The organism is Mesorhizobium sp. M1312 (assembly GCF_040318115.1).
Lineage (GTDB): Bacteria > Pseudomonadota > Alphaproteobacteria > Rhizobiales > Rhizobiaceae > Mesorhizobium.
The window spans coordinates 1-55,799 of the sequence record NZ_JAMYLQ010000036.1; the positions used below are offsets into that span (position 1 = coordinate 1).

Consider the following 55,799-nt stretch of genomic DNA (forward strand, 5'->3'; position numbering starts at 1 on the left):
CTCCCCCGCTTAGCGGGGGCGAGGAAACGCTTCCCTGCCCACGGAGCTTCCCATGCGCATTGCCGTCCTCGCCGATATCCACGGCAACGTCCTGGCCTTGGACGCCGTGCTCGACGATCTGCGGCAGCGCGGCAGCGCCGACCTCATCGTCAATCTCGGCGATAGCGTCTCCGGCCCGCTCTGGCCACGCGAGACCATGGAGCGGCTTGAAGCGCTCGCCCTGCCGACGGTGCGCGGCAATCACGACCGCCGCGTCGCGGTCGACCCGGCCGACGCTCAGATGTGGCCGTCCGACCGCTACGCGCAGGAGCGGCTGACGGCGGCGCAGCGCGAGGCGCTGTTCGCCTTGCCGCTCACCCTGGAGATCGCGCCGGGGATAACCGCCTTCCATGCCCGGCCCGACCACGACGAAAAATACCTGACCGATACGATAGAAGATGGCCGGCTGGTGCGCGCACCGCTGGCCGCCATCAAGCGACGGCTGGCCGCGCTCGATCCGGCTTGCCGCATCGTCCTGTGCGGCCACAGCCACCGCAGCGAACTGATCCGCATCCCCGACGGCCCGGTCGTCTTCAATCCGGGCAGCATCGGCTGCCCCGCCTATGGCGACGACACGCCACCGGCACATGTTTCCGAGCAAGGCTCTCCGCACGCACGCTATGGCATCGTCGAACTGGGCGAGCCAGGCCGCCCCGACCGCTTCGAGGCCATCGCCGTCGGCTACAAGCACGAGGCGGCGGCGCGGCAGGCCGAACAGGCGGGCCGGCCGGAATGGGCCCACGCGCTACGCACCGGATTTATGTCAGGCTGAACGCGGAACGCGTTCATGCCTCAGGCTGAACGCAACGCGTTCATGTCCGACTGAACGCAACGCGTTCATGTCAGGCTGAACGCGCACGCGTTCATGCCGCACGCTGAGCTTGCGCATGCCGCGGACCGAACACCATTCCCCAGCCGCATTTTCCGGCTTACATAGCGCCATGTCGTCGCTTATAAAATCAACCTGGAATGCGGTGCCTGGCCGCGCCTTCGGGAATGCATCTATCGCCCATGGCAAAATGATGAGGCGCACAGTTACGCTCCGAACGACGCTGCTGATCGCCGCCCCTCTCCTGCTCACGGCACTGCTGCCGGCCAGGGCCGAGGAGGCGCCGATCGTTTCTATCGTAACTGACCTCGCTCCAGGCGATCTCCTGAACATCCGCGCCACGGCATCGGCGATGGGCAAGATCAAGGCTCGGCTGCCGAGTGGTACGAGCGTGAACAATCTCGGCTGCAACGACGTCAATGGCTACCGCTGGTGCAAGGTCGCAGAAATTGACAACCCGCAACTGACGGGATGGGCTCCCGCGCGCTACCTGAACCCCGAGAATCCGGCGGCCGTTTCGGATGCGGATGCCGAAACGACCGGCGACAGCGCGACCCCTGCAGCCGAGGCCTTGAACCCGGCAACCGCGGATCAGCCGCTGCCCGACCTGACAGCGCGGCTGGGCGCGACCGGTCCCGAAACCACCACGACAGCCGCTGACGCAATTGGCAGAGCCGCCATCGAGGACGCTTACCGCCTGGCGCTCGCTGCCAGCGAAAATCCTTCGACCGGCGAGACGCAGGTGCCCGCAGCGGCGGAGGAGCCCATCCGGAAACGCGCCGCCAATACAGCGCCTCCGGCCAACGCACAGACCGTTGCGCGGCTGCAGCCGCCGGGGAGGCCCGCGCCGGCCCTGGGTGCCCGCAACGAGATTCCTTGCGCGCGCTATGTCGGCCAGCCAATGACCAGCTGCAAGGCAGGCGTTGTCCACACGGGCGACAAAGCCGAGGTGACCGTTACCTGGCCGGATGGCGGCACCCGCGTCATCAGCTTCCAGGCCGGTCGGCCGGCCGGCTCGAACGCATCAGGCGAATTCCGCTACACGCGCGAGGGCAGCCTGAACATCATCCGCGTCGGCGTTTCCGAACGCTTCGAGATAACGGATCAGTTGGCTGGAGTAGGGGAATAGGGCAGTAGGGCAGTAGGGCAATATGTTTGAGGGCGCTCAACCTACTCCCCTACTCCCTATTCCCCTACTCGCATTTTAGGGGGTTACATCAGGCAAAACTCTTCCCTATAAGGCCCTCCTAGCCTGATACCAGAATCGCGAGCACAACCGGCCGGGTCTTCCCGTCCGGTTTTTCGTGCAAGCCGCCTGCCGAACGGACACTCGATATGCCAAGACGCACCGACATCAAGTCGATCCTGATCATCGGGGCCGGCCCCATCGTCATCGGTCAGGCCTGCGAGTTCGACTATTCCGGCACCCAGGCCTGCAAAGCGCTGAAGGAAGAGGGTTTTCGCGTCATCCTGGTCAATTCCAACCCGGCCACCATCATGACCGACCCCGAGCTGGCCGACGCCACCTATATCGAGCCGATCACGCCGGAAGTGGTGGCCAAGATCATCGCCAAGGAGCGGCCGGACGCGCTGCTGCCGACCATGGGCGGCCAGACCGCGCTCAACACCGCTTTGTCGCTGCGCCGCATGGGTGTGCTCGAACGCTACAATGTCGAGATGATCGGCGCCGACGCCACGGCAATAGACAAGGCCGAGGACCGGGCGCTGTTTCGCGAGGCGATGAAGAAGATCGGCCTGGAAACGCCAAAATCGATGCTGGCCAACGCCACCGACGTCAAGAATGCCGACCGCAAGATGCATGAGGCCGAGCGCGCCGCGCTGAAGGCCGAGAAGCCCGAAAACCTCGACGCCGCGCTCGACGCGCTGGAAACGCGCTGGAACCTCGGCGAGGGCGACCGCAAGCAGCGCTATATCAGCCATGGCATGGCGATCGCCGCGCAGGCGCTCGACCATGTCGGCCTTCCCGCCATCATCCGCCCATCCTTCACCATGGGCGGCACCGGCGGCGGCATCGCCTACAACCGCGCCGAATTCTACGAGATTGTCCAGTCCGGCCTCGACGCCTCGCCGACCACCGAAGTGCTGATCGAGGAAAGCGTGCTCGGCTGGAAGGAGTACGAGATGGAGGTTGTCCGCGACAAGGCCGACAACTGCATCATCGTCTGCTCGATCGAGAACATCGACCCGATGGGCGTGCATACCGGGGATTCGATCACCGTCGCCCCTGCCCTGACGCTGACCGACAAAGAATACCAGATGATGCGCAACGCCTCGATCGCGGTGCTGCGCGAGATCGGCGTCGAGACCGGCGGCTCCAACGTGCAGTTCGCCGTCAACCCGGCCGATGGGCGCCTGGTGGTCATCGAGATGAACCCGCGCGTCTCGCGCTCGTCGGCTCTCGCCTCCAAGGCGACCGGCTTCCCCATCGCCAAGATCGCGGCAAAGCTCGCCGTCGGCTACACGCTGGACGAGCTGGAGAACGACATCACCGGCGGCGCGACGCCGGCCTCGTTCGAGCCGAGCATCGACTATGTCGTGACGAAAATCCCGCGCTTTGCCTTCGAGAAATTCCCCGGCGCCGAGCCGGTGCTGACCACGGCGATGAAGTCGGTCGGCGAGGTCATGGCCATCGGCCGCACTTTTCAGGAATCGCTGCAAAAGGCTTTGCGTGGGCTTGAAACCGGCCTGACGGGTCTGGACGAGATCGAGATCCCCGGCATCGGCCACGGAAGCGCGCCGGCCAGCCATGCCGACGACCGCAACGCCATCCGCGCCGCCCTCGGCACCCCGACACCCGACCGGCTGCGCATGGTGGCGCAGGCAATCCGTATGGGCACCTCGCTCGAAGACGTGCACGCCATGTGCAAGATCGACCCGTGGTTCCTCGAGCAGATCGCCGGCATCCTCAACATGGAAGACCGCATCCGCGAGCATGGCATTCCCGAGGACGCCGCCAATCTGCGCATGCTGAAGGCGATGGGTTTCTCCGATGCCCGCCTCGCGTCCCTGGTCAGGAAAGACGTGGAAGAGATCCAGAAGATTCGCGACAAGCTCGACGTTCATCCGGTTTATAAGCGCATCGACACCTGTGCGGCCGAATTCGCCTCGCCCACAGCCTATATGTATTCGACCTATGAGGTGCCGTTTGCCGGCGCGCTCGCCAACGAGGCGCAGGTCTCGTCGCGCAAGAAGGTCGTCATCCTCGGCGGCGGCCCGAACCGCATCGGCCAGGGCATCGAGTTCGACTATTGCTGCTGCCACGCCGCCTTCGCGCTGCGCGATGCCGGCTTCGAGGCGATCATGGTCAACTGCAACCCGGAGACCGTCTCGACCGACTACGACACATCAGACCGGCTCTATTTCGAGCCGCTGACGCCGGAGGACGTACTGGAGATCCTGCGCGCCGAACAGGCGTCAGGCGAGCTGGTCGGCGTCATCGTCCAGTTCGGCGGCCAGACGCCGCTGAAGCTGGCGGACGCACTGGAGAAGGCCGGCATCCCGATCCTCGGCACGTCGCCCGACATGATCGATCTCGCCGAGGATCGCGACCGCTTTCAGAAGCTGCTGCACAAGCTTGGCCTTAGCCAGCCGAAAAACGGCATCGCCTATTCGGTCGAGCAGGCCCGCCTGGTCGCCGGCGAGCTCGGCTTCCCGCTGGTGGTGCGCCCGTCCTATGTGCTCGGCGGCCGCGCCATGCAGATCATCCACGACGAGAGCATGCTGCAATCCTACCTGCTCGACACCGTGCCCGGCCTGGTGCCGGAGGACATCAAGCAGAAATATCCCAACGACAAAACAGGCCAGATCAACACGCTGCTCGGCAAGAACCCGCTGCTGTTCGACACCTATCTCAGTGGCGCCATCGAAGTCGATGTCGACTGCCTGTGCGACGGCAAGTCGACCTTCGTCTCCGGCATATTGGAGCACATCGAGGAGGCCGGCATCCACTCGGGCGACAGTGCCTGCTCGCTGCCGGTGCACTCGCTGCCCTCGGAACTCGTGGACGAGCTGGAGCGCCAGACGGCGGCGCTGGCCCGTGCGCTCAATGTCGGCGGGTTGATGAACGTGCAATATGCGATCAAGGACGGCACCGTCTTTGTGCTCGAGGTCAACCCGCGCGCGTCGCGCACCGTGCCCTTCGTCGCCAAGACCATCGGCCGGCCCATAGCCAAGATTGCCGCCCGCATCATGGCCGGCGAGAGCCTCGAAGACGCCTTCGCCCATTACGGCGCCATGCCCGACCCACGCAATCCCGGCCACATCGCGGTCAAGGAAGCGGTGTTCCCCTTCGCCCGCTTCCCCGGCGTCGACATCCTGCTCGGCCCGGAAATGCGTTCGACCGGCGAGGTCATGGGTCTCGACCGCGACTTCGCGCTGGCCTTCGCCAAGAGCCAGTTGGGGGCCGGCGTAGACCTGCCGCGCTCCGGCACGCTGTTCGTCTCGGTGCGCGACGAGGACAAGAAGGGCATCCTGCCAGCGGTCAAGCGCCTTGCCGGCCAAGGCTTCAAGGTAATGGCCACCTCAGGCACCGCCCGCTTCCTCGCCGAGAACGGCGTCGCCGCCGAGAAGATAAACAAGGTGCTGGAAGGCCGCCCGCATATCGAGGACGCCATCCGCAACCGCCAGGTGCAGATCGTCTTCAACACCACGGACGGCCAGAAGGCGGTGTCGGACTCCAAGTCGCTGCGCCGCGCCACGCTGATGCAGAAAGTGCCGTATTACACGACGCTGTCGGGCGCGGCAGCTGTGGCCGAGGCGATTGCGGCGTTGAGGGCGGGGAGCCTCGAGGTTCGGCCACTGCAGGAGTATTTTGCCTAGGCGATTAGCCAATCTCCCTCCTTGTGGGGGAGATGGCCGGCAGGCCAGAGGGGGGCGCTGTCCCGCCAAGCTTCGATCTCAGATAGCCAGCGTACAGAAATCATATTTGCCGGAGCCATTGGAAAATGGGAATTCCGTCCGATCTTGATCGGTGAATCGAGTCGATTCGCCGCATCCAGTTAATACTTCTTTAACCATATGATTCTGTTATGGTTTTGCCTCAATGGAGGGTGAATCGCTTGGACGCAACCTACAATCTCAACGGCGGATTCAAACCCACCATGAAGAGGTTCGCCGATTTGGCTGGTCCAGACTACTTCCCGACACCGGCATGGGCGACACACGCTCTTATGGAAAACGAGAGTTTCGTCGGCGAGATATGGGAATGCGCCTGTGGCGACGGCGCAATGTCTCGCATTCTGGAGAGCCGTGGCAATTCTGTCCGTAGTTCGGATCTATTCGACCGTGGCTTCGGCGAGCCTGGCGTTGACTTCAACACAGCAAAGACCCCGACAGACAACATCGTGACCAATCCGCCTTACAATAGCGCGGAGAGCTTCGTTCGGTCTGGCGTCAAGCTGGCGCGGAACAAGTTCGCGTTGCTTCTTAGGCTGGCCTTTCTGGAGGGTGCGAACCGCGCGAATACGATCTTCGCCGAATGCCCGCCATCAAGGGTCTGGGTGTTCAGCGAACGGATCACATTCTATCCTGCCGGTGCCGTGCAAGCTGGCTCCGGTACGACCGCGTATGCGTGGTTCGTCTGGGACAAGAGTGCGCCGAATACCACCGAACTGAAATGGTTCCAGCCGGGATACAAGCACAAGTTCAGATAGCTATCTGCCGCCCCTAGCCTGTTGGTGAATACGACCAGCGGCGGTAATCCTTAGGCCGCCGTCTGTTTGCTCTAGATACCCTAGGTGAATGTAGTTGGTGCTGGCGCCCTTGTGGGACGTAATATTGCGCACCCGCTGCTCCCAAATAGATTCGTTCGGCCTTGTCACTGAACCGCTGTAATCGGCTGACGTTAGTTTGATGCGCTTCGGTATCTCGTGAATGAGAGCGGCGATTCATGCTTCACCGTCCGGACGCTCAACCAATATGTCTTCAACAGTTTGTGAAAGCTGACGCTCAGTAGCCATTTATGTTCCCCTCCCTATCCCGGAGGGGAGCTTACGGCTTCAATGGCCGGAGTCAACGGGAACTTGTTTGAGGGGATAATTCCATAATCTTTAGAGAAATATTTTAATATGCCAGGCACTTTATATCGCGCCCGATTTTGACATCATATTCGGATTATCAATTTCACGATTTTTGCCTGCCCATTCTATACAATAACCTAAGCACAAACGCGCCAATTGTTCGGCGCGCGCAGAATTGTTACTCCAATCTGTTCCAATTCTCTCATTGTTACCATGAATTGTACGGCTTCGTCCGTAGCCATAAATCACCGACACTGCGCTCTTTAATGTCGTCCCGTCCGAGAACACGCGAGCGTCGCTTTTCAAGCCAAGGCGGGCTTCGAACAAGCTCAAGATTCCATTCTCACCTCCGCCACAGGCAAGAGCGTCCATCGTCGCCGCGAATTTTACAATTGCGATGAGTGGCGAGCGATCTCGACAACCTTCATGGAACCAAAGGAGGGCGTGGAACAGCGTACGCATTAGATTTTCACGTGATACATTCGCAAACGATAGACTGTAGTCTGTTATCTCTGCGATAATAGAAAGATAGTCCTTACTTTCAGCAATCAGTGCATCCCATTTTTTAAGGTCAAAATCACCGTCAGCCGTTAGGTGAATTTTCGTTCGGCTAGTAAGCAGATGTTTTTCATGAAACGCCATCGCAATTTGGAATTGAACTGTCCGATCGTAGGCCAGATTAAAGCCATCAAGTCGTTTGGAGGGCATCCGCCACAGAAGCGCGATTGAAGTGAGGGTCAGCCGGGCAGCGATAAGTGCCTTCTCTCGTCCTAATCCCAGGCTGTATCCATCCGTTGTGACGCTGCATACATATGGACAATCGCCAATAGCATCGAGGATATCCCGTTCCCCCATACTCTCGAAACTAGGTTTTCGGGCTCTCTGGTTGCTTCCGGACCAAATCTTTTCGATGCGCCGATTGGTGGCCAAGCTTATATCGCCGTCGCTCTTCTTTCTTTTTAGCCATTCTGCGCGCGTCTCGAAACGTACCACACCTATCGCAAAGGCAGAGACGGAAAACCTGCTGAACAGCGTGCAGCCAAAGCAATGTTCTTGCCGCAATTTTTCGCGATTGATGGACTGACCAACGAATGATCTAACGCTGGAAAGTGTAACCTTAGCATTGTCAGAAACATCGTGATCCAGATCGATTGCCGCCAAGGCAGGTCCGAACGCTCTCCGAACGATCGAACGTAACTCCGCAGTTCCTATACGCTTTCCTAATTCGTGTTCACTCGCGTGCATCTGGAAAGACACTAATTCGATTAGGTCATCGATTTTTTTCGAGACGTAGAGAGTTCGTTCTCCATCTACGGCAATCATTCGTGGAAAAGGAAAATCGTCATCCTCCCTCCAAGGAGGAAGGGCTGAGTTTTGAAGTCGTGTCAGCTCCACAATGATATTGGAGATCAGCTGTTTTAGTTTCATGATACCTCGCCCACGATTCCAGTATATAGCATCATCGCCGACTCAAGGCGCCCGGTTCAGATGACTAGCGCGCAGCCTCCCTTCTCCCTTGTCGAAAAAGCTGAAGCCAGATCGGATGATGGGTGCTGGACAAAGTGAGGCGTCGGCGATCCTATCCAACGCCCCTCAACCGTCTCGGCGCAAGCGCAGCTGCCAATGTTCAAAGCCTGCGATTTGCGGAAAGGCCGACGCCGCCGAGAACACGCCTAAGATTTTGAAATCGCTTTCTCTCACCCGACTGCGCATGTGGAAACAGGCCACCGCCTGCTTGTGCGCCTCGTCCAGCAGGACAGCGTATTTCGCCTGAAAGGCATCGTCGTCGAGGCTCTTGAGCTCGTCCAACATTGCCGTAGCCCGGCCTCAGTTGAGAAACCCAATAAACCGTCCGGCGAAAAGCACCGACGTCCACAGCACCAGCGAGAGCACAGCCAGGGTGGTGACGGTCCCGCCGGCCGGCTCGTCACCGCCTTTTACGCGGCGCAAGAAGACGAGGAAGTTGGCGCCGGCGAGCAGGATCAGTGTCATCTTGGTGAGGAAAACAGGCATCGCCGCATATTCGCTCGCCCGGACTGAAAAAAGCAGCGTCCCGGTGACAAGCGCGCCGGCGAACGCGCTCAACGCTGTGCGACGCAGCAGCGCCACGAACGCCGCCTGCGGCAGCGAGCGGAAGGCGCCGAGGACCCTGAGGTCCATGAGCCAGACGCTGGTCAGCAGCGCGCCGATCGACATGATGTGCAGCGCATTGACTATGGGGTAGGCGACGAATGAAGCCTTCAGTCCCCGCACGAAGGCGAGTTGCTCGATGCCGGCGAGAAACTCGTCCATTCAGGCCGGCGGCACACGGTCGGGATAGACATCGTAGGTCTTGCCGCCGACGATGACGCGGACCGCCTTCATGCGCTTTTCGTTCTCGTCGAGCGAGCGGTTGCCGATCGCGGTCACCTCGTCGCCGACTTTGGCAACCTCCTCGGTGAAGCCGGCGGCAATCGTCCGGGACGGCGGCGCCATCTCCACCCGCCAGACCTCGCCCTCGGCGTCGACATCCAGCGTGGCGTGCGGATTGCCGATATAGATGGCCGTGATCTTGCCCCGGAGTTCGAAAAATCCGTCTTCGGTCCACGACCAGCCGTGATGGGCATAGGCTGCGGTGGCGGCGGCAAGGATCACTGCCGCTGCCAGCGCGACGTTGCGAAGCCCGTTGAAAGGTGACTGCATCGCTCGCCTCCTCCGTTCGTCCCGCTATTCGAGAGTAGGTCACGGCGCGGCAACGTCAAATCACATCGATGCGACGGTCATCGGCGAAGCTGCCGATCTCCCCACTTGCGGGGGAGATGCCCGGCAGGGCAGAGGGGGGTGCTGTCCCTCCGACCTGTCAACCAATTATAGCCACGCCCTCAGGCTGTTTCCGGTTGCGAATGGGTTAAAATCGAGAGTTGCGATCCTTCCCACCCCCCCTCTGTCCTGCCGGACATCTCCCCCGCAAGGGGGGAGATTGGATGCCGCGTCGGCTTTCGCCAACCACCAACGCTGGAAGGCAGGGGCAGCGCCAACCTGCAGCGATTGCCCTGCGGAATGAACGGTCCGGTCTTGCTTCTGACATCTATGCACGCCATGTTCGGCCCCTACCCGCCGCTCTTCTCCATCGAATGAAGGTCGGAGACTCACATCTGAACGAGGCACACATGAGCAGTATGAGAGACCGTCAGGAAGGCTTCGAAAAGAAGTTTGCGATGGACGAGGACACGAGGTTCAGGGCCATGGCGCGCCGTAACAAGCTGCTCGGCCTATGGGCGGCCGAAAAGCTCGGCAAGTCAGGTGAGGACGCCGACGCCTATGCGAAAGAGGTGGTGCGCGCGGACTTCGAAGAGGCCGGCGACAACGATGTGCTCCGCAAGATACGCGCCGATTTCGACGCGGCGGGCGTCGCCCAGTCGGATCTTCAGATTCGCGGCGTCATGGACGAACTGCTGGTGACCGCGGTCGAGCAGATCAAGAACACCTGAGGGCAGCGCCAGCCCATTTGCCGCCAGGTGGAATTGCTTGGCGTAGCAGAAATGCGGCTAAAACAAACAGATAGAGCGGGATGCCAAGTTCTGTCGAACCCATCCCGCTCTAGCTGTGGGCGGCCACCAGATCCTTTAGGCGCTTTTCGTGCGTCCGCAGCGTCGGTAGCGTCTTCTTGGCGAATTCCTTCAGCGCCGGGTCTTCGCCCGACTGCGCATAGGTAGAAAACAGCGCCAGCGCCTGCTTATGCGCCTCGGTCTGCAGGAGGATGTATTTCGCCTGGAATTCATCGTCATCCAAGCCCTTGAGCTGGTCCAGCATCGCCTGGTCCTTCGGCAACAAAGCGGGGCCGCTCGCCGTCACCGAGGCCGTGGTCTGGCTCTGTTCCAGAGCTGCCTTGAAATCCTCGCCGGTCTTGGTGTGATCCCTAACCATCAGCGCGGCGAAATCCTTCACATCGGCGGCGACATTCTTTTGCTCGGCCAGCTTGCTGCTTTCAATCTCGAAGCGGTTGGCGCTGGGGACGGTTCTGGTGAAGGTCTCGGTCTCGATCTTGGTTTCCCCGACAGCCGGTATGTCGGCCGGCGTGGCGGATTGGGCGAAGGCCGCCGGCGCGCCGGCAAGCAAAGCGACCGTGGCAATGGCGAGATGCGTTTTCACAGGAAATCTCCGAGTTTGTGATCCTCGAAGAGTCCAACGCGACACAAGCGGCGAAGTTGCGCGACGGGATAGGAATGAGGTGTCGGCGATCCTGCCAACACCCCCCGCTGGGCGCGAACACGCCGGAAATACGCTTGGCTGCCGAGGTCAGTGGCAGCACGCGCCAGCATACTGCAGCTGCTCGTCCCAGTTCGGCCGGCCCTCCGGCGTGAAATCCATCAGGTTCCACAAGGGCTCGCAGGTACCGACTGCGCGCGGATCCTGGCCGGGTTCGGACGGCGCGAAGCCAAGTTCGGAGCTCCAGAAATGGCGGATGCCGTCGGCGTCGCGATGGAACACCGACAGCATCGGAAGTTGTGCGCCGTCGTCGGCCTCGGCGTGATAGTCGCGCTTGAAGCTGTTGCCGGCCGAGGACACCAGCCGCATGTTCGTCCAGCCGCGATCGCGGCCAAGCGTGATCGGGTTTTCAAGCGCGGTCTTGCCCACCACGGCGAAATTGAAGCCGGCGGCCTCGAGATGGGCAATGGCGCCGTCGAACTGGTCGAGCAGCGCCGTGCAGGACGGGCATGGCTGGTCGGCCCGCGCCAGCTTGGCCGTGCCGCCGCTTGTCGCTACGTCCCGGGTCTCCTGCGGATGGCGCGGAAACATCATCGAGTAGACGATCAGCGTGTCCTTGCCGGGCGAAAACAGCTCCGACAGTTTTATCCGGGCTGGCTTGCCGTCAGCGCCAAGCCCGTCAAACACATAATCCTCAGGCACCAGCCCGCCCGGCGGCAGCGCGCGGCGTGCGACGGCCACGTCTTCCATGGCGCGGCGCAGCTCGATCTCCTTCTGCAAGAGGGATTCGCGGGCGGCGCGGTATTCGCTGGATTCGTTGGGAAAGCTGATCATCGTCATCTCCATCTATTGGGATTTTGACGACGCGCGCCAAGGTTCCGGCAACGCGCCTTGCCTCTCAAGGACGCATGGCGAAGGACGGTTCCGACATTTTTTGCGCACACGGGCGGCAGAAGCCCCCTCACCCGGATTCCAACCGAATTGCGAAGGGCAATTCGGGGCAATCCGACCTCTCCCCGAGGGGAGAGGAGGAGGTCGCCAGCGCCGGCCAGCTCTTCTCCCCTCGGGGAGAAGGTGGCCGCGAAGCGGCCGGATGAGGGGGCCTCCTATGCGATTGCCAGTCGGCCGAAGCTATGGCGCTGTTGGTACCGGGCAGCTTGCATCGCCCTCCTGGCAGGTGAGATAGCCCTGAAAATCCTTCAGCCTGTCGTCGGTGAGGCTCTCCTTGCAGCCGGCGATAACCATCGGATACATGCTGCCTGCCATATCGGTCGGGCCGCCCTGGAAATTGCATTCGGCGTCGCGGAACGCGACCCAGGCGCGTTGCGCGTCGATCAAAAGCTTCTTCGACGCCGCATCATCCTTCAGCCGCCCCTCGATTTGCTTGTAGGCGTGGTTGAGCTTCTTGTCGGCTTCGGTGAACGACTTGCCGGCGCATTCGTTCATGGTCGCCTGATCCTGCGCGTTGGCGCAATCGTCGGAACGCGCCGCGTTGGCTAGAAGCGGAATGGCGAGGATCAAGGTGGTGAGACCGGTTTTTGAAAGCCGCATCGTGTCTCTCCGGTTTTCGAGAGCCCCGCTGTAACAAAGCTTAACCGTGAGACGAATACAGGCAAGATGCAGCTTGTCGCCTTGGTGGACAGTTCCTTTCAGGCCGGCTCCGACGACTGCGAAGCAATAGCGTTGCGGGCGGGATGCATCTCACCGCATTTTTCGTTCAGGACTATAGGTCCATATCGGGGAAGAACCATGCGTGAAGCCGACAATGACGAAATCGACCTGCGCTGTCCGCAGATCGTCGCCGACAATGCCGCCATGGGCCTCAGGCTGCGCGGCATATTTGGCCGCGGTGGCACAGAGGTCGGAGTTGCGCGGGCGACCAAGCTCAAGAACCGCGATAAACTTTCGCCCTCCACCATCCAGCGCATGGTCAGCTATTTCGCCCGCCATGAGGTCGACAAAAATGGCCGAAACTTCGGCAGTGAAGAAAACCCGTCGGCCGGTTACATCGCCTGGCTTTTATGGGGCGGCGACGAAGGCCGCTCCTGGGCGCTCGAGCTCAAGCAGAAGATCGGCAACGCGCTTGACTGAGCGATAACCAAGCAGGTTGGCTTGGAACAGGAAGATTCGCGGGCGGTGGTTGGTAGCGTACGAGGAGGCGGATCCCGAACCCGCCTCGGGATCCGCCGTCGAGTGCGGCTGGGCGACTATGTGAAGCAGTTCACAAACGATGCACTTTCCGCGGCGTGAGGGCAGCCGACCGCTCCTCACCCCGCCCAGTCGACTTCGAACATCCCCAGCCGCCCGTAGAGCCTGACGGCGGCGGCGTTCTCCACCGTGTTGGTTCTGAGGTCGATATACGCAGCGCCCCGTGCGCGAAAGGCGGCGAAGGCGTGCCACATCAGCGCTTCGGCGATGCCTCGGCCGCGCGCCTCGGGGTGGACGGCAAGGTCTTTGACGAACGCCCTCGTCCAGCACAGTGCCGCGCCCGCCAGCCGACCTTTGCTGCCGATAACCAGGAAACACAAAGCAGGGTCGAATTCCGCGTCGCTTGAAATGCGCGGCCACCATTCGTCGAACGGCCCATCGGCGCCGTCGTCGAACACGGTGGTCAGCAGCGCATGCAAAGCGGGCGCGTCGGTGGCCTCGAAGCCGCGCATGACGAAGCCTTCCGGCCAGCGCGGCGGGGCAAGCGCGTCGTCGAGGATCTTACGCAGCCTGATGTCGTTTGGTGCCGGCGGGCGCGGCTCAGGCATGGTGTTCAGTGCCTGTCGCGCAAAAGTGCGCAGCGGTTTTGCGATAACGACATGCATAAAAACAAGAACTAAAAGCGTGTCGCATGTATCCGTTCACACGCGACGCGCTTTTAGGCATCGGGCTGCGGGCGGCGCCGACCACGGTCGCGGCCAAGGCCGGTTTCTCCCAGCATGCCCTTGCGCTTGGCGTCGTAATAATAGCCGCTCTGGTAGAGCCGGTCGGCGCGTTTGGCGTTGCCGCCAGCCACCAGCCAGGCGCCGCGCAGATATTTCACCGCATACTTCAGATTGGTCTCGGCGTCGAACAACCCGCTCGCCGGCCCGTCATAGCCCATTCCGCGCGCCGTCGCATGCTTGATCTGCATCAGCCCCCAATGGCCGCGATTGTAGGCGTTGGGATTGAAGGTGCTCTCGCGCTTGACGACACGGCGCACCAGATCGACGGGCACCTCATAGAGGACGGCATATTTCTCGATCAGCCGCTCGATCTCGCCGCGCGGTCCCGCCGAATACTCAGGCACGACATAGGCGGCCTGCTGAACGCCGGGCATCGTCTTGCCTGTTTCGCCAGTGACCGGCATGGCCACGGCGGCCGTCGCATAGACAGGTGCTGCGCTGGCTGGCGCGGCATCGGCCGCCATGGCCGCAGGGACAGTTGCGGCCAGCGGGGTCGGTCCGGCAAAGGCCACTGGCTGGGCAGGCGTCGCGGCAGGATCGACGGCCAGCGCCGCCGTCTGGACAGGCGCGATCCCGGACGATTCCGGCAGCACCGAAACCGTGTCGGGCAACGCCAGCGTAAAGCCGGCATCAGCGCCCGCGGCGGCGGTTTCAGTCAGGGAAGGCACGGCCTTGGTCTGCGAGGTCGAAGTGCAGCCGCTGAGACCGGCCGCAGCGAGCGCCACGCCGATCGCGGGAAAGATGATTTTTGCTGGCAAGCCGCGCTCGGGTCCGGTTCGTCTGTTAAGAAAGTCCTTACACCAGCACCTTTGCCCGGGCAATCCGCAGCCAGTTGGGACTCGAATGGTTTTCGGGTGGCAACAGATCCCTGAAAATGCGATATCTTGTTCTCGATATGTACTGGATTCCCATCCGTTTCTTCGGAAAGGAGCGCATCATGGAAAGCACCTCTCAAGCCGCCGCCGGCCACGCGGTCTTCGAAACCGTGATCGGCTTCATGGGCATCGCCTGGAGCGAGGCCGGATTGACCCGGCTCTGCCTGCCCCAGCGCAACCGCGACGCGGTGGAACGCCGGCTCTTGCATCATGCCGGCATCGCCGCTTCGAGCGCCCAACCGCAATGGGTTTCCGAGTTGATCGCCTCGATAAAGGCCTATGCAACCGGCGAAGACGTCGATTTCTCCGGTGTGCCGGTCGATCTCAACGGCGTCGACGATTTCCGCTTCGCCATCTACGACGCGGCGCGCAAGCTCGCCTTCGGCGAGACCACCACCTATGGCGAACTGGCCAAGCGCGCCGGCCATGCCGGGCTGGCGCGTGAGACGGGCGCGGCGCTCGGCGCCAACCCGGTGCCGCTGGTCATCCCTTGCCACCGCATTCTCGGCGCCGGCGGCAAGATCGGTGGTTTTTCAGCCCCGGGCGGCTCGACCACCAAGGAAAAGATGCTGGCGATGGAAGGCGTGCGCGTCGGCCCGCCGCCTCCGGCGCAGGTATCTTTTGGATTTTGAGGCCAGACGTAGCTAGTCCGGAAAGATGCGCCGGCGGAAACGCCGGTCTGTGTCCACCCGCTTGCATTTGTAGACGACGCAGGACTTCGTGTCGGCGCTTGGCACCGAAGCCCGTGCCCTGACCTCGCCCATGTTGCAGAAACGCTGGCTCCGCACATAGCGATCGTAGAGCGGCAATCCCGGCGTGCGCGTCGACTGGTAACGCAGGATGACGGCGCCTTCCTGCGCGATCGTCGCCCGCACCCTGCCGCAGCTCATGCGGCTCGGATCATAGCGCGAGATCGCCTCCGCCTCGGCGGCTACCAGCGTCAGGCAGGCGGCAAGCAGAACAGTTTTCATGGTCCTCTCCCAAAACAGGACCCGGCGCTCGAAGGCGGCACGATCCTTCCCCGCAACGTGCGCGATAGGCGATGCGAACCCTCCGCAACGCGCGATGTTACAACGCTTTCACGCGATTGGGGCGGCCGTTGGGCAGCGCCGCATCAGCGCCTTTTTTGTCCAGTCTTGTTTTTTGCTAAGAACCAGACTATATGAGGTCCATTGATATTTCGGCCGATCGATCCGGGCCTCGCGATATTCGCGTTTGCTGACGTTCTATCTCCAAAATCTCGATACAAACCGACTGGACTTCGGTTCGGTCATGCTAAAGCAAACGTAAGGACTATCGAAATGGCAACAGGTACGGTCAAGTGGTTTAATTCCACCAAGGGTTTCGGCTTCATCCAGCCTGACAGCGGCGGCGCGGACGTTTTCGTCCACATCTCCGCAGTCGAGCGCGCTGGGCTGTCGACCCTGGTCGAAGGCCAGAAGATCAACTTCGAGATCGAGCAGGACCGCCGCACTGGCAAGTCGTCCGCTGGATCTCTGAGCAAGGCAGCCTGATTTTGCGAATGGCGCGCGCCGGGCGATAGCTCGGGGCGCGCGGCAAGTCACGGATGTACTGACGGTCGCGCGAGAAGCGCACCGGAGCGAAAAACCCGACAAGCCGAAGCGGCAGATTGCTGCCGGCCCGGACCAAACGCTCCCGATCAGGCTACCAAGCATGGAAGGCGGGATTTTGTCCCGCCTTTTTGCTGTCCGGATTTTAGACGCCGACAATTAGCGAAACCGGCGATGCGGCGTGCTTCTCCCCGTCACTATACGGGGAGAAGTGCCCGGCAGGGCGATGAGGGGCAGCGCGACGTATGGGGACTAGCTACCCATCGCAGAGCCAAGCACGACATTGCGATAGAGGCTGGCGCCGCCCCTCATCTGGCTGCCGCCATCTTCTCCCCGTATAGTGACGGGGAGAAGGACGCTTTCGCCGAAGATTTCGCCAAATCCCCAACGTCATTCAAAAATTGGCGACAGGGATAATCTATATCCACGCCTCAAAGGCAACAAATTACCCCAGCCACTCCATCGGCACATGCCCCGGATCGGCCTCGACTCGTTTCAGCCAGGCCGCCACCGCCGGATAGGCGTCGAGGTGGAAGCCGCCCATCTCGGCCGTATGCGTATAGGCGTAGAGCGCGATGTCAGCGACGCTTAATGCCTCACCGGCAAAGAACGCACTCCCAGCCAGATGCTTGTTCATCACGCCGAGCGCCTTGTTGCCGCGCTCCAGTGTCACCGCCAGCCGTTCGGGCGTCGCATCCTTGGCCCGTTCGGGAAAGGTGAGCAGCGCCTTGCGTACCGCGATATAGGGTTCGTGGCTGTACTGCTCGAAGAACAACCACTGATAGGCTAGCGCCCGCTCGTATCTGTCGGCCGGCAGGAACCGCGTGCCTTCGGCGAGGTAAAGCAGGATGGCGTTGGATTCGGCCAGCCGCCTGCCGTCGTCGAGTTCGAGCAGCGGCACCATAGCGTTCGGGTTCTTGGCAATATAGTCCGGCTTGCGCGTGTCGCCGGTGTGCGAGCTCACCTCGACATCGGTGAAGGCGATGCCGAGCTTGGCCATCAACAGGCGCGGCTTGTAGCAATTGCCGCTGTCGATCATTCCATAGAGTATGGTCATTTTTGCTCCCATCGCTCGTGCAACGACAGCCTAGGCTCTATCCCGGCGGCAACGGCTTCATCCAGTGATTTGTTTTGGCGCAACCATCAGCGCCGCTGATGGATCACCCAAACAACGGCACGACGTTGTTGTCCCTGCCAAGCAGCCGGTCGATGGGCAGCGGCTCCTCGTCGAAGACCGTGCCGGCCAGCGCCGGCCGGGCAAGGTAAAAACCCTGCAAAAGATCGACGCCGCCGTCCAGCGCGACGCGCAGATGCGTGGATTGCTCGATGCCTTCGACCAGCACCTTGGTGCCGCGGTCGTGCAGCGCGGAGACCAGCGGCCGGAAAAACCGCTCGGCGGCGGCATGGCGGCAGAATTCCGCGAACCAGGTGCCGTCGATCTTGACGATGTCGGGCTGGACAAGCGCAACTCGCTCTTCCGTCGAATGCCCGGTACCGAAATCGTCGATGGCGATGCGGATGCCGTCACGCCGCATCTCGCGCGCCAGGCTGACGAGCACCTTGTCGTCGGCCGCCTGTTCGGTAATTTCGCAGACCAGCATGCCGGGATACAGGTCGAACTCGGCGAGATACCTGGTCATCAGCCTGATCTCAGCCAGCGCCCGCCCGGGGTCATCGTTGATCAGCGGATTGTAGTTGAAGAACAGGTCGAGCCCGTCGACGCCGATGTTGCGGAAGTTCCGGAGATGCAGCACCCGGCACATCGTCTCGACGAACAGGCGATCCGCCGCGGGTACGCCCGCGAAAAATACACGTGGCGCGACCGACCTGCCGGCGCGGTGCGGCTCGATCAGGCCTTCGACCGCGACGGCCTTCAAAAACCTGCCGCGCGGCGCGAAGATCGGCTGGTAGGCGCTCCTCAGCCGGAACGCGCCATAGACGCCGTATTCGATACCGACCTCGTCGGCAAAGATCGCCTCGCCGACATTGCGCCGCCTGTCGGGCCGTCCGGTCATGGCACCGCCTTGCGCCCGAAAGCCCGTTTCGGCCGCGGCGAAGGCGAGACGGTCGCAGGCGCCTCGCCGGCATCGGGCACTGCCACGGGCATCTGCTTGTCCTTGCCGAAGACGTGAAAGCTGGTCGGTGCAAGCTCCGGGTGCGCCAGCGCGAATCCCTGCACCATCGAGGCTCCCGATTTCTCAGCCAGTTCAAGCTGCCAGCCCTCCTCGATGCCCTCGAACACGGTGCGGATGCCTTGCTGTTCGAAACTAGCCACCATGGCGGTCAGCAGTGCGAAACCGGCGCCGGATTCCATCAGTTGCATGATCCAGTGGGCATCGAATTTGACGATGTCCGGCCTGAGCTCCTTGATGCGGTTGATGTCGGATTCGTCGGCGCCGTAGTCGTCGACGGCTATGCGAAACCCGTTGGCCCTGAGGGCCTCGACGAAATTGTAGAGCGTTTCCTGCGACGCCGATTTCTGCTCGGTCACCTCGCAGACGACGCGGTTCGCGTCGATCTCAGCCTCGTGCAGCACCAGCCGCATGTCGCGCAGCGCCTTGTCGGCGATGCTGCGATCGGTGAACACCGACGGGTCGAAGTTGATGAAGATGGATGCCTCTTGCGGCAGGCAGGCGCCGGCGTTCAAAAGATGCAGCGTCCTTGTCAGCGCCTCGATATGCAGGCGGTCGACCGTCGGACAGGTATTGAAAAAGCTCACCGGCGACTGCGGCTCGCCGTCGCGGAACGGCCGGATCAGCCCCTCGAATGCGGTGACGGACAATTTGCCGTTGCTGAAGGCGAAGATCGGCTGGAAGGCGCTCTGCAGCGTATAGATACCCCAGACACCGCTGGCGGTGCCGTCGTCATGACGGACGATATGGGCATGCCCGATGCTGCGCGACACGGTTCCTCTCTCTGCGAGACTGGCGGAATGGGTCGTGATCCAGCCACTCGGGGTTTTACCGCCGGTAAGTGAATTTATTGTTGCCGAATTTGCCGGCGATTTGAGATCTGGCTCATCCGACAGTGCTTGCGCTTGGCGGAATGATGCGACATGAGAAGCGCCGCGGTTAGATGGACCGCCTGCATACCCAAGGAGATAACACCGTCATGGCCTTTCTTGCCGACGTCCTTTCCCGCGTAAAGCCTTCCGCGACCATCGCGGTGACGCAGAAAGCGCGCGAGCTGAAAAACGCCGGCCGTGACGTGATCGGGCTGGGTGCCGGCGAACCGGACTTCGACACGCCGGACAACATCAAGAACGCTGCGATCGAGGCCATCCGCCGCGGCGAAACGAAATATCCTCCGGTTTCGGGCATCGTGCCGCTGCGCGAGGCGATCGCCAAAAAATTCAAGCGAGAGAACAATCTCGACTACCGGCCGGAGCAGACCATCGTCGGCACCGGCGGCAAGCAGATCCTGTTCAATGCCTTCATGGCGACGCTGAATCCCGGCGACGAGGTCATCATCCCGAGGCCGTACTGGGTCAGCTATCCCGAGATGGTAGCGATCTGCGGCGGCACCCCGGCATTTGCCGACACTTCCATCGACAACGGCTTCAAGCTGATGGCGGCGGCGTTGGAAAAGGCGATCACGCCGCGCACCAAATGGCTGTTGATGAACTCACCGTCGAACCCGTCGGGCGCCGCCTACACCAAGGCTGAATTGCGCGCGCTGGCCGACGTGCTGCTCGAACATCCCAATGTCTGGGTGCTGACCGACGACATGTACGAGCACCTGATCTACGGCGATTTCGTCTTCAGGACCATCGCCGAGGTCGAGCCGAAGCTTTATGAGCGCACGCTGACGATGAACGGCGTGTCGAAGGCCTATGCCATGACCGGCTGGCGCATCGGCTATGCGGCCGGGCCCGTGGCGCTGATCAAGGCGATGGATATGATCCAGGGCCAGCAGACCTCTGGCGCCTGCACCATTGCCCAGTGGGCATCGGTGGAGGCACTGAACGGTCCGCAGGAATTCATTGCCAAAAATAAGGCGATCTTCCAGGCTCGGCGCGATCTCGTCGTGTCGATGCTCAATCAGGCGCGCGGCATCACATGTCCGTCGCCGGAAGGGGCTTTCTACGTCTATCCGTCCTGCGCCCAGTTGATCGGCAAGAAGACCAAAGCCGGCAAGGTGATCGACAACGACGAAGCCTTCTGCTCGGAACTGCTCGAGGCCGAAGGCGTGGCGGTCGTGTTCGGCTCGGCCTTCGGCCTCGGCCCGAACTTCCGCATCTCCTACGCCACATCGGAGGCTTTGCTCGAAGAGGCCTGCACGCGCATCCAGCGCTTCACTGCCTCGCTGATCTGATCAGGCACATCCCGAAGATCAAACCCATCGAGTTTGGTGGGCTCAAAAAGCCTCAGCCGCCATACTGCTCGTCCGTCACCTTCTCCAGCCAGTCGGCATGGACGCCGTCGAGCGCCTCCTGCATGGCGATATGCGCCATCACCGACTTTGGACCGGCGCCATGCCAGTGCTTTTCATCAGGCGCAAACGAGATGACGTCGCCGGCCCTGATCGCCTGTACCGGCTTGCCCCAGCTTTGTGCGAGGCCGGCGCCTGACACGACATAGAGCGTCTGGCCCAGCGGATGCGTATGCCAGTGGGTACGCGCGCCGGGTTCGAAACTGACCATGACGGCGCGCAGCCGCGCTGGCGCTTCCTTCTCGATGATCGGCGTCTGCCACACACGGCCGGTAAAGTATTTTTCCGGCGCAATAACGGTCGGCACGCTGCCGCAGGGAATGATCTTCATCGTCGCGAGTCCTCAAGCTGATGGCGGATCAGTCGGCGACGACCGTTCCTTTTTGTCGCAAGAAGCGGGCACTTTCTTCCGATAACCATCATGGCGCAACCGCTTTTGCGGCTGTTCAGCGACGGGCTTTGTCGCGGGATTTGATGGGAGGCTGGGCTCGCATCGACGGCTTCGCCGATCACGGCTCAACATCTGCGACATCAGGCGATCTCAAATCCCTTGCCCTCCCGGCTAACCCGTGGGACGATGCCTTTGGGTAGGTGGCAAACGGAAAAAAGCCCCGCCCGCGACGGTCGACAGGCCGGCCGCCGCTCCCAGGGAAACGCCTGAGTGGAGGTCAGTCATGGGAACTCGCGCCGGAGGACGACGCACGGGACCGAAATGCATTGCCATAGTCGGTCCCTTTGCAAGCGGTAAGACGACACTTCTCGAAGCAATATTGGCCCGCACGGGCGCCATTCCCCGCCAGAATCCCGTTTCCTCGGGAAACACCGTTTCCGATCATTCACCCGAGGCACGCGCCCACGCCATGAGCGTCGAGGCGACCTTTGCGACCACCGAATTCATGGACGAGCAACTCACCTTCGTCGATTGTCCCGGTTCCATCGAATTCTCTTTCGAGGCCGAGCCGGTGCTTGCCGCCTGCGACATCGCCGTGGTCGTTGCCGAAGCCGACGCGAAGAAGATCCCTGCCCTGCAGCTGATCATGCGCAAGCTCGACGATCTCGGCGTGCCGCGCATCATGTTCCTCAACAAGGTCGACAAGGCGATATCAGGCGTGCGCGACACGCTGAAGATGCTGCAGCCAGCAAGCTCGGTGCCGTTGCTGCTTCGCCAGATTCCGCTGCGCAAGAACGGCGTCGTCATCGGCTCGATCGATCTGGCTCTGGAGCGCGCCTACATCTATCGCGAATATGCCGAAAGCGAGGTCGCCCAGATTCCCGGCGACGACAAGGCGCGCGAACTGGAGGCGCGCTTTTCCATGCTGGAGACGCTCGCCGATCATGACGACCAGTTGATGGAGCAGCTTCTCGAAGAGATCGAGCCGCCGAAGGACGCGATCTTCGACGACCTCGCTGCCGATCTGCGTGACGGCGCGGTGACGCCGGTGCTGATCGGCACCGCCGAGAAGGGCAATGGCGTGCTGCGGCTATTAAAGACGATCCGCCACGACGCGCCTGATGTTGAAGCAACGCGCAAGCGCCTCGGCGCACCTGACGGCAAGGCGACCGTAGTCCAGGTGATGAAGACCATTCACACCGCGCATGGCGGCAAGCTGTCGGTCTCGCGCATCCTGTCCGGCCAGCTTGCCGACGCCTCCGAGCTCTTCCTTTCGAATGGCGCCACGGCAAAGGTCTCCGGCATCTACAGGATGCTCGGCAAGGACCAGACCAAGCTCACCTCGGCCAGGGCCGGCGACACGGTCGCGCTCGGCAAGCTGGACGACGTCACGACCGGTCAGACGCTGAGCTCGGCAAAGGGCGGCATCAAGCCGCTGGTCACGCTGGCGCCGCCGCAACCGGTCTTCGCCTTCGCGCTGCGCCCGAAGGAACGCAAGGACGAAGTGAAGATGTCGGCGGCCATCCAGCGCCTTGCCGAAGAAGACCCCTCGCTCAGCCTGCGCCACAATCAGGATTCGGCCGAAACCGTGCTGTCGGGCCATGGCGAGATGCATCTGCGCGTCGTGCGCGAGCGGCTGGAAGGCAAGAACCAGATCCCGGTCGAAGGTCATCCGCCGGCCGTGCCTTATCGCGAGACGATCCGCAAAACGGCGCAGCAGCGTGGCCGCCACAAGAAGCAGTCGGGCGGCCATGGCCAGTTCGGCGACGTTGTGATCGAGATCAAGCCGCTGCCGCGCGGCTCCGGCTTCCAATTCACCGATACCATCACCGGCGGCGCCGTGCCGAAAACCTATATCCAGTCGGTCGAGACCGGCGTGCGTGATTATCTGAAATCCGGCCCGCTCGGCTTTCCGGTGGTCGATGTCGCCGTCAACCTGTCCGACGGCTCCTATCACGCCGTCGATTCGTCGGACATGGCCTTCCAGATGGCGGCGAAGCTGGCGATGAAGGAAGGCATGGCCGCCTGCTCGCCAGTGCTGCTCGAACCGATCATGAAAGTCGAGATCGTTACGCCGTCCGACGCGACATCAAGGATCATCGCCCTTATCCCGCAGCGGCGCGGCCAGATCCTCGGCTACGATGCGCGGCCCGGCTGGCCGGGATGGGACGTCGTCGAGGCGACCATGCCGCAGGCCGAGATCGGCGACCTGATCATCGAGTTGCGTTCGGCCACCGCAGGCGTGGCCAGCTATCTTGCCAGCTTCGACCATATGGCCGAACTCACCGGCCGCCTGGCCGACGAAGCGTTGAACGCCAATGGCAAGGCCGCCTGACACTGGATTTTGGCGCCGTTGCCTCGGGGGCAGAACTCAAGGAAACGGCGTCCGGAACGATCCGGACGCCGCTTTCTTGCGGACCGTCTTCGTGGGAGGCGAAACGGCAGGTCCGCCGCACATGCCGCCGGCGCCTGATGGCCTCAGCGGAAGAATGGTTCGGACGCGGCAGCCGCCTGAGCCCGGATCGTCCGAGTGATGCCCCCATCTCCCGCACGAACCACACCGCGTCCTATGATCTGCTTAGTCGATGCTGGGCGCCTGTGACATGTTACCTGAGGTTACATGTCACTGTTACGTGACAATGTCGGTCGGCTTTCCCTTGGCGCCAGCAGGTTTCGGGCAACAAAAAAGCCGGATCAATGAAGATCCGGCTGAGTTTGATTGGAAGTGCCTGTTAAGGCTAACCTCCAGAGGGGAACACTCAAGGGCGCTAATGGGAGGAGAACGCGCCCAGGAGATGATCTATATATGTGCTCATCATGCCCAAGAAACAAGCATCTATTTTGCAACACACACATGCAAAATGACACAGGCTGTGGTCTAACCCATTCCTTATCCTCATAGGACCAGCAGAATCGTCGAAATGCGGTGCACAGCCAGGCAAAAACCATTGCGAAGTAGCGAATCAGAGCCGATTCTCGATCCGGAACGCAGAAACAACGAATGATGTCGAATCAGGCAGCGCGCGTTTATTTTTGCAGCAGCCGCGCATCGACCCGAAATTGGAATCGCTTTTCGGAAAGCACGATGCGTAGATTTCAAAGTGCTAGAGCGCACTTTGTGCGTCCAAGTGGACGCACGTCGCTCGAGAAGGTAGCCTCGATGAGGACACCTCAGGCGATCGCCGGCAGCGCGCTATTCTTCATCGCAGCGCCCGGTGTGGTCGCGGGATTGCTGTCCTGGCTGCTGACCGATCGCTATCGTCTGCCATGGGCGACCCAGCCCGGCTTGGTCCCGGTCGGCTGGATCCTGATTTGTCGGCGCAGCGGCCTTGCTGCTTCATGCCTTCGCCCGTTTTGCCTTCGAAGGCCTGGGCACGCCCGCCCCGGTCGCGCCGACCGAGCGACTGGTTGTCAGTGGTATCTACCGCCATGTCGCAACCCGATGTATGTGGCGGTGCTGGCGATCATCGTTGGCCAGGCGCTGCTGTTTTCGAGCTGGGCTCTCGTCGCCTACGCCATCATCGCCGCCATCGCTGGTCTCGTTCGTGAAGTTCTACGAGGAACCGACGCTTGCCCGCCGCTATGGCGCCGGCTACGAGGGGTACCGCCGCGCCGTCTCCGGCTGGCTACCCCGCCTGACGCCATGGCGCGGGTGAGCCGTAAAACGGAGCTGCGCCGTTTCAGGGTGTGTTGAGATTCAGGTCAGGCCGAGTCGAGAATGGTGGGTTCCGAGAAACGGAACGGAGCGGACATCGGTCGTGAGTACCGGAAGCGCAGGTATCAGCCGTTCGCAGGCCGGCATAACCTGAATATCGACGTACCCTAGAACGACCAGCTTCGGGCCTTGGCAATAATGAAGTCGCGGAAGACGTGCAGTTTCGCCTGGTTCTTCATCGCATCGGGATAAGCAAAATAGGTGTCGAAGGACGGCACTTCGGTCTCCGGCAGCAACTGCACCAGCCCTGAGTCCTTGCTGACGACATAGTCGGGCAGCATGGCGATGCCGGCGCCACCCTGTACCGCGCGCTTAATCGACAATATGTCGTTGATCTGCAGCGTCGGCACCCTTTGCCCGCCTTCGAAATCGCCGACCGTTTCCAGCCAGTTCAATTCCGACAGATGCGCAGGCACCGGCACGCCGAAGGTGACGATGCGATGGCTCTTCAACTCGGCGATCGACGCCGGCTTGCCATACTTGTTGACGTAAGAAGGGGCGGCGTAGAGATGGAAATGCACGGTGAACAGGCGGCGCTGGATGAGATCAGGCTGCTGCGGTTGGCGCAGCCGGATCGCGCAGTCCGCCCGGCGCATGGTGAGATCGAGTTCCTCGTTCGCCAGGATCAACTGCAGACTGATCTCGGGATAGAGCTCGATGAATTCCTGCACGCGCTCGGTCAGCCAGCCGGCACCGAGCCCCACCGTGGTCGTCACCCTGAGCACGCCGGAGGGCCGGTCCTTGGCCTCGGTCAGCCGCGACTTGATCGTCTCCAGCTTCATCAGCACGTCATGGGCCGTGCGGAACAGCATCTCACCCTGCTCGGTCAGCACCAGGCCGCGGGCATGGCGATTAAACAGCGGCACGCCGACGTCATGTTCGAGCGCGCTGACCTGCCGCGAGATCGCCGACTGCGACAGATGCAGTGTCTCGGCGGCATGGGTGAACGACCCAGCTTCCGCCGCAGCGTGAAACACGCGTAGCTTGTCCCAGTCCAACGCCATAATGCCCCTCGCTCTGTTTTTTGGCGTTTGCCTGTTTTTAGCGCCTGAATGAAAAATCAGGCTTTTGCGCGGCTTTTCTCGGCCGCTTCCTTACTCCGCCGCTTCGCGGTGAACTTCGATCCCGGCGAGATACTTTTCCGCCTCGAGCGCGGCCATGCAGCCGAGCCCCGCCGCCGTCACCGCCTGGCGGTAGATGTCGTCGGTCACGTCGCCGGCGGCGAACACGCCCGGCACGTCGGTGCAGGTCGAATCGGGCGCCGTCCACAGATAGCCGTTCGGCTTCTGCTTCAGCTTGCCGGCGAACAGTTCGACCGCCGGCGCATGGCCGATCGCCACGAACACGCCGTCGACCGTCAGATGCATCTCCTGGCCGGTCACCACATTGCGCAGCTTCAGCCCTTCCACCGACGGCGGCAGCGGCATCTTACCGGACTGACCGGTGATCTCGTCGACGACAGTGTCCCAGATGACGCGGACATTGTCCTTCTTGAACAGCCGCTCGCTGAGGATGCGCTCGGCGCGGAAGTCGCTGCGCCGGTGGATGACCGTCACGCTCTTTGCCAGATTGGAAAGGTAGAGCGCCTCCTCCACCGCCGAATTGCCGCCGCCGATCACCGCGACATCCTTGCCGCGATAGAAGAAGCCGTCGCAGGTGGCGCAGGCCGATACGCCGAAGCCCATGAAGGTCTGCTCGCTCGGGATGCCCAGCCATTTCGCCTGCGCGCCGGTGGCGATGATCAGCGCGTCGGCCGTATAGGTGGCGCCGGAATCGCCCTTGGCACGGAACGGACGCACGTTGAGGTCTACTTCGGTGATAATGTCGTTGATAATTTCGGTGCCGACATGTTCGGCCTGCTTCAGCATTTGTTCCATCAGCCAGGGACCCTGGATCGGATCGGCGAAGCCCGGATAGTTTTCGACATCGGTGGTGATCATCAACTGACCGCCCTGCTGCAGGCCGGCGACCAGCATCGGCTTCAGCATGGCGCGGGCGGCGTAGATTGCCGCCGTATAGCCGGCGGGACCGGAGCCGATGATGAGAACGGGTGCGTGCTTGGACGTCATATCAGGGCTTTCACAACAACCGGACGCGAATGAAGCGTCCGGCACAGGGGTCGATATCGGCCCTAATCTAGGTGTTGCAGGCGACGCCAGCAAGACGACCTGACCTTCGTCCCCGGAAAGCTTCCTCACAAACAGACGATCAATGAACATCTTGCGCGGTGACTGTCCGAAAATCACCGACTGAAGGGATGGAATGGACACCAAAGTCGTTTTACAAAATCACGAAAGATTCTTGCGTGAAGCGCCGAAGGTATCCATGCCGCTCAAAGCCGATCTCGATGCCATCGACTGGAAGATCCTGCGCGAGCTTCAGCATGACGGTCGCATGACCAATGTCGAGCTGTCCGGCCGCGTCGGCATTTCGGCGCCGCCATGCCTGCGTCGCGTCAGGCGGCTGGAAGAGACCGGCATCATCCGCGGCTATCGCGCCTTGCTCAATGCGCCGGCGCTCGGCCTGGATGTCGTCGCCTTCTGTCTCATCGGCCTGCATCACCAGGCCGACGCGGAGCTGAAAACCTTCGCCGAACGCACCCGCGGTTGGCCGATCGTGCGCGACGCCTGGATGGTGTCGGGCGAATCCGATTTCCTGCTGCATTGTGTGGCGAGCGACCTCGGCACCTTTCAGACCTTCGTCATCGAGGAGTTGGCCTCGGCGCCGAATGTCGACACGGTGCGCACTGCACTGACCATCCGTCGCGTCAAGGACGAGGGCCTGGTGGCTTTCAGCGAAGCGAGAATCTAACCCCTGCCGAGTTCGGCGATGGTCTCGCAGAGTTTGCTGTGGTCGCTGCCGGTCGTCAGTTTACGCGTCGTGAATATACCATCGCCAGAAGGCCGATTGGATCTGCCGCGCACCAGCCAGCCCTCGCAAAGTCCGGCGCGCCGTCCGGCTTCCATGTCATCGGCCTTGTCGCCGACGATGACTGATCGGCTGATATCCACGCCCAGCAGATCGCGGGCGCGCAGAAGCATGCCCGGATTGGGCTTGCGCATCGGATGATCACCTACTGCCAGTTCACCCGTCCCGCTCGAATGGTAGGCGCAGGCGAGCACCAGGTCGATCCGGCAATTCTGTGCTTCGAGAAGTGTCAGCAGCCGAGCATTGACTGCGGCGAACTCCGGCCAGCCGAAATAGCCGCGGGCTATACCTGACTGGTTGGAGACCACGATCGCAGGAACGCCTGCGATGCTCGCCGTTCGGATCACTGGCAGCATCTCCGGCCGCAGCACGATGTCAGCCGGATCGCTGGGATAACCGCTATCGACATTGATGGTGCCGTCGCGGTCGAGGAACAGCGCCGGCGTGCCAGCTGCAAAAACCGAGGTACCAATCCGCTCGACCCAGAGCCCCGGCTCTTCGAGCGGGTACGGCTGCGAGGTCCTGACGGCGTCGTCCCTATCAGCCATCACAGAGGCGCGCTTCGACCATTTCGCACAGATGATGGTAGAGGCAAAGATGCCCCTGCTGGATGATCGGCGTCGAGGTCGAGGGCACGTTGAGCAGGATGTCGGAGAGCGGCTTGAGCTTGCCGCCGGTGTCGCCGGTCAGGCTGATCACCGTCATGTCCATCATGCGCGCCTGTTCAGCAGCAGAAAGGATGCTGGGCGAGTTGCCGCTGGTCGAGATGGAGAGAAGCACAGCACCCGCCGAGCCATGCGCCTCGACCTGGCGTGAAAACACGGTGTCGAAGCCGTAATCGTTGCCCCAGGCGGTCAGCACCGCCGCATTGGCCGGCAACGCGATGACGTTGTAGGCCTTACGCTCCTTCAAGAAGCGGCCAACCAGTTCGCCGGCGATGTGGATGGCGTCGCTGGCCGAACCGCCATTGCCACAGATCAGCAGCGCCTTGCCCTGCGAAAGCGCGGCGACGACGGCGGCCACCGCCCGCTCCATCTCGTCGGTGAGGTCGCGCTCGATCATGGCGGTGATCGCGGCCGCCGAGCGGACCAGGTATTCGTTCAGTTCGGACATGAAACCCTCAGTTTGTACTGCCGGCGCGCAACTTGCCGATGGTGCCGGTGGTGCTCTTGCCGGCGACGAGATCGACCAGCACGACGCGGCCGCCCGCCTTTTGCACGATTTCGGCGCCGACCACCTGATCGATTGTATAGTCGGCGCCCTTGACCAGTATGTCGGGCTTGAGCGCCTCGATCAGCGGGAGCGGCGTGTCCTCCTCGAAGACGACGACGGCATCGACCGAGGCAAGCGCCGCCAGCACGCAGGCGCGGTCATGCTCGTCGTTGACCGGGCGCCCTGGCCCTTTCAACCGGCGCACCGAGGCATCGCTGTTGAGGCCGAGAACCAGCCGGTCGCATTGGCTGCGCGCCGCATGCAAAAGGCTGACATGGCCGGCGTGAAGGATATCGAAGCAGCCATTGGTGAAACCGACGCTCAGGCCTTCGTCCTTCCACGTCGTAACCAGCCGTGCGGCGGCAGCGGCATCGAGGATTGCATCCTTGTGGGCAATCGGTCCATGCGAGCGAAACAGCGCGCCGGTAAGCTCTTCGACCGTCAGCCGCGCGGTACCGCGCTTTCCCACCACTACGCCACCCGCCGCGTTGGCGATGGCGGCGGCCATGATGCGGTCGGCGCCCGCAGCCAGGGCCAACGCAAACGTCGCAATCACAGTGTCGCCGGCGCCGGAAACGTCGAACACCTCCCGCGCCTGCGTAGCGATGTGGCGGGCATCGTCCGCGCCGACGACGCTCATGCCTTTTTCACTGCGCGTCGCGACCACGAAATCGAAGCGATGTGCCGAGATCAGCTCACGTGCCGCGGCCACGATCTCGTCATCGGCAAACACCGCGCGTCCGACCGCTTCGCCAAGTTCCTTGCGATTGGGCGTGATCGCCGTCGCCCCGGCATAGCACGCATAGTCGCGGCCCTTAGGATCGACGAGCACCGGCTTTCCCGCCTCGCGGCAGATCGAGATCAGTTCGCCGGCGACGCCGTCCAGCAGCATGCCCTTGCCGTAGTCGGACAGGATAACGATGTCGGCCTGCGCGAGCGCGGTGCGGAAATGCCGGATCAGCGTCGCCCGCTCCGCGTCGCCCAGCGGCTTGATTTCCTCTTCGTCGAAACGCAGCACCTGCTGGTTGAGCGCGCTGAAGCGGCTTTTCGACGAGGTCATCCGGTTCGCGTCCTGCGCGAGGCCGCCAGTGTCGACGCCAAACTCAGCGAGCATGCGCATGAGATTGTCGCCGGCCTGATCCTCGCCGATCACCGAAAGCGGTATCGCGGCAGCGCCGAGTGAGACGATGTTGGCGACGACATTACCGGCGCCGCCCATCGCCGACGTTTCACCACGCCCGCGCAGCACCGGAATGGGCGCTTCGGGCGAAATCCGCTCGATGATGCCGTTGACGAAACGGTCGAGGATAAAATCGCCGACCACCAGCACGGTGACGTTGCTGAACCGCGAGATGGCGCGGTGAAGGGGTTCGGGAGAAGGCAGGTATTGCTCGCTCATGTCATCCGCGACGTGCAATGGGGGCCGGTTCCGATGCTGTGAAAGCGCTGGACTGGCAGGGCTGGTCGTTCATGGCGAAGCCGATATACCGCAATTCGGCCCAACGCAACGGCAGGCGCTGAGCGGATCATAGCCAACGGCGGTCGACGGATCAGCTTTTCTGCAAAGCCACATGAACGCCCAAACCGACGAGCACTGCACCGCCTGCACGCCGCATGAGCCGCTGCGCGTGGCTCGAGCGCCGCAGCCTGGTGATCAGCGCACCTGCCAGCACCACGCACATGACGTCTGCCGAGGAGAACATCAGATTGACGATCGTCCCGAGGACGAGGAATTGGAGCCAGACGGGAAACGTCGCCGACGCGTCGATGAATTGCGGCAGGAATGCCATGAAGAAGATTGCAGTCTTGGGATTGAGCACCTCGACGGTGATGCTCTCGAAAAAGGCGCAGCGGGCGGATTTCGGCTCAATGCCCGGCATAACAGCATCGTCTTGCGCCCTGGCGCGGAACAGCGAGACACCCAGCCAGATCAGATAGAATGCGCCGGCCAGCTTGACCGCGATGTAGAGCGTCGGCACGGCGTGGAAAAGCACGGATAGCCCGGCAGCGGCTGCGATGACATGCACATAGCCGCCAAGATGAATACCCAACGCCGCCGTCAAGCCGGACCAGCGGCCGCGCGCCATCGTTTGTGCAGCAGCGTAAAGCATCGCCGGACCGGGGATGTAGGCAAAGATCGCCGTGGTGGCGAAAAAGGCGATAAGCAGTTCGGTTGACGGCATTTAGCCTTGCTCCTGTCGTGCTTCGCCGGTGGATCGCCGACTGAAGCGAAAGCTTTGCGGCGGCACTGTGGCGCTCACCCAACCGCCGGATTGCGACCTGCTTTATCGACAGCCCCGCAAGCCTCCCCTATAAGGGCCGGAATCGGCACGAGATACCAGAGGCTTTCATGATCATCGTCACGGGCGGCGCCGGCATGATCGGCTCCAACATCGTCGCCGCGCTCAATGCCGAAGGGATCAGCGACATCGTCGTCGTCGATGACCTGACCGATGGCCACAAGATCGCCAATCTCGCCGACCTCCAGATCGCCGATTATCTCGACAAGGACGATTTCCTGCCGCGGATGGAGGCCGGGGACCTCGGTCGCATCGAGGCCGTCTTCCACCAGGGCGCCTGCTCGACCACCACCGAATGGAACGGCAAGTTCATGATGGAGGTGAACTACGCCTATTCGAAGCGGCTGCTGCACGCCTGCCTCGCACTGCGCGTGCCCTTCCTCTATGCCTCCTCGGCTTCCGTCTATGGCGGCGGCGCCGAGTTTCGCGAGGAGCCGGAATGCGAACGCCCGCTCAATGTCTATGCCTATTCAAAGAAGCTGTTCGACGACTATGTCCGCCGCACCGTCTTCGATACCGATCATTCGCCGGTGGCGGGCCTGCGCTATTTCAACGTCTATGGACCACGCGAGGCGCACAAGGGCACTATGGCCTCGGTCGCCTTCCACCTGTTCAACCAAGTCGAGCAAGGCCAGAATCCGAAACTGTTCGGCGCCTACGACGGTTTTGGACCCGGCGAGCAGAGCCGCGATTTCATCCATGTCGGCGACGTTGCCGACGTCAATCTATGGTTGTGGAAACGGGGCTCAAGCGGCATCTTCAACTGCGGCACCGGCCTTGCCCAGCCGTTCCGCGCCATTGCCGAAACGGTGATCGGCACGCTGGGCAAGGGCGAGATCGAGTTCACCGACTTCCCCGATCACCTCAAGGGCAGCTACCAGAGTTTTACGCAAGCTGATATGTCCCGGTTGCGCGCAGCCGGTTACAATGGTCAGTTTCGCACAGTGGAAACCGGCGTCAGAGACTATGTCGAATGGCTGAAAGCCCAACGATCCTCGTGATCGGCCCACGCTGGGTGGGCGACATGGTGATGGCGCAGTGCCTGTTCTCGGCCCTGAAAGAGCTTCACCCGAACGCCGCGATTGACGTGCTGGCCCCGGCATGGGCGGCGCCACTGGTCAAGCGCATGCCCGAAATACGCCAGCAGATCGAACTGCCGCTGAAATCCGGCGCGCTGGAATTCCGCATGCGCAGGCGCTTCGGCCGGCTGCTGCGCGGCCAATACGACATCGCCTATGTCATGCCCGGAAGCTGGAAGTCGGCGCTGGTCCCGTTCTTTGCCCGCATTCCGCGCCGCGTTGGCCATCTCAAGGAAATGCGCTACGGGCTGCTGACCGATATCGTTGCCTTGCCCGACCATTTGAAACGGCGCACGGCGCAGGCCTATTTCGGCCTCGCGCAAGGGGGCACGTTCCGCGCTCCTAAGCTCGCTGTCGATACAAAAAACCAGGCGGAATTGCTGGGCCGCTTCGGGCTGGAGGCGGAAAAATTCGTGGCACTTATGCCCGGCGCTGAATTCGGCCCGGCCAAACGCTGGCCGAGCGAACGCTACGCCGGTCTTGCCCGCGACATGATAGCGAAAGGCCTGAAAGTCGCGCTGTTCGGATCGAAGAACGACGCTGAGGTGACGGCGGAAATCGCCACACTTGCACCAGGCGCTGTCGACCTCGCCGGCCAGACGCGGCTGGAGGACGCCATCGACCTGATCGCCGCGGCCAGGCTTGCGGTGTCGAACGACAGCGGGCTGATGCATGTTGCCGCCGCGGTCGGCACGCCGATCGTAGCCGTCTACGGCTCGACCTCGCCGCAGAATACGCCGCCGCTCGCCGAGGAGCGCGAGCTGGTCTGGCTCGGCCTGTCCTGTTCGCCCTGCCACCAGAAAATCTGCCCGCTCGGCCATCTCAACTGCCTGAAGACGCTTGAGGTGGCACAGGTCGCGGCAGCGGCGGAACGGCTGCTGGAAATGCCGGCCACCGCATGAAGGTGCTCATCGTCAAGACATCCTCGATGGGTGACGTCATCCACACCTTTCCGGCCGTCGAGGATGCGCGCCGCAACCGGCCGGATGTGTCGTTCGACTGGTGTGTGGAAGAGGCTTTTGCCGGCATCGTGGCGCTGCATCCGGCGATCGCAACCATCCACACCGTGGCGATCCGGCGCTGGCGCACAAGCCCGCTCGGCCGAGGCACATGGCGCGAGGCGGCGGCACTGCGCCGCGCCTTGCGGGATTGCCGCTACGATCTCGTCATCGACGCGCAAGGATTGCTGAAGTCGGCCCTGGTGGCGAAACGGGCTGTGGCGCCGATCGCCGGCTTCGATCGGTCGAGCGCCCGCGAGCCTTCGGCGACTTTGTTCTACGACCGCCGCTATGGTGTGCCGCGCGATCTGCACGCCATCGAACGCACAAGGAGGCTGTTCGGGCTGGCGCTCGGCTATGAACCGGATTTTTCCGGGCTGGAGTCCGGCATCGTGCCGCCGGGGGTCGGTTCGACCTTTGTCGGCGAAAAAACCGCCTTCCTGCTGCACGGCACCAGCCGCGAGGACAAGAAATGGCCGGTCGGCAACTGGATTGAGACTGCCCGGCTTCTCGTGGAAAGAAGAATGACGCCGGTCACCACCTGGTCTAACGACAGGGAAAAGGCGGTTGCCGAGGCGATCGCCCAAGCCGTTCCACAGGCTGTGCTGGTGCCCAAATCACCGCTTGCCGAGATCGCCGCCATCATCGGCCGGTCGGTGCTGGTCATCGGCGCCGACACCGGCCTTACCCACCTCGCCAGTGCCTTCGGCCTGCCGACCGTCGCTGTGTTTCTGGCGACAGAACCCGGCCTGACCGGCCCGCGCGGGCCGTTCTCGTCAACGCTGCTGGCCGCAGCCGGCAGCCGCGTCACGCCCGGGGGCGTGATGGCGGAGGCAGAGAGGCTGCTTGAGCGCCAGGCGCTTGGTCAGGCCGGCGCCGGCAAGAATTGATTTATTCAATCAATGCAATCGGAAAGGTCAGCGCCGCCCCTCATCCGCCTGCCAGCCCCCTTCTCCCCGTATAGGACGGGGAGAAGGGGGCTGAACGCGAACTCGACACCCGCTCTGCAACGCTGGAGATTGGCGAAATCCTTTGCGAAGGCGTCCTTCTCCCCGTTCTATACGGGGAGAAGTGCCCGGCAGGGCGATGAGGAGCAGCGCAATCGTCGGGTTAAAACAGCGCGATTCAAGAACAATCCTGCCGCTTTACCCTAAATGAACTGCACCTGGACGATCTCATAGCCCCGCGCACCGCCTGGCGCATTGACCTCGATGGCATCGCCGACTTCCTTGCCGATCAGCGCCCGCGCGATCGGCGAGGAGATCGAGATGCGGCCGGACTTCACGTCCGCTTCCTGATCGCCGACGATCTGGTAGGTCTTCTTCTCTTCCGTGTCCTCGTCGACCAGCACCACGGTCGCGCCGAACTTGACCTTTTCGCCGCTGAGCTTGGTGATGTCGATCACTTCGGCACGCGCGATGAAGTCCTCAAGCTCGTTGACGCGGCCTTCATTGAGGCTCTGCGCCTCTTTCGCCGCGTGGTATTCGGCATTTTCGGAAAGATCGCCATGCGAGCGCGCTTCGGAGATCGCTTCGATGATGCGCGGCCGCTCTTCCTGCTGGCGCCAGCGCAGCTCTTCCTTCAATGACGCGAACCCCTCGCCTGTCATCGGGACCTTGTTCATGATGCCTGACCTCTCCTGCCGCCGCCCCCGCATTCCGGGAGCGACCTTGTCGATGGGGTACAAAAAGAAAACGGTCCGGCAGCCTCGGGCTAACGGAACCGTCTCACCGCAATTTCCTCCAATATAGCAATCTTCGCGGGTTTTTCACGCCAAAAAATCGGTTTTGAAAAATTCACCCGCCATTTTTTTGAAATGCCGTCACGGCAGCACGGCTGGCCGGGCGAGCGGCAAAAAAACCGGCTGCGATTGCTCACAGCCGGTGTGAGGAGTGTTCGGGCTTTGAATCAGCTCTTCATGAAACGGTCTATCTGCTCGGACAGCATGCCGTATTCACGAGATCCCTTGCCGGTGCGTTTCTCGATCTCGCGGAGCTGTTCCTGGGCGCCGGCGAGATCGCCGCTCTGCAGATGCGCCTCGCCGAGATATTCACGTACCAGCGTATAGTTCGGATCGATGCGCAGCGCTTCCTCGTAATAGCCAAGACCGACGGTGACGCGTCCGGAATGGCGGTGCGAGTAGCCGAGATAGTTGAGAATGCGAGGGTCTTTCTTGTCCGCAGCCAGGCTGAGCACGGCGATCGCTTCGTCATAACGTCCGGCCATCGCCAGCGCGCGGCCGGCTTCATAGATGTTGTCGTCGTCCAGCATGCCTTGCTTGGGCGCCACGCATTTCTTCAGCTTCTTGTCCCAGACCGTGCCTTTCTTGCACTGTGTCGTCTGGCCGCCATCGCCACCGCCTCCACCTTCACCGGCCGAAAACGCCGGGACAGCAAACAGCGGCAGGGCGGCAACCGCCAGAACCTGGATCAGCAATCGTCTGCGCATCGAACTCTCCTTGAGGCATGACAATGCAAGACTAACGCCGGGCAAAAGCCGTTTCATCCCGGAAAAAAGTCATGGCCATTGAAAGCCTTTTCAACGATCCGCGCCAGTCGGAAAATAGAAGCGCCGAACATGACGTGACGAGCGCTGCAAATTCGCTATCATCCAGCAAACGGCAACGGAGTATGCGGAGACGGCCAGTGCAGCGGCGCCTTGAAAAAGAATGGGAGCTTTCGATCGGTCCCGACACGGTGCGCCTATTCATCCTCAAGGCGAAGGCGCTGAGCGCCGCCGTCAACGAAGACTATGCCGATGGCGCCGAGCACGAGGTAGAACTCGATAGCGAGGCGCATGACAACCATCATCATGACGGACTCGTCGAGGAACGTTCCGAAGACCTCACCGAAGAAGAACTGCGCGAACTGATTAACGACCTCAATGTCGACGAGGCGGCCGAACTCGTCGCCCTCGCCTGGGTTGGCCGCGGCGACTATGACGCCTCGGAATGGGCGGACGCGCTGACGGCCGCCCGCGAGCGCGCCAACAAGCGCACGGCGAAATATCTGCTCGGCATGCCGCTCTTGGCCGACTGGCTGGAGGAAGGGCTGGAAGCGATCGGTGCGTAACACCGCGGTTACCGTTTGTGATCGGCCAAAACCTTCGTTCAGGCAACTTCCGCATTCGCCCGCCGTTAAGGGCGAATGGCGGCGCTGACCCCTCCCACATCGATCAGATTGGCCGGATTGATCAGATTGGCGCTACCTTTGGCGGTGGCGATGCTGTCCGCAGGAGCGGCCCTGGCCCAAGCTCCGGAATTGCCTGAAACGATGCCTGCCCCGGAGCTCAATCAGCCGCAATCAGCGCAAGAAGCCGCACCTGCCGACGTCCCGGTCCCCGAGCCGCGCCCCGCGGATGCGCCAAAGTCTGATCAACCTGCGACCGACAAAATGGACCAGCAGAAGTCGGACCAGCATAAGGAAGCCCGGCCGGAGCCGCCGGCAATCGCTCCTACGCCGTCCGAAGAGCCCGCCGAGGAGGAACCACCGGCCGCCGCCCCGAAACCGCCGGAGAAGCCGGCGCAAGCGCAGGAGAAAGAAATCCCTCCCGACCCGCGCTCGGCCTCGGTGCCGCAGGAAAAAATGCCGGAGGAGGAACTTGCCTGCCGCAGGCGGCTGAAGTCGATGGGCGTCGACTTCGAGGAACGTAAGGCCGAGCACGATGCGGCGGTAGGCTGCTCCATTCCCTATCCGATCGCGCTGAAGACGCTGGGCAAGTCATTGGATATCACCCCCGAAACCGAGCTGAATTGTCAGATGGCCGAGGCCGCCGCGCGCTTCGCTGCCAATATCATCCAGCCGGCGGCCAAGGCCGAGCTCGGCGCCAGTCTCAAGTCGGTCGGCCAGGCATCCGCCTTCGTCTGCCGACAACGCAATGGCGGCGGGAAATTGTCGGAGCACGCTTTCGGCAATGCGCTCGATATCGCCAGCTTCACCTTGTCGAATGGGAGAAGGATCGACGTCGGCCCAGTGCCGCCTGAAAAGGACGCGAAATTCCTGAACGCGGTGCGCAAGGCAGCCTGCGGACCGTTCAAGACCGTGCTCGGCCCGGGCAGCGATGCGGATCATTCCCTGCATCTCCATCTCGATCTTGCACCGCGCCGCAACGGCGGCACCTTCTGCCAGTGACGACCGACATGCGCGCCGCAATTTGGCCGCAGCCGTAAACGCAGCCGCTGATTTTTCCTTTACTCTTGGCGGTTAAGCTCCGTCTCGTCTGATCTTGATCCCGAAAAATGATCACGATCAAACGATGAGACAGGCCTGATCGGGATCAGGCTCGGGGACTGGGAACCTGCCAATGGCCGGGATATTTCGCGCAGCGTCTGTCGCCGTGCGGCAAATGAGGCGCGCGCGCATGATTGCCGGCGGGCTTGCCATCGCAGTGATCTCGGCCTGCACCACTGGCAGCGTGCTTTCGCTGGAACCGGCCGTCGATGTCGGCAGCCAGACATCAGCCGTTCCGAACTACGCGGGCCCGAAATACGCTGGAATGCAGCGCCTCGTCCCGTCCAACCCATACATGACCGCCGCCTATCCGCGCATGGACGAGCCGATGGCGCCGACCGAACAGATGCCGGCCAGCGAGGTCGACTGCCGCAAGGAATTGAAGCGCCTGGGCGTCGTCTACACCGACCTTGCGCCGATCCGCGAAGGCCAGTGCGGCATCGACTATCCGGTCAAGATTTCAGCCATCGGCCGCATCGGGATGAAGCCGGCCGCGACGCTGACCTGCGACATGGCCGCCACCTTCGCCGGCTGGGCCAGGAATGAACTGGTCCCGTCCGCCCGCTGGCGTTATTTCTCCGGCGTCAGGACCATTCGCCAGGGATCGAGCTATTCCTGCCGCAGGATCGCCGGCGAAGGCGTGCTGTCGGAGCACGGCAAGGGCAACGCGCTCGACGTCATGAGCATCGAGCTCGGCAATGGCAAAGATATCGACGTGCGCAAGCCCGGCCTGTTCGCCTTCCGCACGCGCGGCTTCCTCAACACTGTGCGCGCCGACGGCTGCCAGTATTTCACCACTGTGCTCGGCCCCGGCTACAACTACGACCACCGCAACCATTTCCATTTCGACATCAAGAACCGCAAGAACGGCTACCGCGCCTGCCGTTAGAGCATCGGACCCAAAAGTGGATACCGGTTTTGGGATAATCCGATGCTCCAAACAACATGACAGCGAGCACATACCCACTGCCCAAGGTCTGCGCCGCCGCGTAGAATGACGCCACATAAAGGTGATGCCGTACCACCTGGGTGGTATCTCGTGAGCCGACGAAGCCTTCGACGACGCGCAACGATCTGGCTGGTGGCGTTCTGTGCCGGCTATCTCGTGCTCGCCTATTTCGCCGCACCGGAGTTCTGGACCCTGCGGGACCGCAATTTCCGTACGCAGCGCTTCCAGATGGTGACGCACACGCCGCAAGGCATTGCGGGCGATCCAATCAATGTCGGCCTTGTCGGTACCAAAAAAGAGCTGGTCCACGCCTTCGCCGTCGCCGGATGGGACATGGCCGACGCCCTCACGCTGAAGACCGCGATCGAGATCGGCGAAAGCGTGCTGTTCGATCGGCCGTATCCCGACGCGCCGGTCAGCCGGTTGTTATTCGAAGGCCGTGCACAGGATCTCGCCTTCGAGAAGCCGGTCGGCGACAGTGCCGACCGGCGTCATCACGTCCGCTTCTGGCAGACCGATGCGACCGGAGACGATGGCCGGCCGCTCTGGCTGGGGTCGGCAAGCTTCGATCGCGGCGTCGGCCTCAGCCACGACACCGGCGCGATCACTCACCATATCGGTCCCGACATCGACGCCGAGCGCGACTTCCTGATCCGCAACCTTTCTGCCGCAGGCATGCTGATCTCGATCAGCGAGATATCGGGCATCGGTGCGACAAAGACCGGGCGCAATGGCGGCGGCGATCCCTATTTCACCGACGGCAAGGCGGTAGTGGGCGTGCTGCTGCAGTTGCCGTAGGCGCAAGACGAGCCGCTGGCCTCCGGCTCATCGTCGCCCTGATCGAGCATTTTTCGTCACCATCATGGGATGCGGTGTGAGATGGTTGCGCCCGCCGGCATGAAAAATGACGGCCATCTATTTTCGAAGACCGCGCCGCAATGCTATTGACCTCGCATGCTCTATGCTGAAATCGCCATCGTGGTCGTCCTCATCTGCGTGAACGGCCTTCTAGCAATGTCCGAACTTGCCATCGTCTCGTCACGGCCGGCCCGTCTCAAGGCGATGATCGACCGCCACGTCAAGGGCGCCGGCCGGGCCTTGGCGCTCGGCGCCAATCCCGGCAAATTCCTGTCGTCGGTGCAGATCGGCATCACGCTGGTCGGTGTTCTGTCCGGCGCTTTTTCCGGTGCCACGCTCGGCGATCGGCTGTCCGTATTCCTGGCATCGACCGGTATTCGGGAAAGTCTTGCCGATCCGATCGGCGTCGGCATCGTCGTCGCCCTCATCACCTACTTCTCGCTGATCATCGGCGAACTGGTGCCCAAGCAGATCGCGCTGCGCGATCCCGAACGCGTCGCCGCCAGGGTTGCTCCGGCGATGACCATCCTCGCCACCGTCTCGGCGCCGCTGGTCTTCCTGCTCGACATTTCCGGCCGCTTCATGCTTTGGCTGCTTGGTCAACGCGGTGAAAGCGAGGAGAAGGTCACCGACGAGGAGATCAAGATGCTGGTCGCCGAGGCCGAGCATCACGGCACCATCGAATCCGACGAGCGGCGCATGATCGCCGGCGTCATGCGGCTCGGCGACCGCGCCGTCCGCGCGGTGATGACGCCACGCACCGAGGTCGACTGGATCAACCTGCAGTCCGATGACGCGGCAACCCGCAAGCTCTTGATGGAGACCCAGCATTCGCGCCTGCCAGCCGGCGATGGCAGTGTCGACGCCATGATCGGCGTCGTCCAGACCCGCGACGTGCTGGCCGCCATGCTTGGCGGTCGCGCGCTCGACCCGCGCCGGCACGTGCGCACCGCTCCCATCGTCCATGACCAGGCCGACGCGCTGGATGTCCTTTCGACACTCAGGGAATCCAACGTACCGATGGCGCTGGTCCATGACGAATACGGCCATTTCGAAGGCATCGTCACCCCGGCGGACATACTGGAAGCCATCACCGGCGTCTTCCGGGCGGACCTCGACGCCGGCGACGAGGAAAACGCCGTCAAACGCGAGGACGGCTCATGGTTGCTCGCCGGCTACATGCAGGCAGACGAGATGGCGGACGTGCTCGGCATCGACCTGCCCGAGAATCGCGACTACGAGACTGTCGCAGGTTACGTGCTGTCGCACCTGCACCATCTGCCGGCGACCGGCGAATGCGTGGATGCGCAGGGCTGGCGCTTCGAGGTCGTCGACCTCGACGGCCGCCGCATCGACAAGCTCATCGCCACGCGCCTGCCCGGCGGCCATCGCGAGATTGTGCGGTGACAATCTGTGTAGACCTGTTCGAGGGTCAGCTCTTAACCCTAAGCTGACATTACACACGCCCCACCGCTCGGGCGTTCGGCTTGACGGCACCGTTCAAGCAGTCGCTGGAAACCGTAATGCGCACGAACGCTAGCGTCATGCGACCCTCTACCAGTTGAAGCACCAGCAGGCGACGCGGATCTGGGAAGGCGTCGCTACGGTGATCTCGAACATCTTCATCGAGCACGCCGAGGTCAGCGACGAGTTGATGATCCAGCAGTACGCAACGAACCCGCTTCAGCTGCAGCTCGTCAATCGTGAGATCGCCCGCATCGACCTCGGCATCAAGCAGGTTAACGTGGTGCAGGACCAGGGCCGGCCGTCCTTCCAGTTTGTCCACGACAATCTCGCCGTGCCAATGCCGCTCCATTTAGAGAGTGCTGGAACCCGCCATTTCCTGAAGCTCTATCCGATGATAGCCCAGGTCCTTGCAACCGGCGGCGTTGCGCTGATCGACGAGATGGACGCCTCGATCCACCCGTTGGTGCTGCCGGAAATCTTGCGGTGGTTCCACGACCGGGAGCGTAACCCGTTGAATGCGCAGCTCTGGATGACCTGCCACAACGCATCGCTCCTCGACTCCCTAGTCAAGGAGGAGATCCTCTTCACTGAGAAGGACTCGGCCGGCCGGACCACGGTCTACGGCATGAGCGACATCAAGGGCATCCGTCGTGAGGACAATTTTTATAGGAAGTACTTGAGCGGCGTGTTCGGCGCTGTGCCACAGATCGGTTGAGATGAGGTCGCCCCATCGCATGCCACGCAACCAAGTCATACGCCGGCGGATTTTCGTCGGCTGCGAGGGCGACGGCGAGCGCAGCTACATCACGCTGGTGTCACGCATCCTCAACGACGTGCATCAGAGGTCCATCTCGACCCGCAATCGCTGCAGCCCGGCGGTGGCGATCCGCTCGATCTGGTGACGCGCGCCGAGGAGGTCATCAAGCAGATCGAGCGCACACGCGAACCCTACGACGAGAAGTACCTTCTCATCGACCGTGACCGATATGGCGTGTCGGCCAATCGCGATCAGCAGATTCCGATGATCCTCAACCGAATCGGCGCGACAATCATCTGGCAGCGTCCCGCCCGCGAAGGCTTCCTGCTGCGGCACTTGGCCGGATATGCGACGCATCAACCACCGACGACGCAGGTCGCGATGCAGCAATTGCTCCAGCAGTGGCCGGAGTACGTGAAGAACATGTCCGCAAGTCAGCTTGCGACCAGAATCGATATCGAGGCGCTGCGGCGCGCCATGGCCGTCGAGAACGAGTTGCGCGACTTCCTGGCCGCCATCGAGATGTTCTGAGCCAACGGCGCTGGGATCGCGCTGCAGCCGCCTTGGCCGCGAATGCCTAGCCTCGCCTCGTTGACGGCAAATGACCTCGGCGTCATTTTGAACAAAATACACCTGAGAACCAATATCTTCAAGGTCAGCTTCTGGCGCAAAACGGACAGATTCCACGATCGGCCGGTGCACAATTAATCGACCACGATACTAAGGCGCCAGCACGACCTTGCCGGTCGAGCGGCGCTCCTCCAGCGAGCGATGCGCTTCGTTGGCCTGGTCGAGCGGATAGCGGCCGCCTTGCGTCACGGCGAGCTGGCCGCTGGCGGCCAGGTGGAAAACCTCCGACAGGCTGGCCCTGAGGCCATCGGCAGAGAGCAGCGGCAGCAGGGCAAAACCTCGCAAGGACTGGTTCCGGGTGATCATCGCTTCCAGTTCCGAGCCGCCGATCGCGTATCTGCCCAGCGCCGCAAAGACCAGCTCTCCGCCAGGCGCGAGAGCCACCAGCGACGCAGCCGTCATCGAGCCGCCGACAACGTCGTAGATGATATCGACGCCGGCGCCGCCTGCCGCTTCCCGCACACGCATGGGCCAATCCGACATGCTGTAGTCGACCGCGGCATCTGCTCCAACCGACAGGGCAAGATCGAGCTTGGCCCTGTTGCCGGCGACCGCGATCACGGCGCTGGCGCCCTGGCGTTTGGCGAGCTGGACAAGCAACGAGCCGACACCGCCCGCGGCTGCAGTGACCAGTACCGACTTGCCGGCGGGCGGGCTTTGCCGCAGCAGATGGAAGGCCGTCAGTCCCTGCACCATCAAGGCCGTCGCATCTTCGAATGAGAGCGTGTCCGGCAGAGGTACGGCCAGCTTTGCGTCGATCGTCACATACTCGGCATATCCACCAAAGGGGCGCTTCGAAGCGAACAGCGGCGCCGCGACGCGTGTCCCGGTCAGCGAGGTGTCCGCCCCTTGCCCGACCGCCTCCACGGTCCCGGCTGCCTCGACGCCGAGGACCATCGGCAGGTCCGGCGTCACCGCGTAGCGATCCCCGCGCATCAGCACTTCGAAGAAATTCACGCCGGCCGCATGAACGCGGATCAGCACCTCGCCTGCTTGCGGCTCAGGCTTCGGTGTCTCGACGACGTCCAGGACGTCGGGGCCGCCGAAACGGTTCAGTTGAATGGCTCTCATGGCATGCACCCATCGCTATGGCATCGGCTGCTGTTTGCCACTATCTGCCTGATCGCGACTACACACTCATTTGTCCCCTGCTGACCAGGAGGTGACCATGGCCAAGCTGACCAAAAGGCTGCCGACCAAAAGACTGCCCATGCTGCCGGCGGAACGCGCCCTGAAGGTGATCTCGGGGCGATGGAAGGCTGTCATTCTCTACCATCTCTTCGATGAAGCCCGGCGGCTGTCGGTACTGAAGACGCTGGTGCCTGAAATCACGCAGAAAGTACTGATCCAGCAGCTTCGTGAAATGGAGGAACACGGCCTTGTCAGACGCGAGATCTTTGCCGAAATTCCTTCACGCGTCGAATATTCGGCGACGCGACTCGGCCTTAGCCTCGAGCCTATTCTTCTGGCGCTCTGCGAGTGGGGCCAGCACCATGCGGATGAGCTGAACGAAATGGACCGCCTCGCCGATTGCGTCATCAGGCCTCGGCAGGCGCGCCCGCCAGTCTTCGCCTGAATACCAGCCCTAGCCTGAATCAAAAAAGGGGCGACGCAAGCGCCGCCCCGGAATCCTTGGGAGGATTGTTCTGGTCTGCGGTTCAGGCCGCCTTGACTTCCTCGGCCACCGCGTCGGCCTGACGCGCCGCCTTCAGCACTTTGGCCCACCATGCAACGTCGTTGACCAGCGCGGTCGCCGCCTGGTTCAGGTGCTCGAGCTCGTCAAGCTTCTTTTCACCTTGCCTGACGGCGAGGAAATCGGCCCAGGCAATATGGACGGCGGACTTGACCGGCGCCATCTGCAGCTCAACCGCATGCAGCCTCAGCTGCTCGACGGCACGCGCGCCACCGACGCTGCCATAGCCGACGAAGCCGGCCGGCTTCTTGTTCCATTCATTGGCGGCGTAGTCTATCGCGTTCTTCAGCACGGCCGTCGGGCCATGGTTGTATTCGGCGGCGGTGAAGATGAAGCCGTCGAACTCGGCGACCTTCTTCTGCCAGCGCTTTGCCAAGTCATTCTGCGACGGCGCCCAGGCAGACGATGCGACCTCGTCGAAAAACGGCAGCGGGAAGTCGCGCAGGTCGACCACCTCCACGTCGATGTCGGCATGCGACTTGGCGATCTTGGCGATCCACTGGGTCGGAACGTCGGCAAATCGTGCGGCGCGGGTCGAACCGACGACAATGGCGATTTTGGGTTTGGACATAGAGGGGCTCTCCTTCAGGCAAATTTCTGGTATCGTTTAGATACCTGAGCTATATGAGTGACTGCACTCATGAGGCGCAAGGAGGCACCTTTTTGTTACCAAGGCACCCGCACCGCACCGAGGACTGCCGCGCCATCTCGGAAATCCTGCAGCGCGTCGGCGACAAATGGACCGTACTCGTCGTTGGCAAGCTCGGTGACGGGCCGCTGCGCTTCAACGAAATGCGCAGCGCCGTCGGCGGCATTTCGCAGAAGATGCTGACCACCACATTGCGTGGGCTTGAGCGCGACGGTTTCGTCACCCGCACCGTGTTCCCGACCATTCCGCCGCGCGTCGACTATGAGCTGACCGACCTTGGCTACGAGCTTCTTGTGCCGGTCGGTGCGCTCGGCGAATGGGCGCGCAAGAACACCGAGCGGGTCAAGGCCGCGCGGGCGAGGTTCGATGGGATTCATGCCTGAAACTCTTGCGCTGCAAGGGTTTGTGCGCGGCGTGTAGCTTAGACGATTTCTACGGCTGCATCTGCATTCCGGCCCGCAGAGATCCGCTTCGATTTCGGGGCCGATTGACACCTTGCGTCGATGGCGCAGGGCGCCCCTTTGCCGCAATTGCTCACGCTCATCGCGCCGGTGTGGCACGTCGTTGCAACGCAGATTTCGCACTTGGTCGCTTGCCGATTTAGGGTGTGGTTTTCGGAGGCGCAACTGGCTGCGGCCTCGTCTCGTTTGACCTCGGTATAGGCGGTCCCGGCCAACAGGCAGAACAAGGCTGCAAGCGCCTGCCAATGCGCCGTTCAGCGGTCGTTGACGCATTGTCTTGCCCCATGCCCCTCACGAAAATGTGCGAACGCGAATATGAAAGCATCCTACGGCTTCGCTGTTCGCGTCTCCTTGCGAGAGGCTGGCAGCGGCGTTGCCTTTCGACTTTAAGCCGACCGCATCCAGCCGGTCAGCTTTCAGCCGGAACTGCCTTCGGCTTGCCTTCGCTGTCCAGCGCCACCATGACGAAGTCGGCGTGGGTGACCTTCTCCATTAGGTCGGAGAGGTAGCGCTGCGCCCACGCCTCGACCTTGAGCGTCATCGAGGTGCGGCCGACGCGCTCGACATGCGTATAGATGCACAGCGTGTCGCCGATCTTCATCGCTTTGGCGAACGACATCTCCTTCACCGCCGCCGTCACCACGCGGCCCTTGGCGCGTTCGGCGGCACGGATGCCGCAGGCCAGATCCATCTGCGCCATCACCCAGCCGCCAAAAATGTCGCCCGCCGCATTGGCGTCGGAAGGCATGGCCAGCGTCCTCAGCGTCAGATCGCCAATCGGCCGCCCGTCCGCGTAATGCACCATGCGCCAAAATCCCCTCGATATCGATCTTCTCCCGTATCGGGATGGCACCGATGCGTCAACGCGCACAGCCAGGTGCTAAACTGCGCACGGTGAGTTGAGAAAGGCAGCTGACATGAAACTTACCTCTCGCCCTCTGACGCCAGATCTATGGCCCGCGATCGAGGAGCTGTTCAGGGAGAGCGCCGTCTGCAGTCGCTGTTGGTGTACGTACGGGCGGATCGGCAGTTCTTATCGAAAGCGACCAGGCGAGGAAAACAAGGCTGCGTTCCGGCAAGCCGTCGAGCATGGTCCGCCTCCGGGCGTACTTGCTTTCGAAGGCGATACTGCTGTCGGCTGGTGCCAGGTGACACCGCACGATGCCGTGCCCTGGCTCGATCGGCAGTGGCAGCTCAAGCGAGTGGATGATGCGCCGGTCTGGTCCTTGTCCTGCCTCTACGTGCGAAAAAGATACCGCCGGCAAAGCATCACATCCACCTGATCGCAGCGGCGCTGGAAGCTGCAAGGCACGCAAACGCCCCTGCACTTGAGGCCTATCCTTTTGATGCCGATGTATCGCCGAGCGCTTCCGGCAGTGGATACGCCTCCACCTTCGCTCGCGCCGGGTTCAGGGTCGTCGCCCGCGGGGTGCCTGCCCGCCCGATCATGCGTTCTGATTTCAAGCAAAATGCTGATGATGGCGTATGATGCTCCGACGCTTATCCATGAGGCAAAGGCCGCTTCAGGCAGGGCACCGAATGCAAACGAAGTACCGGTCGCTTTTTTCACAGGCGATGCCGGAAGCTCCGCTGATCGCGGCGCTCGCGGCGTCTAGGTTGGGTTAAAGTTCGGAGCCGGCCGCAGCCATCATGCAGACCTATGATTTCATCGTCGTCGGCTCCGGCTCGGCCGGCTCGGTTCTGGCCGAAAGACTGTCGGCTTCCGGCCGCTTCTCGGTATTGGTGATCGAAGCCGGCGGCAGCGACCGCCGTTTTTACGTGCAGATGCCGCTCGGCTACGGCAAGACCTTCTTCGACCCGGCGGTCAACTGGAACTACAAGACCGAGCCGGACCCCGGCCTCGCCGGCAATGTCGACCATTGGCCGCGCGGCAAGCTGCTCGGCGGATCGAGCTCGATCAACGCCATGGTCTGGATCCGGGGTGCGCGCGAGGATTTCGACGCTTGGGCAGCAGCCGGCAACCCCGGCTGGGGTTTCGACGATCTCCTGCCTGCCTACAAGGCGCTCGAGGACAATCAGGCCGGCGCCGGCCAATGGCGCGGGGTTGGCGGTCCGTTGCACATCACCGACTGCTCGACCTCCGTCCATCCGCTCACAAAGCGCTATCTGGCGGCCGCGAATCAGGCCGGCCTGCCGTTCAACCCGGATTTCAACGGCGAGTCTCAGGAAGGCGTCGGCATCTATCAGATCACCACCAGGAACGGCCGCCGCATGTCGGCCGCCCGCGCCTTCCTGCGGCCGGCGATGAAGCGAAAAAATTTCCGCGTCGAGATGAATGCGCTGGCGACCAGGATCCTGTTCGAGGGCAAGCGCGCCGTCGGCATCGAGTACCTGCAGAACGGTGAGACGAAAGCTGCCCGCGCCGGCCGCGAGATCATCCTGTCGGGTGGCTCGGTCAATTCACCCCAGTTGCTGCAGCTTTCCGGGGTCGGTCCCTCGGCGCTGCTTAGCGCGCTCGGTATTCCCGTCATTCACGCCAATGAGAATGTCGGCGCGAACCTGCAGGATCATGTCGGCATCAACTACACGTTCAAGGGCAGGCTGCCAACGCTCAACCAGATCCTGCGCCCGTGGTGGGGCAAACTCATGGTCGGCATGCAATACATGCTGATGCGTTCCGGCCCGCTGTCGCTGTCAATGAACAATGCCGGCGGCTTCTTCCGCACCGATCCGGCCATTTCACGGCCCAACATGCAGCTTTATTTCCAGGCATTCTCGACCGTCATCCCGAAGAGCGGCGAGCGCCCGATCCTGACGCCCGACCCGTGGCCGGGCTTTTCCATCGGCCTGTCCAACTGCCGTCCGTCGAGCCGTGGCGAAATCATGATCCGCTCCAGCAATCCGCGTGACTATCCGAAGATCGTCGCCAATGCCTTTTCGACCGAGGCGGACGTCGCCGAAATGCTGGCGGCGGTGAAGTTCGTGAGGAAGATCGCCGCCATGCCGGCGATGGCCGAGATCATCGAGGAAGAGGTTTTGCCGGGCCCGTCAATCACCTCGGACGCGGATCTCATTCAGGATTTCAGGAAGCGTTCGGGCACCGTCTACCACCCGGTCTCGACATGTCGCATGGGACCGGACGATGCGCGCGCCGTTGTCGACCCGCGCCTGACCGTTCACGGCCTCGCCGGCTTGCGCGTCATCGACGCCTCGATCTTTCCCGATAACATCACCGGCAACACCAACGCCGCCTCGATCATGACCGGATGGAAGGGCGCCGAACTGGTTCTGGAGGATCAAAAATGAAAATCATCGAGGTGAAGACCTGGGTTGTCGGCAATCCGCCGCCCGGCATCGGCGGCAAGTATTTCATCTTCGTCAAGCTCACCACCGACGGCGGCGTGGTCGGCTATGGCGAGGCGTACAACGCCACCTTCTCGGCCCACGTCACCGCCAGGATGGTCGAGGACATGGCCGAGCGCTACCTCATCGGCCGCGATCCGCACGACATCGAGAATTTCTTCCGCCGCGCCTATTCGTCCGGCTTCACTCAGCGCCCCGACGTGTCCGGCATGGGCTGTTTTTCGGCGCTCGAAATCGCCTGCTGGGACATTATCGGCAAGGAGGCCGGCAAGCCGGTCTACAAGCTGCTCGGCGGCCAGGTGCACGAAACGCTGCGTTCCTATACCTACCTCTACCCACACAGCGGCAGCGTCCACTCGGAGGATGCGCGCGGCAAGAACGTCTACAACGATCCCGAAATGGCGGCCGAATGCGCGCTCGAATATGTCGAGCAGGGTTTTAATGCCGTCAAGCTCGACCCGGCCGGCCCCTACACCGCCTTTGACGGTCACCAGCCGCGTCTCGTCGACATCGATCTCTCCACCCGCATGATCAAGGCAATCCGCGAGGCGGTCGGCACCAGGGCTGACATCCTGTTCGGCACGCATGGCCAGTTCACCGCATCGGGCGCGCTGCGCCTGGCCCGCGCCATCGAACCTTACGACCCGCTGTGGTTCGAGGAACCGGTGCCGCCCGACATGCCGGAAGTAATGGCACAGGTGGCGCGTGGCACGTCTATCCCGATCGCCACCGGCGAACGGCTGACGACCAAGTTCGAATTCGCCCGTGTCATCGAGAATCGCGCGGCGACCATTTTGCAGCCGGACCTCGGCCGTTCCGGCGGCATTCTGGAAACTAAGAAGATCGCCGCCATGGCCGAGGCCTACCACATCCAGGTCGCCCCGCACTGCTATTGCGGACCGATCGTCGGTGCGGCCAACATCCAGCTTGCCGTGACCTTGCCCAACTTCCTCATCCTGGAATCGCTGAAACAGTGGGACGGTTTTCACGAAAAACTGCTGAAGAAAAAGATCGAATGGCAGGACGGCAACGTCATTCCGTCGAACGAACCAGGCCTTGGCGTCGAGCTCGACGAAGCCGTCTGCGAGGCGCATCCCTGGACCGGCAAAGACCTGCATCTGCAGATGATGCAGACGCCGTTGATGCCGTGAGCGCGCGCGAGCGTTACGCCTTCATCGGCCTTGGCCATCTCGGCGGTCACCTCGCCGCCAGCCTGATTCGCAATGGTTTCACCATCACCGTCTTCGACCGCGATCCCGCGGCTGTCGAGCGCCTGTTGACGCTCGGCGCGACCGCCGCAAAGAGCCCAGCCGAGGCAGCCGCCCTGGCCGGCAACGCCATCACCTGCCTGCCGTCGCCTGATATCAGCGAGGCGGTACTGACCGGTCCCGGCGGATTGCTCGAAGGCCTGCCCAAGGGCGGAAGCTGGATCGAGATGTCGACCAATGGCCAAGAGGAGATCCTGCGCCTTGCATCCCTAGCTAAGGCAAGCGGCGTCGAGACGCTCGAATGTCCAGTTACTGGCGGCGTGCATCTGGCGGCCGTCGGCAAGATCACGGCACTGGTCGGCGGCGATCCGGCACTCTACAAGCGCCACCGTCCGGCCATCGACGCGATGTGCGCAAAGTCTTTCCTGATGGGGCCGATCGGTTCGGCGGCGGTGATCAAGGTCATCACCAACATGCTAGCCTTCATCCATCTTATCGCCGTCGGCGAAGCGCTCATGCTGGCCAGGAAGGGCGGGCTGGATCTTGCCCAGTCCTACCACGCCATATCAGCCTCGTCCGGCAACAGCTTCGTCCACGAGACCGAGAGTCAGCTGGTGCTGAACGGCTCCTACGATATCGGCTTCACCATGGACCTGGCATTGAAGGACCTCGGCTTTGCATTGGGCATGGGCGAAAAATTCGGCGTGCCGCTTGATCTCGCCGCACGCGTCAACGCCACATTCGAACAGGGCAAGGACACCTATGGTGGCAGCGCCTGGTCGACCATGATCGTCAAGATTCTGGAAGATGCCGTCGGGACCGACCTTCGCGCCCCAGGTTTTCCGGCCAGGCTCGAGGCCTGATGTCAGGCAATTGTCCAGCGATTTCAGCATATTGGCTGGATCGTCGGAATCGCACCCGAAAGGACTTGAATCAGTCTCTCAACACTTTGATTCAATACCTCAGCGTAAGCGCGCCCGGCAGAATCTCGAAGGTCGCCGGTATGCGCCCCGGCGATTCACCGTCTACGTCGACCAGCGCGGCGTTCTTTTGCGCATCACCGAGCGGTTCGACAACCACTTTCTTGCCGCGCAAAATGGTGATCGCCGGATGGTTGCGATGCCGCCCGCCATAGAGCAGACGGATGTCCCAGATCAGTTTCAGCTTGCCAGCCGCACGCAGGATGACGATGTCGAATTGACCGTCGTCCAGTTCGGCATCCGGCGCGATCATCATGCCGCCGCCGAAGAATTTTCCGTTGGCCACCGCCACCAGCGCCACGCGCGCCTCGACCGGGACGCCGTCATCGACGGTGATCACAACGTCCTGGAACCGGTAGCGCATGAATTCCCAAACAGTGCGCCAGTAGAACAGCGCCTTGGCCGACACCTTGCCCTTGCGCTTGTCGGCGTTGACCGCGCGATCGGTGGCGCCTGAAAGCCCGAGGCTGGCGATGTTGATGAAATGGCGGCTGGCCAGCGCGCCATGGTCATCGACATAGGAGATGCGGCCGGCATCGACCTTGTGGGCCTTGGCATCGGCGATGCGCTTCAACGTCAGGTCGACCTCGCCAGACAGGCCGAGCCCGCGGGCGAAATCGATGCCGGCGCCGCAAGGCAGCAGGCCGAGCTCGGCCGTCCGGCCGCTTTCCGCAAACGCCTGCAGCAGCCCGTCGGCGACTTCGCTGGCGGTGCCGTCGCCGCCCGCCGCGATCACCAGGTCGAAACCGCTGGCGGCAAGGACGAGCGCCAGCCGTTCGGCGTCGCCGGTCGCCTGCGTTTCGCGCAGCTCGAAATCGCCGAAATGTTTCCTGAGCGAAGCACTGACCTCCGGCCAATGCCGTTTGAGCCGGCCGCCACCGGCAATCGGATTGAGAACCACCCCGACCTTCAACAACGCCCTCCTCAAAGGATCGCAGCGACACTGCTGTCCTAAAATCCTTTGCAGGCATTGAAGCCCGTGCCGCGATGTCGGGCAAGAGCCGAATGTTTGATCACACTGCCCGCCGCAGATGAGCGCGTGTCCCGCCCCCCTGCATCCTCATCCAAAAAAACGCTCCGACGCCGAATTTGGTCCCCAATAATCCCGCTATTCACAGGCTCGCGGCTGTTTCGCCAAACGCTTACTCGGCGTACGTTAAACCCAATCTCAGGCGGCTACCGATTGCCAAGTCGAAAGGCAAAGCGAAACGGCGGATTTCCTGAGGCCCGTACGGCCCCCGAATGAAAGCAGGCTTGCCTGTTTTGACGAGGGATGCCGAGACCTACGGGGCCGCGGAAAGCGTGCGAACGCCTACGGCGGACCGATGCTGCCCATGAAGGACGGCAAAAACCTTCGATGGCGCGCTGGACGAAGCTCGCAAGGGTGGAGACTGGCGAGGTCCCGAACGGACGCTGCCCTCGGGCGGTGGCTGGCAGGACCGTCAACATCAAGGCCGGCATGGCGCGACCTCTTTACGGAAGTTGCTGCCGCGACCGTGTCCTGATCTGACAGGGAGGCGCTGGGAGAAATCCCGGCGCCGACTGTCTTTTATAGCCATCCCGCGAGTGTTATGGGCGCGGCTTCAGCGTAACGCCGGACCTTGGGCGAGCGCGATTACGGTGCCGACGGCACGATCTTCATCACCAGGCGCTATCAAGCTGCACTCCGGTCTGCCGCCTGATGAAGGCAGGCGCCAAGCTCGATCACGTCGACGACTACCTGATGCCGTTCGGCCACAGGCGGAACTCCTGAAACCTTCCCTTGTGCTCCGCCACGCACATTCCACAATCGCGGCCAAATCCCGCCTTGATCCACGGCGATTGGTGACGCACCAGCGACGCACGTCCTTGAAGCACTCGCCAAGGCAACTCGAAGGACCGTGATCAAGACCGCCCTTGTCGCCATGACCATCGACGGCTGCGACTGCGATGCCAGGCTTTGCGAGTATATCGGTGAGACGCCGGCCAAGTGGTCGACGATCGCCGACTGCGAAGCGGCGATGAAAAGCCAGATGTTGCACGAGCGCAATTTCAACTACCCGCTCCTGTCCGGCATCTGCCGCACAACGCACACGTTGTCGCGGCTTGCCGCGACGGCCCCGACGCTTGAGTTGGCGGCGGCAGCGCAGACCGCCACCGACCCACTCCCGTCCGAATTGAGCCGTCGGCCCAGCGTTGCTGTCGGGTCGCAGGCAACAGCCACGGAAACAGAGGCTGCCAGGCCGGTCGCCTTTGAAGCCTCGGTCGATGGCGGACGCTCGGTGCTGTATCGGACGAAGACCGGTTATGCCTTGGTCAAGACCGACCTTGGCCGGGCCGCATTTGCAACGACCGGCTTGGCGAAGCGGTCGGCGAACTGGCTGGCTGCGAAAATGCCGGGCGGTTTGTAAGCGACTCAAGCCATGCCGCTCAGCGCCTTGATCGCACGGTAGAAGGTAGAGGAGAACAGCTCCGGGTCACACTCTCGCTTCCTCGCCAGGAAGGCCGGCAGTTCCGGATAGGACGCGGACGCGCCTTGCCCGTGTAGTGCAGAAAGAAGCAGCCACTATGCCTAGTCGTCACGTCGGTCAGCGCCCGTGTATTCGTCGGCCATGCCCAGACCGCTTTCCATCGATCTTCGGCATGAAGCTGCGCTTGAAAATTCAAGCTCGATGCCTGATGATCGCGGCGTTCTGGTGAAGGTTGAAGGCCGCCGCCCCATGAACCTTCCAACCCGCACCATGCTGTCCGTGATGTTGGCGCTTGTTCCGGCATCAGCTAGGGCACAAAGCCCTGATCAGGGCGGCGACAGGCTCCTAACCGTGGGCCCGGACGATCCGGAGATGGCGGCGGCGATCGAACAGGCACGCGCCAGCCTCGATCAATTTCTGACACTGTCCGAGACGCCGCCGCCCGGAACAGCCAGGTTCAAATTGAAGGTCGTGGTCGAGGACGGAAACGCAGCCGAACACTTCTGGGTCATCCCCTTCCACCGGACCGCGACCGGATTTGCAGGAACATTGGCAAACGAGCCGCAGGCTGTGCGTAACGTCGTGAATGGCCAGGACATCGAATTCACCCGGGATGATATTTCCGACTGGGGATACACCAAGAACGGTCGCCAGGTGGGCAGCTTCACCGTCTGTGTGATGTTGAAGAAGATGCCGAGAGAAGACGTGGATTCTCTCCGAAACAACTAAGGCTTCGACTGTTAAGCGTGACCTTCTGCCAATCCTGCTAACCCGCCGCCTCGTCTTTTGCGCCGATCTTGCGCACCAGCGCCGCCGTCGCCAGCATCGCGCCCATGTCTGATATCATCGGCGCGACATGCTTGGTGTAGTCGAGCGGCACGGAGGTATCCGGCAGCTCGAAGAAATCCTTCGTCTGCGGCAACAGCAGAAAACCGTCGCCGCCATTGAGCGCAACACGCGCCGGATCATCAGGCCAGATCTCGCTGAGCCATGTCAGCGCCTGCGCCAGCCGGCCGCTCACCAGCGGCTGCGCCGCCTCGACATTGTCGGTGCGGAAGTCGTAGGCGGCATCGAGCTCGGGCACGCCGCATGATAATTCCTGCATCTTGCTGGCGAACATGCCGCGGAAGAACCCGACGGCCACGTCTGTCCGGCGGGCGGCCACCAATATGCCGGGGAACGGCACGATCGTCTCGAAGGCGACGACGATCCCCTTGAATGCTATCGTGCCGCTCTTGCCCGTGCCTTGCCGGAGATCGGCTTCGTAAAGCTCGAACGGAAATCCCTCGTAGCGGCCGGAGACGATGTCGTCGAAGCGCTTGGTGTTGAAAGTGCCGATCGTCCCGCGCGGCAGCCGGTCGAATGAATTCGGCGTCACCTCATGCTGGTACCGCATGTCCTCAATAAAACCGAAGATGATAGGCAGCAGCGTCTTGCGGATCGATCGCTGCAACGTGCTCGCCGGCTTGACCGCCTGGAAATAGAGCAGGATCGCCGCCACGAACCCGGCGACATAGAGGAGCACATGCGGCGTCGAGAACCATCGCTCGTATGGATCGGCGATCATATTGAAAAGCCAGGCGACAAGCGCCACGAACAACAGCACCAGGCCGATGAACAGCGGCACCCGCCAGCGGACTTGCCGGTAGGCCGAAGCTCGCCTGGCCTCATAGGCCTCGAGATTCCTTTTGATGCCGGCGATGTCAGTTTCATCAGGCATGAAATCCGCTGCTTCCATCGCCATCCCACCGTCGAAAGGCCGAACACCCAGCGCGGACAATAGCCGATTTTGCGGAAAGTCGCGCGACTACAGCGTTGGGATGGTGGTGAGCCCACACAATTTATCCGAGCCACCAGTCAACCGTGGCCATCAATTCCCGTTACCAAAAACCGCAACGAAACGGGCCGTAACCTTTTGCCTTAATGCGCCCTCCAGCGCCTCAATGGGAACCAGCCGCTCATGGTCGCCGGCGCGCAGCCGCATGAAGGCTTGCAGCCGGTACGCGGCAATGGCGCCGCGCGTGCCGGCGTCAGCGCTGATATCGGCGGTCAAGATGCCCCCGATACGGCCGGGCCACGGCTGGCGCACAAAGGCGGTGCCCAGGAAATCGCCGAGCCCATAGGCGACGAGCGCCTTGCCGATCCGCTCCACCGGCTGCACGACATGGGCATGATGGCCAGCGATCAGCCCGACGCCGCGCGCGGCCAAATGCCGTGCCAATGCCCGCGTTGCGGCTTGTGGAAAATGCCGGAATTCCCAATCCCAATGTGGCACGGCACAGGTGAGGTCGACGGCGGCGCCGCGCGGCCATCGTGCCGGGTCGCCGTGCATCGACACACGGCCCGCGAACGCAGCCGCGCCGGCATTGCGCCACAGCGTGAAAGCGGCAAAGCCTATTGTCAGCGGCCCGACAGCAAGGCGTTCGACCGGACCGGCGGCGGCGGTACCGACACTGCGGATGCCGAGACGGTTCAGCGCCGCCACAGTCTCGTCGAAGCCCTCGACGCCCTGGTCGAGCACATGGTTGTTGGCGAGCGACAGCACCAGTTTCTCACGCGAGACGCCGACAGCCGCCAAGGCGTCGGCGAGAAACCGCTCGGTCATGGCATGAAGGGT

Annotated in this window: 58 protein-coding genes and 1 pseudogene (1 of these 59 running past the window's edge); 31 read left to right on the forward strand and 28 right to left on the reverse strand. The window is 62.3% G+C overall.

Annotation, left to right across the window (positions count from 1 at the left end):
• The first annotated feature begins 52 nt into the window (after positions 1-52).
• From NKH36_RS29665 to NKH36_RS29680, 4 genes are all read left to right on the forward strand, one after another.
• The gene (locus NKH36_RS29665) at positions 53-811 is read left to right on the forward strand and encodes a metallophosphoesterase family protein (protein WP_352961391.1); all 759 of its coding nucleotides are present in this window, start codon (positions 53-55) and stop codon (positions 809-811) included.
• Positions 812-1,061: 250 nt separating this feature from the next.
• Complete coding sequence (locus tag NKH36_RS29670; RefSeq protein ID WP_352961389.1) at positions 1,062-1,997, forward strand: SH3 domain-containing protein; 936 nt, start codon at positions 1,062-1,064, stop codon at positions 1,995-1,997.
• Positions 1,998-2,203: 206 nt separating this feature from the next.
• The gene (gene carB, locus NKH36_RS29675) at positions 2,204-5,707 is read left to right on the forward strand and encodes a carbamoyl-phosphate synthase large subunit (RefSeq protein ID WP_352961387.1); all 3,504 of its coding nucleotides are present in this window, start codon (positions 2,204-2,206) and stop codon (positions 5,705-5,707) included.
• 239 nt (positions 5,708-5,946) lie between these two features.
• Positions 5,947-6,540 (forward strand): hypothetical protein, encoded by a 594-nt coding sequence (locus NKH36_RS29680; RefSeq protein WP_352961385.1) that lies wholly within the window; start codon positions 5,947-5,949, stop codon positions 6,538-6,540.
• Between the two features lie 426 nt (positions 6,541-6,966).
• Here NKH36_RS29680 and NKH36_RS29685 read toward each other — a convergent pair whose 3' ends face one another.
• From NKH36_RS29685 to NKH36_RS29700, 4 genes are all read right to left on the reverse strand, one after another.
• Positions 6,967-8,334 (reverse strand): hypothetical protein, encoded by a 1,368-nt coding sequence (locus NKH36_RS29685; RefSeq protein WP_352961383.1) that lies wholly within the window; start codon positions 8,332-8,334, stop codon positions 6,967-6,969.
• 165 nt (positions 8,335-8,499) lie between these two features.
• Positions 8,500-8,718 carry a hypothetical protein gene (locus NKH36_RS29690; RefSeq protein ID WP_352961381.1) on the reverse strand — a complete coding sequence of 73 codons (219 nt, stop codon included), beginning with the start codon at positions 8,716-8,718 and terminating at the stop codon, positions 8,500-8,502.
• A gap of 15 nt (positions 8,719-8,733) precedes the next feature.
• Positions 8,734-9,198, reverse strand: a complete 465-nt coding sequence (locus NKH36_RS29695) for a DUF6644 family protein (RefSeq protein WP_352961379.1) — start codon at positions 9,196-9,198, stop codon at positions 8,734-8,736.
• Positions 9,199-9,588 (reverse strand): DUF6152 family protein, encoded by a 390-nt coding sequence (locus NKH36_RS29700; protein ID WP_352961377.1) that lies wholly within the window; start codon positions 9,586-9,588, stop codon positions 9,199-9,201.
• Between the two features lie 467 nt (positions 9,589-10,055).
• Between NKH36_RS29700 and NKH36_RS29705 the strand changes: the two genes are divergently transcribed.
• Positions 10,056-10,376: a DUF1476 domain-containing protein gene (locus NKH36_RS29705; RefSeq protein WP_352961375.1), complete on the forward strand. Its 321-nt coding sequence runs from the start codon at positions 10,056-10,058 to the stop codon at positions 10,374-10,376.
• A gap of 109 nt (positions 10,377-10,485) precedes the next feature.
• Here the strand turns inward: NKH36_RS29705 and NKH36_RS29710 are convergent, their stop codons facing one another.
• The 3 genes from NKH36_RS29710 to NKH36_RS29720 all read right to left on the reverse strand — a co-directional run bounded on the left by NKH36_RS29710 (position 10,486) and on the right by NKH36_RS29720 (position 12,645).
• A complete protein-coding gene (locus NKH36_RS29710) occupies positions 10,486-11,037 on the reverse strand; it encodes a DUF4142 domain-containing protein (protein ID WP_352961373.1) in 552 nt (183 codons plus the stop codon).
• Positions 11,038-11,184: 147 nt separating this feature from the next.
• A complete protein-coding gene (locus NKH36_RS29715; protein WP_352961371.1) occupies positions 11,185-11,928 on the reverse strand; it encodes a DUF899 family protein in 744 nt (247 codons plus the stop codon).
• A gap of 297 nt (positions 11,929-12,225) precedes the next feature.
• Positions 12,226-12,645: a lysozyme inhibitor LprI family protein gene (locus NKH36_RS29720; protein ID WP_352961369.1), complete on the reverse strand. Its 420-nt coding sequence runs from the start codon at positions 12,643-12,645 to the stop codon at positions 12,226-12,228.
• A 198-nt stretch (positions 12,646-12,843) separates the two neighbouring features.
• Here NKH36_RS29720 and NKH36_RS29725 point away from each other — a divergent pair, with 198 nt between their 5' ends.
• Complete coding sequence (locus NKH36_RS29725) at positions 12,844-13,185, forward strand: hypothetical protein (RefSeq protein WP_352961367.1); 342 nt, start codon at positions 12,844-12,846, stop codon at positions 13,183-13,185.
• A gap of 176 nt (positions 13,186-13,361) precedes the next feature.
• Here NKH36_RS29725 and NKH36_RS29730 read toward each other — a convergent pair whose 3' ends face one another.
• Both NKH36_RS29730 and NKH36_RS29735 read right to left on the reverse strand, forming a co-directional pair.
• Positions 13,362-13,850 carry a GNAT family N-acetyltransferase gene (locus tag NKH36_RS29730; protein ID WP_352961365.1) on the reverse strand — a complete coding sequence of 163 codons (489 nt, stop codon included), beginning with the start codon at positions 13,848-13,850 and terminating at the stop codon, positions 13,362-13,364.
• A 110-nt stretch (positions 13,851-13,960) separates the two neighbouring features.
• The gene (locus NKH36_RS29735; RefSeq protein ID WP_352961363.1) at positions 13,961-14,785 is read right to left on the reverse strand and encodes a transglycosylase SLT domain-containing protein; all 825 of its coding nucleotides are present in this window, start codon (positions 14,783-14,785) and stop codon (positions 13,961-13,963) included.
• A gap of 179 nt (positions 14,786-14,964) precedes the next feature.
• Between NKH36_RS29735 and NKH36_RS29740 the strand changes: the two genes are divergently transcribed.
• Positions 14,965-15,534, forward strand: coding sequence for a methylated-DNA--[protein]-cysteine S-methyltransferase (locus NKH36_RS29740; protein ID WP_352961361.1), 570 nt, complete (start codon positions 14,965-14,967; stop codon positions 15,532-15,534).
• A gap of 12 nt (positions 15,535-15,546) precedes the next feature.
• Here the strand turns inward: NKH36_RS29740 and NKH36_RS29745 are convergent, their stop codons facing one another.
• Entirely contained in the window at positions 15,547-15,873 is a 327-nt protein-coding gene (locus NKH36_RS29745; protein ID WP_352961359.1) for a hypothetical protein, read from the reverse strand.
• A 330-nt stretch (positions 15,874-16,203) separates the two neighbouring features.
• Between NKH36_RS29745 and NKH36_RS29750 the strand changes: the two genes are divergently transcribed.
• The gene (locus tag NKH36_RS29750; RefSeq protein WP_023678332.1) at positions 16,204-16,416 is read left to right on the forward strand and encodes a cold-shock protein; all 213 of its coding nucleotides are present in this window, start codon (positions 16,204-16,206) and stop codon (positions 16,414-16,416) included.
• A 502-nt stretch (positions 16,417-16,918) separates the two neighbouring features.
• Here the strand turns inward: NKH36_RS29750 and NKH36_RS29755 are convergent.
• The 3 genes from NKH36_RS29755 to NKH36_RS29765 all read right to left on the reverse strand — a co-directional run bounded on the left by NKH36_RS29755 (position 16,919) and on the right by NKH36_RS29765 (position 19,378).
• On the reverse strand, positions 16,919-17,530 hold the full coding sequence (locus NKH36_RS29755; protein WP_352961357.1) for a glutathione S-transferase family protein: 612 nt from the start codon (positions 17,528-17,530) through the stop codon (positions 16,919-16,921).
• A gap of 103 nt (positions 17,531-17,633) precedes the next feature.
• Positions 17,634-18,488, reverse strand: a complete 855-nt coding sequence (locus NKH36_RS29760; protein WP_352961355.1) for an EAL domain-containing protein — start codon at positions 18,486-18,488, stop codon at positions 17,634-17,636.
• Positions 18,485-19,378, reverse strand: coding sequence for an EAL domain-containing protein (locus tag NKH36_RS29765; RefSeq protein ID WP_352961353.1), 894 nt, complete (start codon positions 19,376-19,378; stop codon positions 18,485-18,487). Before NKH36_RS29765 ends, NKH36_RS29760 begins: the two co-directional genes overlap by 4 nt.
• Before the next feature lie 206 nt (positions 19,379-19,584).
• On the opposite strand from NKH36_RS29765, the gene NKH36_RS29770 reads away from it, so the two are divergent.
• Entirely contained in the window at positions 19,585-20,787 is a 1,203-nt protein-coding gene (locus NKH36_RS29770) for a pyridoxal phosphate-dependent aminotransferase (RefSeq protein ID WP_352961351.1), read from the forward strand.
• Between the two features lie 52 nt (positions 20,788-20,839).
• Here NKH36_RS29770 and NKH36_RS29775 read toward each other — a convergent pair whose 3' ends face one another.
• Positions 20,840-21,235, reverse strand: coding sequence for a (R)-mandelonitrile lyase (locus NKH36_RS29775; RefSeq protein ID WP_352961349.1), 396 nt, complete (start codon positions 21,233-21,235; stop codon positions 20,840-20,842).
• A 343-nt stretch (positions 21,236-21,578) separates the two neighbouring features.
• On the opposite strand from NKH36_RS29775, the gene NKH36_RS29780 reads away from it, so the two are divergent.
• On the forward strand, positions 21,579-23,630 hold the full coding sequence (locus NKH36_RS29780; protein WP_352961347.1) for an elongation factor G: 2,052 nt from the start codon (positions 21,579-21,581) through the stop codon (positions 23,628-23,630).
• A gap of 825 nt (positions 23,631-24,455) precedes the next feature.
• Positions 24,456-24,951: pseudogene (locus NKH36_RS29785) on the forward strand (methyltransferase family protein).
• A 166-nt stretch (positions 24,952-25,117) separates the two neighbouring features.
• Here NKH36_RS29785 and NKH36_RS29790 read toward each other — a convergent pair.
• Both NKH36_RS29790 and trxB read right to left on the reverse strand, forming a co-directional pair.
• Positions 25,118-26,014, reverse strand: coding sequence for a LysR family transcriptional regulator (locus NKH36_RS29790; RefSeq protein WP_023799796.1), 897 nt, complete (start codon positions 26,012-26,014; stop codon positions 25,118-25,120).
• A 90-nt stretch (positions 26,015-26,104) separates the two neighbouring features.
• Positions 26,105-27,079: a thioredoxin-disulfide reductase gene (gene trxB / locus NKH36_RS29795; protein ID WP_352961345.1), complete on the reverse strand. Its 975-nt coding sequence runs from the start codon at positions 27,077-27,079 to the stop codon at positions 26,105-26,107.
• Between the two features lie 256 nt (positions 27,080-27,335).
• On the opposite strand from trxB, the gene NKH36_RS29800 reads away from it, so the two are divergent.
• Positions 27,336-27,821 (forward strand): Lrp/AsnC family transcriptional regulator, encoded by a 486-nt coding sequence (locus tag NKH36_RS29800; RefSeq protein ID WP_352961343.1) that lies wholly within the window; start codon positions 27,336-27,338, stop codon positions 27,819-27,821.
• Here NKH36_RS29800 and NKH36_RS29805 read toward each other — a convergent pair.
• The 4 genes from NKH36_RS29805 to NKH36_RS29820 all read right to left on the reverse strand — a co-directional run bounded on the left by NKH36_RS29805 (position 27,818) and on the right by NKH36_RS29820 (position 31,333).
• Complete coding sequence (locus NKH36_RS29805; RefSeq protein WP_352961341.1) at positions 27,818-28,486, reverse strand: D-glycero-alpha-D-manno-heptose-1,7-bisphosphate 7-phosphatase; 669 nt, start codon at positions 28,484-28,486, stop codon at positions 27,818-27,820. The two genes, NKH36_RS29800 and NKH36_RS29805, sit on opposite strands and share 4 nt — an antisense overlap.
• Positions 28,479-29,051 (reverse strand): D-sedoheptulose-7-phosphate isomerase, encoded by a 573-nt coding sequence (locus NKH36_RS29810; protein ID WP_352961339.1) that lies wholly within the window; start codon positions 29,049-29,051, stop codon positions 28,479-28,481. Before NKH36_RS29810 ends, NKH36_RS29805 begins: the two co-directional genes overlap by 8 nt.
• Positions 29,052-29,058: 7 nt before the next feature.
• On the reverse strand, positions 29,059-30,549 hold the full coding sequence (rfaE1, locus tag NKH36_RS29815; protein WP_352961337.1) for a D-glycero-beta-D-manno-heptose-7-phosphate kinase: 1,491 nt from the start codon (positions 30,547-30,549) through the stop codon (positions 29,059-29,061).
• 151 nt (positions 30,550-30,700) lie between these two features.
• Entirely contained in the window at positions 30,701-31,333 is a 633-nt protein-coding gene (locus NKH36_RS29820) for a LysE family translocator (RefSeq protein ID WP_352961335.1), read from the reverse strand.
• Positions 31,334-31,500: 167 nt separating this feature from the next.
• On the opposite strand from NKH36_RS29820, the gene rfaD reads away from it, so the two are divergent.
• From rfaD to waaC, 3 genes are read left to right on the forward strand one after another with little or no spacing between them, the layout of a single operon-like run.
• Complete coding sequence (gene rfaD, locus NKH36_RS29825; protein ID WP_352961333.1) at positions 31,501-32,451, forward strand: ADP-glyceromanno-heptose 6-epimerase; 951 nt, start codon at positions 31,501-31,503, stop codon at positions 32,449-32,451.
• Positions 32,424-33,431: a lipopolysaccharide heptosyltransferase II gene (gene waaF / locus NKH36_RS29830; RefSeq protein WP_352961331.1), complete on the forward strand. Its 1,008-nt coding sequence runs from the start codon at positions 32,424-32,426 to the stop codon at positions 33,429-33,431. Before rfaD ends, waaF begins: the two co-directional genes overlap by 28 nt.
• The gene (gene waaC / locus NKH36_RS29835; RefSeq protein ID WP_352961329.1) at positions 33,428-34,417 is read left to right on the forward strand and encodes a lipopolysaccharide heptosyltransferase I; all 990 of its coding nucleotides are present in this window, start codon (positions 33,428-33,430) and stop codon (positions 34,415-34,417) included. The genes waaF and waaC overlap by 4 nt, the downstream gene beginning before the upstream one ends.
• Before the next feature lie 260 nt (positions 34,418-34,677).
• Here the strand turns inward: waaC and greA are convergent, their stop codons facing one another.
• Both greA and NKH36_RS29845 read right to left on the reverse strand, forming a co-directional pair.
• The gene (greA, locus tag NKH36_RS29840) at positions 34,678-35,151 is read right to left on the reverse strand and encodes a transcription elongation factor GreA (protein ID WP_023799806.1); all 474 of its coding nucleotides are present in this window, start codon (positions 35,149-35,151) and stop codon (positions 34,678-34,680) included.
• A 284-nt stretch (positions 35,152-35,435) separates the two neighbouring features.
• Positions 35,436-35,975, reverse strand: a complete 540-nt coding sequence (locus NKH36_RS29845) for a tetratricopeptide repeat protein (protein WP_352961326.1) — start codon at positions 35,973-35,975, stop codon at positions 35,436-35,438.
• 197 nt (positions 35,976-36,172) lie between these two features.
• Between NKH36_RS29845 and NKH36_RS29850 the strand changes: the two genes are divergently transcribed.
• The 8 genes from NKH36_RS29850 to NKH36_RS29885 all read left to right on the forward strand — a co-directional run bounded on the left by NKH36_RS29850 (position 36,173) and on the right by NKH36_RS29885 (position 42,318).
• Positions 36,173-36,598 (forward strand): DUF3775 domain-containing protein, encoded by a 426-nt coding sequence (locus NKH36_RS29850; protein WP_023799808.1) that lies wholly within the window; start codon positions 36,173-36,175, stop codon positions 36,596-36,598.
• A 75-nt stretch (positions 36,599-36,673) separates the two neighbouring features.
• The gene (locus tag NKH36_RS29855; RefSeq protein ID WP_352961324.1) at positions 36,674-37,657 is read left to right on the forward strand and encodes an extensin family protein; all 984 of its coding nucleotides are present in this window, start codon (positions 36,674-36,676) and stop codon (positions 37,655-37,657) included.
• Positions 37,658-37,829: 172 nt separating this feature from the next.
• Complete coding sequence (locus tag NKH36_RS29860) at positions 37,830-38,645, forward strand: extensin-like domain-containing protein (RefSeq protein ID WP_352961322.1); 816 nt, start codon at positions 37,830-37,832, stop codon at positions 38,643-38,645.
• Between the two features lie 150 nt (positions 38,646-38,795).
• On the forward strand, positions 38,796-39,503 hold the full coding sequence (locus tag NKH36_RS29865; RefSeq protein ID WP_352961320.1) for an LssY C-terminal domain-containing protein: 708 nt from the start codon (positions 38,796-38,798) through the stop codon (positions 39,501-39,503).
• A 156-nt stretch (positions 39,504-39,659) separates the two neighbouring features.
• Positions 39,660-40,970 carry a hemolysin family protein gene (locus NKH36_RS29870; RefSeq protein WP_352961318.1) on the forward strand — a complete coding sequence of 437 codons (1,311 nt, stop codon included), beginning with the start codon at positions 39,660-39,662 and terminating at the stop codon, positions 40,968-40,970.
• A gap of 154 nt (positions 40,971-41,124) precedes the next feature.
• Positions 41,125-41,745: an AAA family ATPase gene (locus NKH36_RS29875; RefSeq protein ID WP_352961316.1), complete on the forward strand. Its 621-nt coding sequence runs from the start codon at positions 41,125-41,127 to the stop codon at positions 41,743-41,745.
• A 19-nt stretch (positions 41,746-41,764) separates the two neighbouring features.
• On the forward strand, positions 41,765-41,932 hold the full coding sequence (locus tag NKH36_RS29880; RefSeq protein WP_352961314.1) for a hypothetical protein: 168 nt from the start codon (positions 41,765-41,767) through the stop codon (positions 41,930-41,932).
• Positions 41,929-42,318, forward strand: coding sequence for a hypothetical protein (locus NKH36_RS29885; RefSeq protein ID WP_352961312.1), 390 nt, complete (start codon positions 41,929-41,931; stop codon positions 42,316-42,318). Before NKH36_RS29880 ends, NKH36_RS29885 begins: the two co-directional genes overlap by 4 nt.
• 189 nt (positions 42,319-42,507) lie before the next feature.
• Here NKH36_RS29885 and NKH36_RS29890 read toward each other — a convergent pair whose 3' ends face one another.
• Positions 42,508-43,488 (reverse strand): quinone oxidoreductase family protein, encoded by a 981-nt coding sequence (locus tag NKH36_RS29890; protein ID WP_352965632.1) that lies wholly within the window; start codon positions 43,486-43,488, stop codon positions 42,508-42,510.
• A 97-nt stretch (positions 43,489-43,585) separates the two neighbouring features.
• On the opposite strand from NKH36_RS29890, the gene NKH36_RS29895 reads away from it, so the two are divergent.
• Positions 43,586-43,993, forward strand: coding sequence for a winged helix-turn-helix transcriptional regulator (locus NKH36_RS29895; RefSeq protein ID WP_352961308.1), 408 nt, complete (start codon positions 43,586-43,588; stop codon positions 43,991-43,993).
• 82 nt (positions 43,994-44,075) lie between these two features.
• On the opposite strand, the gene NKH36_RS29900 is transcribed toward NKH36_RS29895, so the two are convergent.
• Positions 44,076-44,681 (reverse strand): NADPH-dependent FMN reductase, encoded by a 606-nt coding sequence (locus NKH36_RS29900; protein ID WP_352961306.1) that lies wholly within the window; start codon positions 44,679-44,681, stop codon positions 44,076-44,078.
• A gap of 92 nt (positions 44,682-44,773) precedes the next feature.
• On the opposite strand from NKH36_RS29900, the gene NKH36_RS29905 reads away from it, so the two are divergent.
• The gene (locus NKH36_RS29905) at positions 44,774-45,142 is read left to right on the forward strand and encodes a winged helix-turn-helix transcriptional regulator (protein WP_352961304.1); all 369 of its coding nucleotides are present in this window, start codon (positions 44,774-44,776) and stop codon (positions 45,140-45,142) included.
• A gap of 487 nt (positions 45,143-45,629) precedes the next feature.
• Here NKH36_RS29905 and NKH36_RS29910 read toward each other — a convergent pair whose 3' ends face one another.
• Entirely contained in the window at positions 45,630-46,025 is a 396-nt protein-coding gene (locus NKH36_RS29910) for an acyl-CoA thioesterase (RefSeq protein ID WP_123148439.1), read from the reverse strand.
• Positions 46,026-46,137: 112 nt separating this feature from the next.
• On the opposite strand from NKH36_RS29910, the gene NKH36_RS29915 reads away from it, so the two are divergent.
• From NKH36_RS29915 to NKH36_RS29930, 4 genes are all read left to right on the forward strand, one after another.
• On the forward strand, positions 46,138-46,503 hold the full coding sequence (locus NKH36_RS29915; RefSeq protein ID WP_352961302.1) for a GNAT family N-acetyltransferase: 366 nt from the start codon (positions 46,138-46,140) through the stop codon (positions 46,501-46,503).
• A gap of 367 nt (positions 46,504-46,870) precedes the next feature.
• A complete protein-coding gene (locus NKH36_RS29920; RefSeq protein ID WP_352961300.1) occupies positions 46,871-48,487 on the forward strand; it encodes a GMC family oxidoreductase in 1,617 nt (538 codons plus the stop codon).
• Entirely contained in the window at positions 48,484-49,695 is a 1,212-nt protein-coding gene (locus NKH36_RS29925) for a mandelate racemase/muconate lactonizing enzyme family protein (RefSeq protein WP_352961298.1), read from the forward strand. The genes NKH36_RS29920 and NKH36_RS29925 overlap by 4 nt, the downstream gene beginning before the upstream one ends.
• Complete coding sequence (locus NKH36_RS29930; RefSeq protein ID WP_352961296.1) at positions 49,692-50,615, forward strand: NAD(P)-dependent oxidoreductase; 924 nt, start codon at positions 49,692-49,694, stop codon at positions 50,613-50,615. Before NKH36_RS29925 ends, NKH36_RS29930 begins: the two co-directional genes overlap by 4 nt.
• Before the next feature lie 91 nt (positions 50,616-50,706).
• Here the strand turns inward: NKH36_RS29930 and NKH36_RS29935 are convergent, their stop codons facing one another.
• Complete coding sequence (locus NKH36_RS29935) at positions 50,707-51,645, reverse strand: diacylglycerol/lipid kinase family protein (protein WP_352961294.1); 939 nt, start codon at positions 51,643-51,645, stop codon at positions 50,707-50,709.
• A gap of 967 nt (positions 51,646-52,612) precedes the next feature.
• Here NKH36_RS29935 and NKH36_RS29940 point away from each other — a divergent pair.
• Positions 52,613-53,122, forward strand: coding sequence for a hypothetical protein (locus tag NKH36_RS29940; RefSeq protein ID WP_352961292.1), 510 nt, complete (start codon positions 52,613-52,615; stop codon positions 53,120-53,122).
• A 261-nt stretch (positions 53,123-53,383) separates the two neighbouring features.
• A complete protein-coding gene (locus tag NKH36_RS29945; RefSeq protein ID WP_352961290.1) occupies positions 53,384-53,911 on the forward strand; it encodes a YegJ family protein in 528 nt (175 codons plus the stop codon).
• Between the two features lie 37 nt (positions 53,912-53,948).
• On the opposite strand, the gene NKH36_RS29950 is transcribed toward NKH36_RS29945, so the two are convergent.
• Together NKH36_RS29950 and NKH36_RS29955 are read right to left on the reverse strand one after the other, a co-directional pair.
• Positions 53,949-54,920 (reverse strand): hypothetical protein, encoded by a 972-nt coding sequence (locus NKH36_RS29950; RefSeq protein WP_352961393.1) that lies wholly within the window; start codon positions 54,918-54,920, stop codon positions 53,949-53,951.
• Positions 54,921-55,052: 132 nt separating this feature from the next.
• Positions 55,053-55,799, reverse strand: the 3' portion of a protein-coding gene (locus NKH36_RS29955) for a CapA family protein (RefSeq protein ID WP_352961288.1). 294 nt of this gene lie beyond the right edge of the window; only the last 747 of its 1,041 coding nucleotides appear in the window; the start codon falls outside the window, past its right edge — the gene reads right to left on this strand; it ends in the stop codon at positions 55,053-55,055.

Coding starts and splice junctions, on each gene's coding strand:
- NKH36_RS29730 (WP_352961365.1), bottom strand. CDS start 13,850: ATGCCTGAGCCGCGCCCGCCGGCACCAAACGACATCAGGCTGCGTAAG.
- NKH36_RS29775 (WP_352961349.1), bottom strand. CDS start 21,235: ATGAAGATCATTCCCTGCGGCAGCGTGCCGACCGTTATTGCGCCGGAA.
- waaC (WP_352961329.1), top strand. CDS start 33,428: ATGAAGGTGCTCATCGTCAAGACATCCTCGATGGGTGACGTCATCCAC.
- NKH36_RS29770 (WP_352961351.1), top strand. CDS start 19,585: ATGGCCTTTCTTGCCGACGTCCTTTCCCGCGTAAAGCCTTCCGCGACC.
- NKH36_RS29800 (WP_352961343.1), top strand. CDS start 27,336: ATGCCGCTCAAAGCCGATCTCGATGCCATCGACTGGAAGATCCTGCGC.
- trxB (WP_352961345.1), bottom strand. CDS start 27,079: ATGACGTCCAAGCACGCACCCGTTCTCATCATCGGCTCCGGTCCCGCC.
- NKH36_RS29745 (WP_352961359.1), bottom strand. CDS start 15,873: ATGAAAACTGTTCTGCTTGCCGCCTGCCTGACGCTGGTAGCCGCCGAG.
- NKH36_RS29860 (WP_352961322.1), top strand. CDS start 37,830: ATGGCCGGGATATTTCGCGCAGCGTCTGTCGCCGTGCGGCAAATGAGG.
- NKH36_RS29895 (WP_352961308.1), top strand. CDS start 43,586: ATGGCCAAGCTGACCAAAAGGCTGCCGACCAAAAGACTGCCCATGCTG.
- NKH36_RS29670 (WP_352961389.1), top strand. CDS start 1,062: ATGAGGCGCACAGTTACGCTCCGAACGACGCTGCTGATCGCCGCCCCT.
- NKH36_RS29890 (WP_352965632.1), bottom strand. CDS start 43,488: ATGAGAGCCATTCAACTGAACCGTTTCGGCGGCCCCGACGTCCTGGAC.
- NKH36_RS29780 (WP_352961347.1), top strand. CDS start 21,579: ATGGGAACTCGCGCCGGAGGACGACGCACGGGACCGAAATGCATTGCC.
- NKH36_RS29685 (WP_352961383.1), bottom strand. CDS start 8,334: ATGAAACTAAAACAGCTGATCTCCAATATCATTGTGGAGCTGACACGA.
- waaF (WP_352961331.1), top strand. CDS start 32,424: ATGGCTGAAAGCCCAACGATCCTCGTGATCGGCCCACGCTGGGTGGGC.
- NKH36_RS29845 (WP_352961326.1), bottom strand. CDS start 35,975: ATGCGCAGACGATTGCTGATCCAGGTTCTGGCGGTTGCCGCCCTGCCG.
- NKH36_RS29750 (WP_023678332.1), top strand. CDS start 16,204: ATGGCAACAGGTACGGTCAAGTGGTTTAATTCCACCAAGGGTTTCGGC.
- NKH36_RS29925 (WP_352961298.1), top strand. CDS start 48,484: ATGAAAATCATCGAGGTGAAGACCTGGGTTGTCGGCAATCCGCCGCCC.
- NKH36_RS29720 (WP_352961369.1), bottom strand. CDS start 12,645: ATGCGGCTTTCAAAAACCGGTCTCACCACCTTGATCCTCGCCATTCCG.
- greA (WP_023799806.1), bottom strand. CDS start 35,151: ATGAACAAGGTCCCGATGACAGGCGAGGGGTTCGCGTCATTGAAGGAA.
- NKH36_RS29950 (WP_352961393.1), bottom strand. CDS start 54,920: ATGGAAGCAGCGGATTTCATGCCTGATGAAACTGACATCGCCGGCATC.
- NKH36_RS29870 (WP_352961318.1), top strand. CDS start 39,660: ATGCTCTATGCTGAAATCGCCATCGTGGTCGTCCTCATCTGCGTGAAC.
- NKH36_RS29790 (WP_023799796.1), bottom strand. CDS start 26,014: ATGGCGTTGGACTGGGACAAGCTACGCGTGTTTCACGCTGCGGCGGAA.
- NKH36_RS29725 (WP_352961367.1), top strand. CDS start 12,844: ATGCGTGAAGCCGACAATGACGAAATCGACCTGCGCTGTCCGCAGATC.
- NKH36_RS29695 (WP_352961379.1), bottom strand. CDS start 9,198: ATGGACGAGTTTCTCGCCGGCATCGAGCAACTCGCCTTCGTGCGGGGA.
- NKH36_RS29690 (WP_352961381.1), bottom strand. CDS start 8,718: ATGTTGGACGAGCTCAAGAGCCTCGACGACGATGCCTTTCAGGCGAAA.
- NKH36_RS29910 (WP_123148439.1), bottom strand. CDS start 46,025: ATGGTGCATTACGCGGACGGGCGGCCGATTGGCGATCTGACGCTGAGG.
- NKH36_RS29915 (WP_352961302.1), top strand. CDS start 46,138: ATGAAACTTACCTCTCGCCCTCTGACGCCAGATCTATGGCCCGCGATC.
- NKH36_RS29760 (WP_352961355.1), bottom strand. CDS start 18,488: ATGACCGGACGGCCCGACAGGCGGCGCAATGTCGGCGAGGCGATCTTT.
- NKH36_RS29805 (WP_352961341.1), bottom strand. CDS start 28,486: ATGGCTGATAGGGACGACGCCGTCAGGACCTCGCAGCCGTACCCGCTC.
- rfaE1 (WP_352961337.1), bottom strand. CDS start 30,549: ATGAGCGAGCAATACCTGCCTTCTCCCGAACCCCTTCACCGCGCCATC.
- NKH36_RS29740 (WP_352961361.1), top strand. CDS start 14,965: ATGGAAAGCACCTCTCAAGCCGCCGCCGGCCACGCGGTCTTCGAAACC.
- rfaD (WP_352961333.1), top strand. CDS start 31,501: ATGATCATCGTCACGGGCGGCGCCGGCATGATCGGCTCCAACATCGTC.
- NKH36_RS29920 (WP_352961300.1), top strand. CDS start 46,871: ATGCAGACCTATGATTTCATCGTCGTCGGCTCCGGCTCGGCCGGCTCG.
- NKH36_RS29880 (WP_352961314.1), top strand. CDS start 41,765: ATGCCACGCAACCAAGTCATACGCCGGCGGATTTTCGTCGGCTGCGAG.
- NKH36_RS29700 (WP_352961377.1), bottom strand. CDS start 9,588: ATGCAGTCACCTTTCAACGGGCTTCGCAACGTCGCGCTGGCAGCGGCA.
- NKH36_RS29820 (WP_352961335.1), bottom strand. CDS start 31,333: ATGCCGTCAACCGAACTGCTTATCGCCTTTTTCGCCACCACGGCGATC.
- NKH36_RS29810 (WP_352961339.1), bottom strand. CDS start 29,051: ATGTCCGAACTGAACGAATACCTGGTCCGCTCGGCGGCCGCGATCACC.
- NKH36_RS29705 (WP_352961375.1), top strand. CDS start 10,056: ATGAGCAGTATGAGAGACCGTCAGGAAGGCTTCGAAAAGAAGTTTGCG.
- NKH36_RS29855 (WP_352961324.1), top strand. CDS start 36,674: ATGGCGGCGCTGACCCCTCCCACATCGATCAGATTGGCCGGATTGATC.
- NKH36_RS29945 (WP_352961290.1), top strand. CDS start 53,384: ATGCCTGATGATCGCGGCGTTCTGGTGAAGGTTGAAGGCCGCCGCCCC.
- NKH36_RS29665 (WP_352961391.1), top strand. CDS start 53: ATGCGCATTGCCGTCCTCGCCGATATCCACGGCAACGTCCTGGCCTTG.
- NKH36_RS29715 (WP_352961371.1), bottom strand. CDS start 11,928: ATGATCAGCTTTCCCAACGAATCCAGCGAATACCGCGCCGCCCGCGAA.
- NKH36_RS29755 (WP_352961357.1), bottom strand. CDS start 17,530: ATGACCATACTCTATGGAATGATCGACAGCGGCAATTGCTACAAGCCG.
- NKH36_RS29900 (WP_352961306.1), bottom strand. CDS start 44,681: ATGTCCAAACCCAAAATCGCCATTGTCGTCGGTTCGACCCGCGCCGCA.
- carB (WP_352961387.1), top strand. CDS start 2,204: ATGCCAAGACGCACCGACATCAAGTCGATCCTGATCATCGGGGCCGGC.